Here is a 45,921-nt window from a genome sequence, read left to right as displayed (position 1 = left end):
AGCCTGAGATCTTCATTCTGTGGATGAAAAGGATCGGTTTCTGATTACAGTGAACAGTATCACTGATTATAGTGAACATTCTACTCTCTATAGTGAATAAAGTTCTGATTACAGTGAATGTTTTACTGTTTATAGTGAACACGATCACCTTCTCAGCCCTTGTGCCGTGCGGCCTGCGACGATCGGGGATCTCTTTGGATCTCTTTTAGATCTCCTTATGATCTTTCTTAAAGATCTATTCACTGTATAAGTGGATAACTCATGGAGAATCAATGCCCGACAACCCTAATCTTTGCGTTTCTCAGGTTATGACTTAAATTTTCATTCAGCACGCTGTCAGATCCTGAATTCACTCATCTGATCGAGACCTTTCATATTCTGTGATGAAGTTACTGATCAATATTCATTTTTCATCAGGTATGGTCAGGCGTAAGGTAGTCTGAAAGAAAAGACACCGCATTAAGGGAGATCCCATGACTGACAACATCATTACGCGTAACCCGACCACAGGCGAAACCCTGGCAACTTACCCACTGCAGACGCCCGCTGAAGTCGATGCAGCTCTGCAACAGAGCGCAGAGGCATTCAGCCAGTGGCGTGCAACACCGCTGGCGCAGCGAGCACAGGTTCTGCGTCAGCTGGCAGAACAGCTTCGTCAGCGTCAGGAGCAGCTTGCCGCTATGGCAACGCGTGAAATGGGCAAACCTATCGCGCAGGCACGGGCAGAAGTGCTGAAATGTGCTCACTTATGTGAATGGTACGCGGAGCATGGCCCGGCCATGCTGGCAGACAAGCCAGCAATGGTGGAAAACCAGCAGGCGTGGCAGGCATTTCGTCCGCTGGGTGTGATCCTGGCTGTGATGCCATGGAACTTCCCTTACTGGCAGGTACTGCGCGGTGCCGTCAGTATGCTGCTGGCCGGTAACACCTATGTACTGAAGCATGCGCCAGCGGTAATGGGCTGTGCCGGGCTGATGACGGAGCTGTTTGATGCCACCGATCTGCCAGCAGGCGGGTTTACGGTCATTAATACCGATAATGATGGTGTCTCTGCTGTGATTAACGATCCGCGCATCGCCGCCGTTGCCGTGACCGGCAGCGTGCGCGCAGGCAGCGCGATTGCTGCGCAGGCCGGCGCAGTGCTGAAGAAAACGGTTCTTGAACTGGGCGGAGCGGATCCATTTATCGTACTGGCCGATGCCGATCTGGACGCAGCAGTGGCCTCAGCCGTCGCAGGACGCTACCAGAACACCGGACAGGTATGCATGGCAGCCAAGCGCTTCATTATCGAAGAGAGCATCGCAGAAGCGTTTGAGGCGCGTTTTAGCGCAGCCGTCCAGGCGCTGAAAATCGGCGATCCGATGCAGGAAGAAACCTACATCGGCCCGATGGCCCGTTACGATCTGCGAGACGAACTGGATCGTCAGGTTCAGCAAACACTGCAGGAAGGTGCACGTCTGGTGATCGGCGGCCACAAACTGGAAGGTGCAGGCAATTACTATGCGCCGACAATCCTCGCTGACGTCACCCCGGCGATGACGGCATTTCAGCAGGAGATCTTCGGACCGGTGGCTGCAATCACTGTCGCACGTGACGCAGAACATGCGCTGGCGCTGGCCAACAACAGTGAATTTGGCCTGAGTGCCACCGTCTGGAGCGGAGATGAAACGCGTGCGCAACAGCTGGCAGATCAGCTGGAAACCGGCGCGGTGTTCATTAACGGCAACGGTGCTTCCGATCCGCGCGTCGCGATTGGCGGGGTGAAGAAGAGCGGCTATGGCCGTGAACTCTCCAGTTTTGGCGTGCACGAATTCTGCAATATCCAGACAATCTGGAAAAATCGTCGCTAAGCAAAACGGGGCGCGCCATAATGCGCGTCCCGACTCTCAGACACACTTTATTATGCGCACACCGGGCATCATTATTCTCGCCGCAGGCAAAGGGACGCGTTTTCAGCAGGCGGGTGGCGAAGGTTGCAAGTTGCTGGCACCTTATCCGGATGCGGCGGGCGTTTCACGTCCCCTTATCAGCCTTACACTTGCTCAGGCGCAGCGCAGCGGACTGCCGTGCATACTGGTAACCCGTCCCGATGCCCACGGCATTCTGCAGCTCGCCCGCGAGGCTGCGATGCCGGTCATCACGCTGAACAGCGCCGGCAGCGGCGAAACCATTGCCGCCGCAGTACGTGCCACCCCGGCATGGCAGGGCTGGCTGATTCAGCCAGGTGATATGGCCTGGGTTACCGCTGAGGATCATCGCCGTGTGGCGCAGGCGCTGTCTGCCGGCCTGCCACAGGTGAGGCTGGTGTGGCAAAACCAGCCAGGACATCCGGTTGGCTTCGCTTCAGCCTGGCGCGCCGCGCTCGGCAATCTGCAGGGCGATGCCGGCGCGCGCGCGCTGTTGGATCCGCTCACCTTAACCCTTCTTGAGGCCCATTCCGGCGTTATTCGTGATGCGGATTTGCCCGCAGACTGACTTTATCCGGGTAAAGCGATCCGGGGCATAAGCCCTCGCCATCACCACCGGCATCTGCGTCCTGTCTTTGTGACGCGCCCTCGATCTATTCCATGCCCCGAATCCAGCCCGGATCGGTCACCGGCAAAAATCTTGTGGCGCGGCTCAAACTCTCCGTCAAAGGTATTATAAAGGTATTGTTCCCGGTGCTAGAGTGGAGCCACCAACACCGGGGAGTTATTTTCGATGAAAACAACAATACCAAAACTGTCTTTTATGATGTTCCTTGAGTGGTTCATATGGGGAGCATGGTTTGTCCCGCTGTGGGCTTTCCTCAGCAAAAACGGCTTCACGCCGGTCGAGATTGCCTGGTGCTATGCCTGCACCTCAATCGCTGCCATCCTGTCGCCTATTCTGGTGGGATCGCTGGCCGATCGCTTCTTCCAGGCGCAGAAAGTGTTATCGCTGCTGACCATCGCCGGCGCGATCCTGATGTTTCTCGCCGCGCAGCAAACCCATTTCTCTGGCTTTTTCCCCTTACTGCTGCTTTATGCACTGACCTATATGCCGACCATTGCGCTGACCAACAGCATTGCGTTTTCGCACGTCGGCGATGTGGAGCGCGACTATCCGCGTATTCGCGTTATGGGCACGCTTGGCTGGATCGCCTCCGGTATTGTCTGCGGATTTCTGCCGCCGCTGCTGGGCTTTGGCGATATCTCTGCCAGCAACGTCCCGCTGCTGATTACCGCAGCCAGTTCGCTGCTGCTTGGGCTGTTTGCGTTAACCCTGCCGGCAACGGAACCCAAAAGCACCGGGAAATTCAGCCTGCGCGTGGCGCTCGGGCTGGATGCGCTGCACCTGCTGAAAGATCGCAGCTTTCTGGTATTTTTTGTTTGCTCCTTCCTGTTCAGCATGCCGCTGGCGTTTTACTACATTTTTGCCGAAGGTTATCTGACGGAAGTCGGACTGCCGCATGCCACCGGCTGGATGACGCTGGGACAGGTCTCAGAGATCTTCTTCCTGCTGGCGCTGCCGTTCTTTATCAAGCGCTTCGGTATCGGCAAAGTGCTGCTGCTTGGCCTGGTGACCGCCGCGCTGCGCTATGTGTTCTTTGTTTTCGGCGGCGACCAGAACATCCTCACGTTTGGCCTGCTGTTTATGGGCATCCTGCTGCACGGCGTCAGCTACGACTTCTACTTCATTACGGCCTATATCTATGTCGATAAGAAAGCGCCGGTCGCCATGCGTAACGCGGCGCAGGGGCTGATTACGCTGGCGTGTCAGGGTATCGGCAGCCTGCTGGGCTATCGTCTGGGCGGTTATCTGATGCAAGAGATGTTCGCTTATGACCAACCGCGTAACGGGCAAACCTTTAACTGGGCCGGTATGTGGCTGTTCGGCAGCGTTATGATTGTCATCATCACGCTGGCTTTTATCGTCCTGTTCCGTGACGGCAAAAAACGCAGCGACGAATTAACCGCTTTCGATCATGCAGCGCCTGCTGAAAGCCATAAATAAGAGATGTAATAATGACAATGACACACCAGGAAAAACGGATTCTGGGCGCTTTTTACGGCCAGGCGCTCGGCGATGCAATGGGCATGCCCTCAGAGTTATGGCCGCGCAGTCGCGTGAAGCAGCATTTTGGCTGGATCGATCGCTTTCTGCCGGGACCGGCTGAAAACAGTGCCGCCTGCTATTTTGGCCGCGCGACTTTTACTGATGACACCGCCATGGCGCTGGCGCTGGCGGACGCCATCATCAGCCATGAGGGGGAGATCAACGCGGAAACCATTGGTGCCAATATTCTGCGCTGGGCAGAATCGTTTGATGCCTTCAATAAAAATGTACTCGGGCCAACCTCAAAGATTGCCCTTAACGCGCTGAAAAACGGTACGCCGGTGGCGCAACTGGAAAATAACGGGCTGACCAATGGCGCCGCCATGCGCGTATCACCCTTGGGCTGCCTGCTGCCCGCACGGGATCTCAACGCCTTTATTGATGCCGTGGCGCTGGCATCCAGCCCCACGCACAAAGCAGATGTTGCCGTCGCGGGTGCCACAGCGATAGCCTGGGCCATTTCCCGCGCCATCGACGGCGCGGCCTGGGCCACCCTGCGCGACGAGCTGCCCGCGATTGCGCGGGCCGCACAGGAGAAGCGCATCACGACATTCAGCGCGTCAATGGCGTCGCGCATTGAGCTGGCGCTGCAGGTCGCGGCGCAGGGCAGGGGTGCCGAGTCAACCATGCAGCAGATTTACGATCTGGTCGGCACGGGCACCAGCACCATTGAATCGGTACCGGCGGCGATAGCGATGGTAGAACTGGCCGGCACCGATCCCAACCGCTGTGCGATTTTATGCGCCAATCTGGGAGGGGATACCGACACCATCGGTGCAATGGCGGTGGCGGTGTGCGGTGCGCTGCACGGGATTGATGCCATTGACCCGACGCTGAAAGCGGAGCTGGACGCTGCCAATGCGCTGGACTTTACCCGTTACAGCCGTGCATTCCTGCGTTTTCGCCAGCAGCGTGAGGCCGCGTATGCTCACGCCTGATGATCTAGCACGACTGTCGGGGCGTCTGCCGGTGTGTGTGATCGGCGCCGCGGTGGTGGATGTGATTGCGAAGGCGGGTTCACTCCCGCAGCGTGGCAGCGATATTGAACTGCAGCAGCAGGGCGTCAGCGTGGGTGGCTGTGCGCTTAACGTCGCGATTACGCTGCACCGGCTGGGCATTCCGTCGATTAACGCGCTGCCGCTGGGCGCCGGGCCGTGGGCCAGCCTCATCCGGCAGAAACTGGCTGACTATGGAATACATAGCGTGCTGGAGAATGCAGCGGGTGATAACGGCTGGTGCCTGGCGCTGGTCGAGCCGGAGGGTGAGCGCACGTTTTTATCCGTCAGTGGCGTAGAGAATCAGTGGGACGCCGCGCTGCTCAGTGCGCTGCCGCAACTGCCGCAGCGCTGGATTTATCTCTCCGGCTATCAGCTTGCCAGCCGCAGCGGTGCAGGGCTGCTCGACTGGCTGGAGCAGCAACCTGCGCCCTGTCAACTGCTGGTGGATTTGGGTCCGCGGCTGGCGGCGATCGACGCGGCCTTGTTTGACCGGATTATGGCGATGCATCCACTGATTACAGTGAACAGACAGGAGGCGCAACAGCTGTGGTGCGAACGTCTGGCCATCACTGAGCCGTTCGAGGCGCGACAGCTGATGACGCGCTGGCAGCAGCGTTTCGCGTCAGCCATTGTGGTGCGGCTGGACAGCGAGGGGGCCGGCTTTGCCGACGCCAGTCAGCAGGGCTGGTTACCGGCGCTGCCCGCGACGGTGGTGGATACCATTGGCGCCGGTGACAGCCATGCCGGCGGTCTGCTGGCGGGACTGGCTTCCGGCTGGTCACTGGCGGAGAGCGTGGCGCTCGGCAATGCGGTGGCTTCCTATGTGGTGGCGCATCGCGGCGGAGATTGCGCACCGGATCGCGCCACGCTTTATCGCTACTGGCAGCAGGCGCTTACTCAGCAATAAATACGTACATGTCACTGCGGCAGTAGCTGATGCTGTACTCCAGCGCATCGCCCTGCGCATCAAACGCCAGCTGCTTAATCACCAGCACCGGCACACCGGCAGGCAGGGCGATTTGCTGTTGCAGGGCGGCATCCGGCATGCGTGCGCTGACCCGGCTCTGTGATTTCACCGGAATGATTTGCTGCTGGCGGAAATAGTCATACAGCGAAATGCCGATCGCCGCGACATCCGCAATGTAGCGGGCCGGTACCCAGGACTCTTCGACGGAGACCGCCTGCTGGTCAACATAGCGCACGCGCTTCAGCAGGTAGACTTCGCTGCCTTCACTGAGCCCAAGCTGTTCTGCAATCTCCATGCTGCAGGGAATTTTATTTTTGCTGATCCACAAGGTGTCCGGCTTCTTGCCGCGCAGTACAGCCTGCTGCGACAGGCCATTGGGTTCTTTCAGCGAGTACTCAAACGGGCTACAGATTTGCGTGCCGTAGCCGCGTGAGCGCAGCACCATGCCCTCTTTTTCCAGCTCATCCATTGCCTTGCGCACGGTAATGCGCGAAATACCCAGCGAGTGACTGAACTCACGTTCGCCGGGCAGGATCTCTTCATGGCGCAGCGTGCCATCGCGCACTGCCTCTTTCATGGCGCTGGCAAAGCGTTTGTATAACGGCGTGCGGCTGGGTTGCGTCAGCAGGGAGGAGAGCCGCGAAAATAGCGCAGTGTGGTCGGTCATAACAGGTTGTTACTCAATCCGGTAAGCGGCAGATAGGCTATGATACTGATTTTCCGGCGGCGACGATAAAGAATAGTGGCGGAGCAATCCGCGCTGTTCGTTTGCGGCGCGGCATGGCATGTTAGCGGGCTGCTCTGCGCGGATGCGCGGCAAATACTCAAATAAGGAAGGGCGGATGAGCACGGAAAACATGATTACCCTGTTGAAATATAAGCGCTGGATAGATGCCGAAACCCTGGCCACTGTTGCAGGCATTGATGAGCCGGCTTACGCAGACATGCGCCACCGCATGCTCCGGCTGATGAATCACATTTACGTGGTGGACGCGATCTTCAAAGCCAATATCCTTGGCCAGCCGCACGGCTACACCGCGCTGAGTACCCCGGAAACGCCTGTGGTTGCGGAGCTGCAGACGAAAATGGCGGAGACTACAGACTGGTATATCCGACATGTCGAAACCCTGCAGCCAGAGGATTTTAATGCGCGAATCGCTTTCCGTTTCGTGGATGGTGGCGCAGGTGCAATGACGGCAGGCGATATGCTGCACCATGTGCTGTTTCACGGCACCTATCATCGTGGTGCGGTGGGCTGGCTGATTTCAGAGTGCGGCCGGCAGGCTCCCCGGGACGTGCTGACGGTATACCTGCGCGATCACCACTCCTGAAATACGCCGGCTGTTTAAGGGCGCAGGAACGTCATCAATAAAAAAGGCAGAGCGTGCGGCTCTGCCTTTGCGATCCTAAGGGACAGCGCGATTCCTGCTGCCTTTATACGGTGGAGACCGTTTTCACCGCCGGACGCTGCGGCAACAGGCAGAGAAAGGCGACGATAATCAGCGCCAGTGACAGCGATGCGCTGTAGCGGCTCAGCGCCAGCCCGCCATCCGCAATCGGTTTATCAAGGAAATCCCCGACCACCGCACCCAGAGGACGGGTCAGAATAAAGGCTGCCCAGAAAAGCGCGGTGCGTGAAAGCGAGGTAAAACGGCTGGCGGCCCAGATAATGACCAGCGCGCCGACAAACAGCAGAATGCCGCCGTCATAGCCCAGCCCCTCGCTGTCTGCGGTCCAGTCACCCAGCGCCGTACCCAGCGTTTGTGAAAACATAATGGTTAGCCAGTAAAAGCACTCGCTCACGCCATTATTCACAGAACTCACGGCAATGGTGCCGCAGGTGATACGCCACACCAGCAGCGACAGAATCAGCAGCGTGCTCAGCATGACGGTGCCGCCCAGATAGCCGATGCCCAGTGAGCGATCGGCAAAGTCAGCCAGCGTGGTACCAACCGTTGTGGTCGCCACCACCGTAAACCAGTAGATCCATTTATTGAAGCTGTCGCGTTTGATTTGTACTACGACAGCGATGAAAAAGATGATGGCGAAAATCAGCGTACCGGTGAGGTAGCCGAGATTCATCGACATGGTCACCGCATCACCGCCGGTTTCACCCAGCGTGGTAGCGGCGATCTTGGTCAACCAAAACGCCAGAGTCACAGCAGGCACTTTGCTGAGAGGAGAAGAACCAGAGGTTTTATTATGCATGGGGTACGCTCCGCAAAAGCCCGGGATGGGCTCAGGTGTTGCACAGGTTATCGGAATATTCTTAAGAAAAAGTTAACTCTGGCCGGGCGGGTAAAACTTTTTTCTGGTCCTGAAAATCAATCCAGGATGCGGGCTGGCGCAACGGGCGTTGATCGCCCGTGTGGCAGAACGTCGGACATCACGCCCGTCCCGTTGCTGAAGCGGTTTCTGCCGCACAGCATCGAGCGTGCGCGCATTGCCCGCGCTGTGCGCGTCACGAGGATACGCGGGTCATGTAACGGTACGGACAATTCTGCTGCCATCGTCCCTTATGTGTGTTATGTTATAATATAACATTAACAACCACAGGCGAATGGCAATGCAGTACAGACACTTTTCACTCCTTCTGGCACTGGTTTTAAGCACTGACGCGCTGGCGCATGGCGCGCCGCTGAACAAGGAAGAAGCAGCAGCGGCAAAAGGCATTTTTGCTGATGCGCAGGTAAAGGATCGGCCCCTTTCTGACTGGGACGGCGTCTGGCAATCGGTTTATCCTTACGCGAAAGAGGGCAGTCTTGATCCGGTATTTCGTCAAAAAGCGCAAGCCGATAAAAGCAAAACGTTCAGCGAGATAAAAAATTACTATTTAACCGGCTATGCCAGCGATATCAGCGATATGGGTATCGAAAAGGGTGTCATTGAATTTACCCGCAATGGAAAAGTCAGCGCCTGCAAATATGATTACAGCGGATACAAAATTCTGCATTACGCATCAGGTAAAAAAGGGGTTCGTTACTTATTTACCTGTCATGACCAAAAAAGTGACGCCCCGCGATTTGTACAGTTCAGCGATCACATTATCAGCCCGCGCAAGTCCACGCATTTCCATATTTTTACCGGTAACGTTTCCCAGCAGGCGCTGCTCAACGAGCTGGAAAACTGGCCAACCTTTTTTCCGTATCAGCTTTCAAAAGAAGAGGTTATTGACGATCTGCTTCATCACTGATGGCGCGGAACGCCACAGCGTTTAAGGCAGACCGGAGGCATTGATTCTGCGCAGCCAGAAAATGTGCCTGAGCGCGAAATAATAAAAGCGGGTGGGACGCACCCGCTGCAAATAGATTTCTTTCTGGTTTCTGCTGCGCTCTCAAAGGGACACCGCGGCTGGCCGGAAAAAGTACAGCGTGATGTTCAGATCGCTGACCGATAAACCGAAGCGGCTGCACGCCGTGTTCTGCGCCTTTATCAACGCTGTCGGCTAAATAACCGAATCCCTGCCGGGAAAGATCGTCCGCATATTGAATGACTTAGCTTTTACCCCTGACAAAAGCGTGCTGACAGGCTAATGAGGCCGATAAAAATGCCGATATACCAGCCTCATATCTTATTGTCTGGAAGTGAATTATGTCCCTGAAAAAATCTTCATTGATCGTTTTTACCATAATGTTGATTTTGTTTGTCGTCAGTGTCGCCATCAGCATCTGGATGCTGGTACGCAGTAACGACTCACTGAACGCCGTAAACAAAGAAATTCGCGTTGTTCTTTCGGTTATCGACCCGATCAACCACAGCCGTACGTTACGCGTCAGGTTAATGGAATATATGGCTGAGATGGATGACAAACCGGGAAGTGCAACCGCCAGTCTGGAGAGCGTCAAAGCCGCTGCCGGCAAAGCCGATGCAGCGTTTCAGGCCTATATGCAGGCGCCCCGTTTACCGGGTGAAGCGGCGGATGCTGACGCCTATCGTCAGGCTTACCAGCAGTACCGGACACAGGGTATTCAGCCACTGATCGACGCCGCAGAAGCGCACGATCCGGCACGCTTTAAGCAGCTTCTGCCGAATGTCATTCACCTGGATCGGCAGTATGAAATCATTCTGGATAAAGTGCTGGCACAGCATGAAGCCTACGCGAAAACGCTGAATGAGGACGCGCAGCGCCATTTCAACTCAGGGGTTGTCATCCTGGTGGTGCTGGGTATCCTGTTTGGCATCGTCATCGTGGGAATTTCCATGCTGATGCGTCGCTTTGTGCTGACACCGCTTTTCAGTGCCGTCAAACACTGTAATTTTATTGCTGCAGGTCATCTTGATTCCGCCGTACCGGTTGAAGCGCAGTCGCGCAGCGAAATTCAGAGCCTGATGAAATCGCTGGAGAGCATGCGCGTCTCGCTAACCGGTATCATCATGCAGGTGCGTGACTCTGCGCATTCTGTCTCGACCGCGTCCAGCGAAATTGCCGCCGGCAATATCGATCTGGCCTCGCGTACTGAACAGCAGGCCGCCGCCTTAACCGAAACTGCTGCCAGCATGGAAGAGCTGGGTGCCACGGTTAAACAGAATACCGACAACGTATTTGAAGCCTGCCGCTTAACGGCAGAAGCGGTGGTCAACGCGGAGAAAGGGGAAAAAGTCTCACGCGAGGTGATCACCTCAATGGGGCTGATTAATTCCAGCTCGAAAAAGATTGAGGATATCATCACCGTCATTAACGGCATCGCCTTCCAGACCAACATCCTTGCCCTGAACGCGGCCGTTGAGGCTGCCCGTGCCGGGGAGCAGGGGCGTGGCTTCGCGGTGGTAGCCGGCGAAGTGCGTAACCTGGCGCAGCGCAGCGCGGTGGCAGCGAAGGAAATCGAGAGCCTGATCGCCGAATCGGTCAACATCATTGACACCGGATCGGAGCAGGTCAGCCGCACCGGAGAAGCGATGAACGCCATCATCTCCTCTGTCAGTCGTGTCAACCAGCTGATGGAGCATATCTCCACTGCCTCAGACGAGCAGAGTCGTGGGATTGGCCAGATTGAACAGGCGGTGACAGAAATGGATTCGGTCACGCAGCAGAACTCGGCGCTGGTGCAGGAATCTGCCGCTGCCGCCGCTTCTCTGGAAGATCAGGTTCAGCATCTGACGCAGGCTGTCTCGACCTTCCGTCTGTCACAGGCCTAAAACGTTATCGCGCAAGCCGGGGGCGCGCCCCCGGTTTCAGTGTCCCGCCTCCCTCTGCGTCAGCGGCTTGGGTTTACCCTCCGCAGGGCGCGAAACCAGAATGCCGATGATCCCGCCCGCAATCAGCGCAACGGCCACAATCAGCAGGCCATAATGATAACTGCTGGTGGCATCTTTGATTTTTCCCAGCACCGGCGGTAAGCCCAGCCCGACGAAATTCGCCACGGTATTGATAAACGCAATCGACGCGGCAGCGGCGACGCCGCGCAGTTTCTCTGTGGTAACGGCCCAGAAAATCGGCGTCAGCGCAAAGTTAAAGCCAACGGTAAGCACCAGCAGCCCATACGACAGCCACAGATTACCGGCATAAATTGCGGCGGTCAGCGCCAGGCCGGAAAACACCAGCGGCAGCCCCATATGCCAGGCGCGTTCGCCGGTACGGTCAGAATGACGTCCGTTCAGGTACATACACAGGCACGCCAGCACAAAGGGCACCGCAGAGAGCAGGCTGATCGTCAGATTGCTCTGCCCGGCCGCCATGCTTTTGATGATTAACGGCATAAACAGCGTGATACCGATCGACCCAAATGCCTGCAGAAACCACACCAGGCTCAGCAGCAGTACGGTGCTATTTTTCAGTGCGCCGAGCCAGGTGTGGTTGGGCTGAGCATCTGCACCCGTGTTGTCCTGTTGCAGGCGCTGACGCAGCCAGGATTTCTGCTGCGGGCTAAGCCATACCGCCTGTTCCGGCGTATCCGGCAGACGCCACAGCACCAGAATGCCGAGCACCACGGCAGGAATGCCTTCCAGCGCGAACAACCAGCGCCAGCCTGCTATGTCTGCCACGCCGTGCATGTTGAGGATCGCCCCGGAGACCGGCAGGCCGATGATGGAAGCCGCGACCGATCCCATGTAGAAGAAGGACATGGCACGAGCGCGGTTACTTTTCGGAAACCAGCAGGCGATATAGTAGATAATGCCGGGGGCAAAACCGGCCTCTGCCATACCCAGCAGGAAGCGCATTACATACAGCTGATTCGCGCTGTGTACCAGCGCCATGCCGGTGCTGACAATGCCCCAGGTGATCATAATGCGGGCAATCCAGCGCCGCGCCCCGACTTTGGTCATGATGACATTGCTGGGGATCTCAAACAGGATGTAAGACACATAAAACATGCCGACGCCCAGTCCATACATGCTGGCGGAAAGCCCCAGATCCGCGTTCATCTGCAGCGCGGCGATCGAGATGTTGGTCTTATCCAGATTGGCGACAAAATAGCAGAGGATAATGAACGGGATAATTTTTGTGTTCAGTTGTCTGAGCGTAGAAGTCTGTAGCGTGATATTCATCATTTTGACCTCGTTTCGCGTGGTGCCGGATTCAGGCAGCAGCAGGCCTGCCCGCCGCGCACGCAGGGTAGGGTGACAGGGTAGGGTTATAGGTTATGACGCTGCCGGGGCGGCAATGGGGTGCCAGAACAGTCCGCCGCCGGGGTTAACGATCTACCACTCTGCGACGGTGCCATCCGCAAACCGCCACAGCGGATTACGCCAGTCGTCGGCATGCTGACTGCGCGCCGCCACCAGCGGCTCATTGATTTCCACGCCCAGACCGGGCCGGGTTAAGGGCGCAAACTGGCCGCCCGACAGCGTGAAGTCCTCTTTATTGATCACATAATCCAGCAACTCCGCGCCCTGGTTATAGTGAATGCCCATGCTTTGTTCCTGGAACACGGCATTACGCGCTACAAAATCCACATGCAGACAGGCAGCCAGTGCCAGCGGGCCCAGCGGACAGTGCGGTGCCAGCGCCACGTCATACGCTTCGGCCATCGCCGCGATTTTCACGCACTCGGTGATGCCGCCGGCATGGGAAAGATCGGGCTGCAGGATGGCAAGGCCGCCAGCCTCCAGGACACGCTTGAACTCAAACCGCGAGTACATCCGTTCACCGGCGGCAATCGGCAGATGCGTCTGCGCGGCAAGGCGGGGATAGTATTCCGCCTGTTCTGCCAGCACCGGCTCTTCAATAAACAGCGGGCGATACGGCTCCAGTTCTTTGATCAGGATTTTTGCCATCGGCGCGCTGACACGACCGTGAAAATCCAGGCCAAACTCAATCTCATTGCCAAAGGTTTCGCGGATTTGTGCCACGGTACTGACCGCCGCATCCACTTTGCGCGCGCTGTCGATAATGCCCATCTCTTCGCAGCCGTTGAGTTTGAAGGTATCAAACCCGATCGCGCGCAGGGTATGAATCCCGGCAATCACCTCAGCGGGGCGATCGCCACCCACCCAGCTGTAGGCCTTAATGGTGTCCCGTACCAGCCCGCCGAGCAGCTGCCATACCGGCACGCCCAGCACTTTGCCTTTGATATCCCACAGCGCCTGATCGATACCGGCGATGGCGCTCATCAGAATCGGGCCGCCGCGGTAAAAGCCGCCGCGATACATCACCTGCCACAAGTCGTTGATGCGCGCCGGATCCTGACCAATGAGGTAGTCAGAGAGTTCGTGCACCGCTGTTTCAACGCTTTTTGCCCGGCCTTCAATAACCGGTTCGCCCCAGCCCGTTACGCCTTCATCGGTTTCAATCTTCAGGAACATCCAGCGCGGCGGTAAGCGGTAGGTGGTCAGTCGGGTGATTTTCATTGTGTGGCTTCCTTATAGGCTGCGACAAAAGCGCGTGCCTGTTCTGCGGTGCGGGAAACCGGCTGGCCGGGGCGATACAGATCGCTGCCCAGACCCGCACCCACGCAACCTGCAGCCAGAAACGCATGAAGATTTTCCGGCGTGACGCCGCCGACAGCGAAAACCGGGACCTGCCCCGGCAAAACGGCTTTCAGCGCTTTGATGTAATCCGGCCCGAAGGCGGCGGAAGGAAAGATCTTCAGCGCCTGAGCACCGGCCTTCAGGGCGGTAAACGCCTCGGATGCCGTGGCGCAACCGGCCGCCACCGTCATGCCCTGCGCCACCGCGCGCTGAATAACGGCGACATCGGTGTTCGGCGTCACCACCAGCCGGCTGTTTATTGCCGCCAGTTGGTCCACCTGCTCCGGCTCCAGAACGGTGCCTGCGCCAATCAGCGCCTGATGTCCGAAGGCAGCCACCAGGCTGGCGATGCTGCGCGCCCATTCCGGTGAGTTCAGCGGGATTTCAATGGCGTCAAAGCCGGCCGCCAGCAGCGCGCCGGCATGCGCTTCGGCTTCTTCAGGGCGGATGCCGCGCAGAATGGCGATGAGCGGCAGCTTAGTGATCCAGTTCATGGGCAATGCTCCTGATTCCCTGCTGGAAAGCCCGATCGCCATCCAGCCACTGTGCTGACAGCCCGCCTAGCGCCATCGCCTGCAGATAGCGATCGGCCAGCGCCGGGCTGGCGATCAGCGTCAGCGGGGTCGGCTGCGGGTGCATAAAGGTTTCCGCCATCAGCGCAACCTCATGGCCGATGAGCAAACCGGAGAGAAAGTCACTGACCGAGGCGGCTGGCCGTACGCCCAGCAGGCGGGCCGCGCGCACTTCAAATAATCGGCTGAGAAGGCTGCGATCCTGCGCGCCGGTTTCCAGTCCCTGACGAAACGCCTCCGCATCCGCAACCTGTGCAGGCAAGCCCGCGCCAATCAGGGCGTGGTGCAGAAGAAGATGGTGCAGCTCACCGGTCATGACGGTACGAAACGCCACGATCCGCTGTTGATCCGCACGCACCCATTTGCAGTGCGTACCGGGCAGTACGTAGTAAGACGCGGGGCACAGCCGCGCGGCACCGAGCAACTGAGTCTCTTCGCCGCGCATCACATTGACATTTTCCCTGTCATGCAGGCTTAGCCCCGGTACGATCCAGCCGTGTTTATCCACGCGAGTCAGACGTGCAGCAAGGTCATCCAGCGAGACCGGGCAGGGCAGATACGGGACATTCATCCAGCCTGCGTCGCTGCCGACCATGCCGGCCATGATCACCGGCACCGCCTGCCGCGGCCAGTCACGGGTAATCTCCTCCAGCACCTCTGCCGGCGGTCTGCCCTGCAGACGTGTGATACCGGCTTCAGCGCGACGCGCCTGTTCACAGACGCCGTCACAGTAATACCAGGCTCGCAGGTGAGTGGAGCCCCAGTCGATCGCAATATAGCTGTTCAATGGATGTCCTTTAACCGGCGTGCGGAACTAGCAATCATGGTCAGCGCTGCCTGCTCAGCCGCATCCGGATTCTGCTGACGGATAGCATGAAACAGCGCCTTATGTTCCTGCAGCGTCTGCGGCATGTTGTCACTGTCCGGCATGTAAGTGCGTTCAAATATCGCCAGCTGCAGGGCACTGATCGCCACGCTGAGCTGCTGTAAAACCGGATTATGGACGGAAGCCAGCACCGCTTCGTGATAACGGATATCCGCCTGGTTGAAGGCAGTGCGATCGTCATAATGCGCGACCATCTCATTCAGCGCCGCTTCAATCCGGGCTAAATCGCCGGAAGTGGCGCGCTCTGCCGACCAGCGGGCAATCTGCGGCTCCACCAGGTTACGCACCTCGTTCATGGCACCGATCAGCCGGGGATCCCGATTGTGTTTCAGCGACCATTGCAGCACCTCACTGTCCAGAAAATTCCACTGGTCGTGCGGTGTGACAAACGCGCCGCGATAGCGCCTGACCTCTATCAGGCGTTTGCCCACCAGCGTGCGCAACACTTCACGAATGATGTTGCGCGAGGTGCGGAACTGCTCACACAGCTCCGCTTCAGCGGGCAGCGCGGCACCGGGAAGATATTTACCCGATACAATCTCTTCGCCTATCGCCAGAATGATCCGGTCCGTTTTGCTGATGTCGTCTTTCATGAGAGTCCATGCGGTAAGGTGAAGATGGCGAGGCTGTGGCACCGCCGGTGGCTGTGTCGAATAACCCGCGCGATATTGCCGGGTCAGCATGAGGGAGATTGTAGTACCCATAAAACAGGTTGTACTACAATGCTGATCACAAAACAGACAATTCAGGTACGGGCGCAGCACGAAGCCATGCGGCTGCCTACCCGCAACAGGGCGCAGATGACGGTGCGGTGTCACGGGTTATTACGCCCGGCTGCACGCAATGACCGATGCTTTATGCCGCTCGCGCCGCCTGACGGGACTCCGTCCGCACCACCAGCCAGATACCCAGCGAAGAGAGCGCCATGCCAAGCGCCATCTGCCATGAAAGGGGCTCACCGAACATTGCCCAGGCCCACAGCAGGGTGATCGGCGGGCTGAGATAGAGAAGAGTAGCGACCCGCGTTGCTGAACTGCGACGCAGGCAGATCCAGTACAATCCATAACCGCCAAACGTGGGCAGGCTGGCGGTCCATAACACGCTCAGTACAAAGCCGGCAGAGGGTACTGGCGCCAGGCTTCCCTGACTGCCCTCAATGACTGCAAACACCAGGCAGGAGACAAAACACTGCAGCCAGAGATTGGCCAGCAGCCCCATTGACCGGGTGCTGCGGGCGCGCTTCTGCCACAGCGTCGCCACAGCCAGTGACAGCATTCCTGCCACTGGCAGGCTGTAGGCCCACAGCGGAGCATCACCCAATCCCAGTGCATCATGGGTCACCCATAGCACGCCCGCTAAGCCGACAATCAATCCCAGCCAGATTTGATGCGCTAACCGTTCCCGGAGAAACACACCTGCCAGCAGCGCCATGCCCACTGGCAGCAGATCGGCGCACAGCGCCGCCAGCCCGGCCGGCACGCCAAAAGCGATGCCCTGTGTCACGCCGAGCATGTAGCCGGCCATTGCCAGCAGGCCGATAGCCGCATGCTTTACCAGCACGCGAAAAGGCGTGGTGACCAGCTCCCGGCAGACAAACGGGAACAGCAGAAGGGCCAGCACCAGGAAGCGCCAGAACACCACCAGCAAAGCCGGCGCGTAGTGAATGGAAAAGCGCGCGCCAATAAAGCCTGAACTCCATGACAATAACAATCCCGCTTCCAGCAAGGGCAGGGGAACAACATAAAGCCAGTGACGAAGCATGCAATGACTCCCTGAGGCATATGAGCTGATACATCTCCTCAGGCTACGGCAGCGCTATACTCTGTTAAATCAAAATTATGTGTAGCAGTACTTTAACAGGAGTAAACCATGAGCAGCGTTCTCCCTATCGATCTGTTACGCACCTTTCACGCGGTGGTACGCATGGGGAAATTCAGCGCGGCCGCCGCGCATTTACATAAAAGTCCTGCGGCCGTGAGTGTGCATATCCAGCGTCTGGAGGCGGTCGCGGGCGGGCGTTTGCTGCAGCGCGATAATCAGTCTGTCATTCTCACGGCATTGGGCAAGCGTCTGCTGGCAGCCACCGCTGAACTGCTGCGCACGCACGATCGCGTGCTGGCCGATCTGCACGGTACGGCGCTGACCGGGCGCATTGCCCTCGGGGTGCCTGATGAATACGCGGCTCAGGTCATCAAAGAGATCCTGCCGACGTTTACGGCCGCCTGGCCGAATGTGGTACTGGAACTCAAAATGGGGCCCAGCAACCAGCTAAGAGAGTGGATTCAGCAGGGCAAATTAGATACCGCCGTGGTGGTCCAGCCCAGGCAGTTAACCCGCCATGACACACGCGTGCTGATGCCGACTACGCCCGTCTGGGTGGGGCCGGTGAACACCGATGTTGCGCAGCACGATCCGCTGCCGCTGGCGGTCTACACCGCACCCTGCGTCTACCGCGAGGCGATAACTGAAGCGCTTAAGGTGTCGGGACGGCGTACGCGACTGGTGCTGGAGAGCCACTCCAGTCAGGCGGTCATTGCCTGTGTCGAAGCCGGGCTGGCGATCAGCCTGATCGATCGCGGTAAGGTCTCTGCGCGGATGCAGATACTGGAAGGCCTGCCGGCGATTCCGGAGCATGACATCATTTTTATGCAAAGCGCTGAATCGCACGGTGATAAAGCCGTAGCGCTCCTGGCGCGCGCCATGCAGCAGTCGTTCCGGCTGTAAGCCTTTGCCGGCCAGGCTGATGCAGGGCAGGTGTTGCAGGGCGATACAGGCCCTGAACCGAAAGCGGACAAACCGGGTTTTTTTCCGGACAAGCTGCGCGCAAAACATAGCCTGTGTGCCGGGCCTGGTCGTAAAGTGTGTGTCGCTCATCATCCATTCTCAGCCAGGAGGAAAAATGCATTTTTACAGCAGCAGCGCGTTTACCGGCGTAACAGCCTGGGATGCACAACACATTGCCAGCTTCGGTAACACCAGCGTCAAGCTTCACTGGACCGATCGGCCTTATAAATGGCATATCAATGACGGACAGGAGGTTTTTGCCGTCATGGATGGGTGTGTCGAGATGCAATACAGAGAGAAAGGGGAGGTAAAAAGCAAAATAATGCACACCGGCGATATTTTTTACGCCAGCGAAGGGACAGAACACCTCGCACTGCCACAGGGCGTAGCGCGCGTGCTGGTGATTGAAAAAGCCGGGTCGATCTAGTCTTGCGTGGCTAACCGGCATGGCGCTATCGGGCCAGATCACAGTTGTTTTAATGGCGTCATGTTACGGTTCATCCTGTTCTGAGCGTTATCAGAAACGACGTTGACGAGACAAGGAACCGCAATGACAGCAAAAAAACTCCTGCTAACCGGTGCCAGCGGCCGCATCGGGCGCACCTTTTTTCAGGCAATGCACACCACCTATGATTTTATACTTACCGATCTCAAGCGGCCGGATGATGAAGTTGTCGCGCCGCACCGCTTCATTCAGGCTGATCTTTCCCTGCCGGGTGCAGCCCGGGCGTTATTAACCGAGGCCGCACCGGATGTTATTGTGCATCTGGCAGGCATTCCTGATGCGAGTGCGTCATTTGAACAGCTGTTGCCGGCAAATATTCTGTCTGTTACCTGGCTGCTTGAAGCGGCGGCTGATTCCACCTGCCAGCGCTTTGTATTTGCCAGTAGTGCACAGACCATTGAGGGCTATCCGGTGGATGTCCAAATCCACCCGGGCATGGCCGTGGCACCGGCCAATCTTTATGGCGTGACCAAGTGTTATGGTGAGGCGCTGTGTTCCTGTTATGCCACTCAGCATGGCCTCTCCTGCGTCGCGCTCAGAATAGGGGCGTTTGAACACAAAGAGGCAAACGCGCTGAAAAACGCCCGGGATTACAGCGCCTGGCTGAGTCCGCGGGATGCGGTCAACCTGATAACCGGCGCGGTTGAAGCGGAAAATATCACGTTCTTTATCGGCTATGGCATTTCAGATAACCGTTTTAAACGCTTTGATCTTACCCGTACGCGCGAAGTGCTGGGTTATCAGCCTGTCGATGACGCTTTCCGGGAATTTAATCCTGGCCCGGCATTGTTTACCTGAAGTGCTGTGCGCCGTGCCTGTTAAAGCGCACGGCGCACTGTAAATGCCGTATGCTTTGACCTCAGCCATAATGTGCTTCAATGCGAATATTTCAGATGCAACAAGCGTAACTGAGTAATTAAAGGGGATTTTAAAGTATAAATCCGCAACGGAAAGATAATTTCCTGATGTTAAATTAAAACAGACGCTGCTTAAGCTCCTTTTTCTTCACTCCAGTCATATCATTAGCGGCCTGTCAGCCAGACTGGCGAAAAATGAGTTAAGTTGTAATTTCTTAAATATCAAATTGCTTTGCTTTAATATCAATGCCATGCTCCCGTGCTACGTCCTTGAGCTCTCTCGCGGTCTGTATTCTAAGGTTTTTAATGAGTTCTTTTGCGCTTTCTTTTAATGTTTTATCTTTCCTGAATATTAAATTGCTTCCGAAGTAGATGTTTTCACGAATATCAAAGGCATCTATCACATCAGAACCGATCCCAGCAAGGGTTAAAGGGTGAACAATACCCATGCCTGCACCAGACTTCACCAATTCTAAAACAGTATGACAATAAGGCGTTTCAACAACCATGTTCAGGTTTATTTTTTTTAACCTGCACTCCTTTTCCAGTGCTATTCTTGTTGTATCTTCCGAGTTAAGAGCAACAAAGTTATGGCCTGCCATGTCAGAAAGGCTTTTTGATTTTTTTGCTATGTTGAGCATATTTTTTGGCGTGATTAGTACACCACGAACGGTACAAAAGCTATAAAAAACACAGCTATTCCCGTATATCTCATTGGCTACCAGACCAAAATCAAACTCTCCTGAATCCACAGATTCATATATATCACGTGAACCGTTGATTGAAAATTTGACTTTCGTCACAGAGCTTTGGACAAAACCAGCGATGACTTTAGGAATGACCTGTTGGCCGAACACAGGATGCGCAGCAAGATGGATGGTTGTATCAATACGGTTTTTAAGAGATTTAACTTTATGTTCAATAAGTTCCATCCCTCTGAAATGTTTTTCTACTTCCAGCATCAATATGTGCGCATTCTCAGTCGCTTCCAGCCTTCCTCGCTCTCGCCTGAATAACTCAAGGCCACAATCGCTTTCAAAGATCTTTAACTTCTGGCTTACGGCGGATTGTGAAACACCAAGCATTTCAGCCGCTTTTGTTGCACTTCCGGTAAGCATAACCGCTCTGAAGGTTTCAATTTCCTTATACACAAGATATTACCTCAGCTTATGAAGTCATTAGATTTCAGTATAGAATTACTGTTTTTTAAGCGCAATAGTAAAGCCTGTCATTCAACCAGAAGGTGATAACAGTGCAAAAAAATAATGGCGCCGATTTATTCAAATCACTGGCAACGCCGGTTTACCGAGGATCAACAATTGTCTTTGATGATTTTGACAGTTTTGAAGAAAGGAAAAAAAGACAACCGGATGGATTCAGCTACGGCATCACCGGTTCGCCTACACACCGTCAGCTGGAGAATTTAATTTCCGATCTGGAAGGTAGCCAAAATACGGTTGTCCTCCCTTCAGGGCAGGCCGCGCTGGTGTTGGTATTGATGTCAACATTAAAAGGCGGTGATCATGTTATTGTTCCCGATTCGTGCTACGGTCCGCTGCGGGAATTCCTTACTCAACATTTGGAGAAATTAAGCATTGATATAACATTTTGTCCACCACGAAATACTACATTTATAGAGCAGAGTATCAGGGAAAACACGCGCCTGATACTTATGGAATCTCCATGTTCACTGACAATGGAGGTACAGGATATTGAAAAAGTGGCAGAGATAGCGCGTCGACATAATCTGCTCACTGCCATTGATAATTCCTGGGGCGGCCCACTACTCTCCAGGCCATTCAGGTTTGGCGTCGATTATGTTGTTGAGGCCGTGTCTAAAATGATGAATGGCCATTCTGATGTACTACTGGGCAGTATTAGCAGCGCTGATGACGGACACCATGCAAAGCTCAGAAGCTTGCAGGATATCATGGGAATGTATGTCAGCCCTGATGACTGTTTCCTGGCAATAAGAGGGCTGGAGACCTATTCATTACGGCAGGAAAAACAGTCCAGATCGTCTGAAGTCATCTCCCGCTGGCTTGAGAAACATCCTGCTATCGCCAGTGTTTATCATCCCGGCCTCGAATCTTCCGAAGATTACAGACTGTATAAGAAGTATTTTAAGGGATTCGGAAGTGTCTTTTCTTTCACGCTTAAAGATGAAAAGCGACTCGGCGAGTTTTTTGATTCATTGACCCGGTTCCGGATAGGTGCCAGTTATGGCGGGACCAAAAGCCTGATTGCTTATTATTCACCTGAAAGCCTGAGTTCACGAATTTATCACGAAGGAACATGCTCCCTTATCAGATTATCGATAGGGCTAGAAGAGAGTCAGTTACTTATTGACGATCTTGCTTACGCACTAAATAAAATTATTTAAAAAAGCGAACAAACACAACATCCCCCTTTGTAACGGAGATTAATATGTCTTCAAGTACTCTTGCGCCAAACATGATAGGGAACAGTATAAAAGCCGATATATTATGGATTCTGGCCATTTATGGCTGCGCAGTCGGAAGCGGTTCTCTTTTCTGGCCTATAAGCCTGGGCAGCGCTGGCTTATGGTCAATGATTATACTTATCGTACTTGCTTTCCCGGTCACCTATTTTACTTATCGGGTGCTTTCACTTTATATAGCTGCAGGCACGGTAACGAGAACATCAAAGAGCAATCTCATCGATACAACCCACGAACTACTGGGAAAAAGAGCGGTAAAATATCTGACAGTAGCCTATTTTCTCATTATGATTCCTTCGCTGGCGGTGTATGCCATAACAATGAGCAATACATTCCTGGACTTTTTCAAAACCCAGATGGGGTTCCCTCCATTAAACAGGGGGGTTACCGTCTTTGGAATAATAACGTTTATGTCAGCTATCTCTCTGGGAAAAACAGAGAGTATATTAAAAATAGTTGGCGTGATCGTTTTTCCTTTTATCCTGTCTCTGCTTTTTTTTGGGTTTATGTCAATACCGCACTGGAATACCTCTTTTCTTACCGCGGAGGAGAACACAACGAATGTTTTAGCTATTGCAAAATCGACATTCAATAATTTGCCGGTATTGATTTTTGCGTTCAGTTTTACCCCTATCGTTTCCAGCCTTGTGGCGCATTATAAACAGTCGCATGGCGAACAGGCTTTTAAAAAGATAGATCAGATCCTTATAATTTCGTTAATCGTCATTATTGCAACAGTGGTATTCTTTTCACTTGGGTGTATCTTTTCTTTGACGCCGGCTGAAATTAAAGAGGCGCGAGTTGAGAACCTGACATCTCTGTCAATTCTGGCAAGGAAATTTGATGCTCCCTGGCTTGCTATCAGTTCTCAAATCATCATATTTTTTGCGGCTATGAAAGCTTTTCTGGGCACTTTTATTGCGACACGCGAAAGCCTGATCGGAATGGCTATCAACAACTTCAGGTGCAACGAACTGTTTTCGAACGGAATAGGGATGCGACTGGTCTCTGTCGCGATAGTTTTTATCATTACAATAATACCTACAATTGCCAACATGGATGTAATTAATATTATTAAATATTTTATGGTGCCAGTCAGCGTGTTCATTGTTTTCTTTCTGCCTCAGTATGCCTTTTACCGGGTTGCGAGGCTACGTCATCTTCGCGGTGGGTTTATCAATGGGTTTGTTATCCTTACCGGAGTATGTGCACTGTTTGCGGGTATAATAAATATTATCAGGCATGTTATATAAATAATTCACAGCGAACGATTCATGACTTTCGTTCTGCGCCTGTGTAATAGTTCCCAGCGAAGCAAAACATTAAGATACCATGACCGGAGCCTGCTCTGCAGCGGATAGCAGAGCAGGAGGTTCTCTCACCTTTTATTCTGCTTCTGGCACGTAGCAAATGTGAATGCATACAGCTAAATGAAAGACATTTTATTCCTGCAGGTGAAGCGGCTCAAAAGCCAATCGCATTTATGTCAGAGAGTGATCCATTTATGGATCACTCCTCAGGTAATTTCTCCGGTTAAAGCGGGAGATGATGCTCTGTCTCCCACTCATCTCAAAACCACTTTTTTACAATGGCATATTATCCATGGCGCTATAAAAGAGGCGGCGATACGAAATATGCAGGTTATCTATTGTTCTTGAGCCACTGAAACGCTTTCTCAGGTTCTGCGGGTAACTAGCGCGCCGCCTCTCTCTGTCAACACGCTGGCTGTTGAATCTGCTCAGCGCCCCTAATCCAACCGCTAAACCGTTTTGCTTTCCAGCGCTGTGCGAATGGCTGCCTCCATCTTTTCTGGTGTGGTAATCGGGGCAAATCGCCGCAGGGGAGTGCCGTCCCGGCCGATCAGGAACTTGGTGAAGTTCCACTTAATCCAGCCGCCCGGCAGGCCAGGCAGGGCTGTTTTCAGATAACGAAACAGCGGATGCGTGGCAGGCCCGTTGACCGCCACTTTTTCAAACATCGGAAAACTGACGCCATAGTTGATATAGCAGGTCTGCGCGATAGCGTCGGCGTCGCCGGGCTCCTGTTTACCAAACTGATTACAGGGAAAACCCAGCACCACCAGGCCCTGATCCGCATACTTCTTATACAGCTTTTCCAGGCCGGCATACTGCGGGGTAAAGCCGCAGTGGCTGGCGGTGTTAACCACCAGCACCACCTTGCCCGCGTAATCGGCCATAGAGCCGGGCTGACCACGTAAGCGGGTGGCAGAGAGTTGATAAAAAGGGGTCATACCGGTGTCCTTATCACTGAGCATAGCGCCGGCTTGCTAACTGCAACCGGGGCGGTGTGTCTGCCTTCAGTCTGGCTGCAGAATCAGGTTGCTTCCAGACCGGCACAAATTTCTGTGCAAAACGCCAGAAAAGCCTCCACGGCGGCGGGGGCCAGACGGCGTGACGGGCGGGTAATGTAAAGCGGATAGGTTTCACCCGGCCATTGCGGAAACAGTTCGGTCAGCTGTCCGTCCGCGATCAGTTGCGCGACGTTCAGCGACAACACCTGCGCAATCCCGGCGCCGCTCACACATGCCTGCACCATAAGGTCGACATCGGTTGTGATCAGATGTCCCTGGGTCTCCACTGTCAGCCATTCCCGATCGCGCCGGAACTCCCAGCTGAACGGTTTACCGCTGCGTGGATCAATGTACTGAATACATTCATGTCCGGTCAGGTCTTCAGGATGCTGCGGCCTTCCGTGCTGTGCCAGATACGCTGGCGCGGCCACTGTCAGCACGCGCGTATTCAGCAGCAGCCTGGATGTGATGGTGGAGGGCGGTTGTGGTCCGAAGCGCACCGCAACATCAATCCCCTCTGTGACCAGATCGCCGACGTCCGGTTGCTGCACCACCGTTAGCGTCAGTTCCGGATGACGCTGGCGTAACAGCGGCAGGTTTGGTGCCAGGACATAGCGAGCAAAGATGGGATTGACGCTAACGCGCAAGGTACCCCGCACCGCCACGGCCGCACCCGAAACATAGCTTGCTGCCACCTCAATGCCTTCCAGATGCGGTGCGGCGCGCTCATATAAAGCCCTGCCTTCGCTGGTCAGGTTCAGGGTGCGCGTGGTGCGGTTCAGCAGCCGTACACCGAGCCGCTCTTCCAGCCGATCAATTGATCGGCTGACGCCGGAGGCAGAAAGTCCCAGCACTTCGCCCGCGCGGCTGAAACTGCCAGCCTCGACAACAGCGGCCAGCACGCTTAACCCGGAGAGAAGTCTTCCGTCAAAACTCATAGGTACCCATCTTTGATTTTTAGCAAATATAATTTGAATGAAACTACCTTTATCAAAGATGGTGCGCAACCTATTGTGTCGGCCATGTCGTTGCGACCCGCCGTTTTTCCGGTCACGGGTCGGTTAACGCCGCAACGAACATCATCCCTTTATTCAGAGGAATACGACATGACAACGAAGCGCACTCTTTTCAAAGGCGGCATCATCCTGACGCTGGATGCCAATGTTCCCAACCTTGACGTCGGCGATGTGCTGGTCGAGGACGATCGGATCGCGGCGGTGGGCCCGGCTCTGCAGGCGGATGACGCTGAGGTGATCGACGCTTCAGGCCATATTGTGATGCCTGGCCTGATTGATGCTCATCACCACATGTGGCTGGGTGTGATGCGTCGCATGATGCCTGATGTGGACGACCTGTTTGCTTACATTGATGTTGTCGCCGAAAAACTGGGTGCCCACTACCGGCCGCTGGACATGTATCTGAGCACCAGACTGACCGCGGCCGCCTCGCTGGATGCGGGCATTACTACCGTTATTGATGCCTGCCACAACGCGCGCAGCCCGGCACACACCGATGCCGCGCTGGATGCCCTGCAGGAGAGCGGCATTCGCGCATTACACATGGTGGGGGCGGCGATGGACAAGCAAGCGTCAGTCGCGCATCTGCCGGGCGATCTGCCACGGCTGGCGCAACGCTGGAATACGGCGGAAAGCCTGGTGCGCGTAGGGCTGTTTGGTCAGCTGAATCTGGACTGGTGGCAGGTGGCGCGCGATCTCGATATGCGGATTCTGACGGAATTCATCGGCGATCTGGCAAAACTCGGCCCGGAATTTGCCAAACCAGGCGTGCTGGGCACGCACAACATCTTTAACCACTGTTCCCGGGTGCCGCAGGAGACATGGCAGCTGCTGGCGGAAGCCGGCGTTAACGTCACCGTTAATCCGCGTTCAGATGCGTTGTTTGGCTTCGACGACGAGAGCTTCGCTTATCAGCAGGCCGTTGATCATGGCCTGACGCCGGCGCTGGGCATTGATCTGGATACCGCGTTTGGCAGCGATATGTTCGGCGAAATGCACGCGCTGTTTGGCCAGCAGCGCTCAGCAATGCGCTACCGGCGCTTCCGGGGCGAAGTGCATGCGCCAGCACCTGTAACGGTCGCGGCGGTGCTGAAAGCGGCAACCGTCAATGGCGCACGTGCCGCCGGACTGGAGGAGCAGATTGGCACCCTTACGCCAGGCAAGCAGGCTGACATCATTATGGTACGCACCAGCAGCGTCGCCGTCTTCCCGGTCACGAACGTAACCGGAACGGTGGTGCAGGCGATTGAACGCGCCGACGTAGACACGGTGATGGTGGCGGGCCAGTTGCGTAAGCGCGCGGGCCAGCTGATAGGTGTGGATCTCACCGCACTGAATGCGGATATCACCGCGTCCCGTGATTACCTGATCAAAGCCAGTGGCTGGCACGCTGATCGCTTCACCGCAGCCTGATGACAGCACGGCCCGTCGCAGCGGGCCGTATCACTCTTTTACGCCTTTCTCGCACAGGAGATTTCCATGCCAGCCCTCGCTATAAAGCGGATCGCGCAGGAAAACACCCCGCCCGCGCTGCTTCCGCGCCCGGCATCGGGCGTTATCGCCGCACTGTTCTTTGGCTATCTGGCCGTTGGCCTGCCCTTGCCGGTGATTCCGTTATTCATCCATGGTCACCTCGGCTTCAGTAACTTCGTGGTGGGCCTGGTGATCGGCATTCAGTTTCTGGCCACCGTACTCACCCGTGGCTATGCCGGACGGGTAACTGACCAGCAGGGCGGCAAACGTTCTGCCCTGCAGGGTGCCGTGCTGTCGGCGCTGGCGGGTGGGTTGTATCTGGCCGCTTCGGCGTCAGATCTGTCGCCCGGCGTCAGTCTCGGCATCGTGATTGCCGGTCGTCTGATGGCGGGCTTTGGCGAAAGCCAGTTTGTCACAGGCTGCGTGTCCTGGTCGATTGCTTCGGTTGGCGCGCAGCGGGCCGGCATGTCGATGTCATGGACCGGCATTGCCATGTTCGCCGCGCTGTCAATTGGCGCACCGGTTGGCATGGCGCTATATCAGCATTACAGCCTTGCGGTGGCCATGATGGCCTGTATCGCTGCACCGGTTCTGGCTGCGCTGATCGCGCTGGGCGCGACTGCTTATGTGTCGCCGGGCGGCGTGCGGCTGCCCTTTTATCGGGTGGTCGGGCGCATCTGGCGCGAAGGGCTGGGGCTGATGCTGCAGGGTGTCGGCTTATCCGGCCTCACCGCCTTCGCCTCACTCTATTTTGCGGCACATCACTGGCAGAACGCCGGCCTGGTCATGACAGCCTTTGGACTCGGTTTTATTGTCGTTCGCCTTCTCTTCGGCCATCTACCCGATCGGATGGGCGGCTACCGCGTGGCAATCTGGTCGCTGACGGTGGAAGCCCTGGGCCAGGCAATGTTGTGGCTGGGCACAAATGAATGGACGGCGCTTGCCGGCGCGCTGGTGACCGGCCTGGGCTGTGCGCTGGTGTTCCCGGCGCTGGGTGTTGAAGCACTGCGGCGGGTGCCGCCGGCCAATCGCGGCAGTGCAATGGGGGCTTTCGTGGCTTTTCTCGATATCGCCTATGGCCTTGCTGGCCCGGCAGCGGGGTTTATCGCCGGCCATTACAGTTATGCCGCGGTGTATCTTTCTGGCGCGGTCTGTGCACTGCTGGGGGCGCTGCTCGCGAGCGTCTCCCGCCGCGCCCAATCCTGACTATCACACATGCCGTCAGCCGTGTCTGGCGGCGCACAACTCTGGAGAAGTGCTATGTCGCGTATTTTTATTTCCGGCTCGTCCACCGGCCTCGGCCTGATGGCTGCCGAACTGCTGGTTCAGCAGGGGCATGACGTTGTGCTGCACGCGCGTAATCGCAGCCGTGCGGAGGATGCCCGGCGCGCTTTGCCCCAGGCCGAAGCGGTCGTCGTCGGCGACCTCGAAACGATTGCGGGGGCGAAGGAAACCGCATCACGCGTTAACGATCTGGGGCACTTCGATGCCGTGATCCATAACGCTGCCGTGGGCTATCGTGAAGCCAGCCGTGTGACCCGCGACGGGCTGCCGCATGTATTCGCAATCAACACGCTCTCGGCTTATCTGCTCACCGCATTGATCGCGCGTCCGCAGCGCCTCGTCTATCTGAGTTCCGGTATGCATCATCATGTCGGGGCCAGTCTGGACGATATTCTCTGGCGCAAGCGGCGCTGGAACGGCGCTGATGCCTACGCTGAAAGCAAACTGCACGACGCAATGCTGGCTTTTGCCGTGGCGCGTCGCTGGCGGGACGTGCATGTCAACGCCCTGGAGCCCGGCTGGGTGCCCACCAACATGGGCGGTCCGGGTGCGCCCGACGATATGGACCAGGCGCATCTGACCCAGGCCTGGCTGGCCGCCAGTGATGATCCGCAGGCCAGGGTGACAGGGAAATATTTCTACCACCTGAAGCGCATGACCGCGAATCCACAGGCCCATGATGTTGCCCTGCAGGATCGCCTGCTGCATATCTGCGCTGAGCTTTCCGGAATTGCGCTACCGGCGTAACAGCAGAGACGCCCAGGGCGCGGGCCTCAGCGACAGGTAACGCGTTAATGACCTCTGAAGCGAAGCTGCGTCTCATTATGGGCGCAGCTCGCTTCCGGGAGTGTAAAGGTTTCGTTAAGAAGACCGATAACACGGGTGATAATCCAGGTGGAGATAGTCAGGATGATAAAGGGTATTGGGTTACAAAACAGGGAGCTGAACCTCAGCGCCAGCGGGCGCGTGGTCAACAGTCCGGCAATAAATCGCGCAGCGCAAAATAATCTGACCGCCGAAGCCTCCAGCAAGGTAACGTTCAGTGAATCAACCGAGGCCATTGCTGCCATCTACAACATTACGCCAGTGCGTCACGCCGCCGGCAGCCAGGTCAACGCTGCGCTGCAGTCACAGGCGCTGGACGCACTGCATGCCAAAGGCGTGGGCATGAACGGCATAGGCAGCGCGCTGCTGAGTACGCTGGCCAGCCAGCGTGCTGACAGCGTTATCTCAATCCCTGCCAGCGACGCGGGGAGCAGCGACACGCGCAGCGCGATTGCGCTGGATATCACCACGCAAAGCGGGGTGAGCGTGAGCCTGCAGATGACGCGGCAGAGCAAGGGCGTGGAGATCGAACTGAAAACCGCGCAGGGTAAGCTGAGTGATGATGAGGCACAGGCCATCAGCCAGTTGTCTGGCGCATTACAGAAAACGCTGGATGGGCTGGATGACGGAAATGGCCATGTAGACATTGGCGATCTGCTGGCCTTCAACACACAGCAACTGAAAAGCATCGATTTGAAAACCGATCTGCGCAGCGGCGATACGGTGCTGCAGTCGCTGAATCTGCATGCCGACGATCAGTCACGCTGGCTGGCGTTTCACAACGCCGATGCCAGCTTCAGGCTCACCACGGATATGCGTCATCTGAGCCAGACCGGCAGCGCAGCGCAGCAGCAAAGTGCGCTGGCGCAGTGGAGCGATAAGTTTGATAAAGCGGCGCAGCGCGGGCAGGACGATCGCGCTGCGCTGGGCCTGTTTAAAGCGGGATTCACGCAGCTGAACAGTACCCGTGCCGCTACCGGTCAGAAGCCAGAAGCGCCGCAGGCGATCACCGTGGGCGCGAATGCCGCTAAAGCGGGCGCGATCAGCGGCCTGGCCGATTTCTCTGCCATTTACCAGCAGACGGCGCGTGCCAGCAATCCGATGAAACCCGAAGAAGAGGATACGTTTGGGCTGACGCTGGCACAGCAAAGCAGTCAGCAGCAGAACGGTGACCAACAGACCCTGACCCAGGACGGCGTGTTTACCTTCAATGCCAGCTTCCACACGGCGCTGAGCCCCGGACAGCCGCTGGCGCTGACGGAACAGAAGTCATCGCAGAATTATCAGTATCATCAGATACATGATGAGGAGCGCACCTCGACAACGGTCACGCAGGACGATAAAGGGAATCTGTCGGCGCAGTTTTCACAGCAGCTGAAACAACATGAATCTGTGAAAACCTATCAGCTGGCCAAACTTATCGACAGTATGGATACGCCACACAGCGAAAGCCATACCGGTTCGCGACGCTATGCACCTGCCGGGTATCTCAAAGACGTTAATTAAAGAGACTGGCTGACCTCACGCGCGGCTGTCGCCGAGAGTGTGAGGTCAGTTGAGGCAACAGCAGGTTGGCGCTTTGCCGGCCGCCCTGATGAGCGCGGCGTGTCTGGTCCGCTTTTGCCGGGCCCGCAGCATCAGCCGCACAGGTGCTGCAGGCGACAGCATGCGCACCGGATGATCCTCCACCCGCGCGTTCGCGGGCGGGACACTCTGCTACGTGCGCGGCGCGCCGAGACGAAACTCATCGCTTTCCGCTATCAGCGTGATGGCTGTGGCATAGACTGTTTTCATACCATCAACGGCACGCGTCTCAGACAGTTTCAGCTGTTCCAGTAAGCTGTCTTTTTCCACGCGTTTTCCTGAAGATATCAAACTGGATATTGCACGGCCTATCACCAGACTGATTTCATCCATTGACTGTGAAGATCCTGTATCCATTTTGCCTCCTTAGTGTCCCGACTATTTCAGCGTATATCGAGCTGGCTGAACACGAGTGCCCGTTATAAGCGGGCGTGGACCCTTTAAGCATAGCCGCACTTTTTTATGCGCCGTTTCGAATCAGACAGTTCCATGCTTCGCCAGCCGCGGTAAAAGCGTCTGCTGTTTTTCAGGCAAAAAAAACGCCACGGGGTGTGGCGATTCATTAAAGCGGAACATCTCTTTATAAATCAGAGATTTTGTAAATTTTAAAGTTCCCGCCAGGCTTGACGTGCTGTTCTGGCTTAAGATACGTGTTTTGCTCTGCCGCAAAAGCAGATGCACACAGCAGACGGGTATCAACATGAACAGGAAAGAAAGAGAAAACCAGTGCGATATCGTACTCGGTGAAGCCGTTCTGGAGTTGCTTGGTGAGAAGGCGACCCTCACAGACGCAGCGCTGCTTCAGAAACTGCAGGATTTTCTGGTTGATGCGGGAGACAGGTGGCGCGAAACAGCAATACGCGATGCTATCAAAATGGTGTCCGGAGAAAATACGCGGCACTGACCCGCAGCGATTTGTGCCTGAACGTGACAGGCGGATTGAACTTCATGAAGGCGCTTCCCGGCGCATTTCAGCAGTCTCCCGGCCAGTGCAGGGGGCGGATAACGGGTCCTGCATACGCTGACGCTACCTTCCCGGGCGGCATCTCTTTCGCGGTGCAGGTGTCCGGGTGCGAAAGAGATTTAGCATCCGCATCCCTGTGCCTTTTGGAAAGCGTCATTTGCCGTCCGTCTTAGCAGATTAAGCAACCTGCACACCAGGCAGACTTGCCTGGCATTAAGGCTGGCGGACCGTACGCCGTCGTTCCTTTGTCTGCCAGTCAACAATATGAAGATACCAGCCGGTACTTTATATCTTCGTGAAGCCGAACGGCGCGGGTCGCGCGGTGCATTTATAAGTCGCAGCTTTGTCTGGTAAGGGGCATATCAGCACTGTCAGAGAGTTCGCGCTGCCATAAAGCGGTTAGCATGAGATGCCCATGGTTGCTATAAGCGGAAAAGAGATATATAAGCCAGTCTGAAAATTGAAGGTATTTCCACTTTACTATTCTTCTGGGCAGGCTGAAGCGGGGTGATACGTTTTTCATGCCTTGCAATATTAACCCATCGAGCTCTTCAGACCGACAACCTGCCATTGTCCATCAATCACAGCCCAGGTGCGTAAATGATGGAACCTGCCATTTGCATTCTGACCATCGTATGTTCCCGTAACCGATACGCAGGTATCTACGATAAGGCAGCCAGAATATTCGCAGGCATTAAAACGTTCCCGTGTAATATCCTGAATGCGAATCAGCCCTGAAGAATGCATCTCCAAATCCTGAGCTTTGGTAACATTTTGTCCGGCGTGATTAATGAATATCAGTGAGTCAGCGATAAGGGTATCAAGCGCCTTTGTATCAGAATGAAGCATCGCGGCAAAGAGTCTGTTCTCTAGCATAAGTGCCTTTTGCATAAAGCCTCCGGTAGGCGATGTCCTGGTTTAGGATGATCCTGCAGATTGAGCATAGTGCTCTGCTATCTGAAACCTGATCAGCCTGTAAATTAAATCTCAGTCCCGCTTACATATGTTTCTTAAGTTAGCTTGCTTACGTCAGTTCCGCTTCTGGCCCAAAGCAGAAAATAACATCATTTCCCGGGCATTCCAGGCTGCGGGGCAATGCACCGTCGATCTTCTTGGTGTCACGCAGCGGCATGCATGTGCCTGTCTACTCCTGCAGTTGAACGGTGCCGGTAGCGCGCTGCAGCCGCTTCAGGACGCCTATACTGCACATATCCCGTCACGGCTTTGTATCTGGTCTTAACTTAATAACCAGAGCCAGTACCTTTATATAAAGCTCTGCTTTACGTCATCAGAATAGTTCAGATAGATTATTTTATCTGTCACCTCATTACTGGAGTACACCATGCCGGCGTTCTGCTTTTTTAAAAAGGGGCAGCACATCGTTGCTCTGGAAAGATCGGACGCGGAAACATCCGCTCTCCTGACCCGTGACGGCTGGGAAAAGCTGTTTGAAGAGGTGCGCGCTGCTGATGCTGAAAGTGCACTCGCCAGACTGTCTGACATTCGCAAAGAGGAAATGACAACGGAGTGTGCTTTCGTAACGGGGTCTGCATTCAGTAGCCTTCTTACGGCCATTCTGAAATAACGGACGGTTGGACGTTTTATCTGCCACCCTGAGCATCTGTCATTTACCCGCGCCGGAACAAAAAGACGACAGGTTTTGCAGGTTATCAACCGGAGTCGGGAAGTCCGCTTCAATACGGACAGCACTGTCGTTATTTCATTGTGCTGGTAGCCGTTGCGGGTTTTTACGTCGTTCTTATCTGAGAAAAAAAGCACAGAAAGGAGAGCAGAAATGGACGGACACCTGGCGCTGAAAATTTTCGCGGGATTAGCGGCGATAGCGTCCATCTGGCTGGATTTCAGGCCGAAAAAAAGAAAACAGAATGCCGATCCGGTTATCGCCGGGGCCGATGAGCGCGAACGTCATTCCTGGCGCTATACCGCATGGGCTGTCCGGACGATACAGTTTACGCTGGGCGTCTGGCTACTGTGGCAGCTAATCAGATTCATACTGACATAGCCTGAGCAAGTTAACACAAGGCCATGGTCATGCACCTTGACACCACATGCGGCTGACGTACCCGGATAAAAAGCGTTCACCGGCCTTGTTTCGGACACAGCCAGTACGATGAGCGCAATGCCGAACAACTGCCGTCAGCGAAAATTGTTCGGTAATCAGGCATGACGTAGCCTCTCCCCATTTCGGTGAACCGGAAATCGCAGCGTAAAAAGGCGATGCTGTTTTCTCGCTTAACAGCGATGAGATCGTTTTTGCACGCTTAATCCTCACACCCGACCGGATAATTTCACGCAAGTGAAGGCGGAGTAACCGCTCACAGACCACTGTCGATGGTTGCGTCTGCCGCTGAGCAGGCGGCACGCAGTCACTCTGCTTTTTACCACGATTCTGCTGCTTATCCCTGACACATCCCACTGGCAGGCAGGGTTACTTCCGGACGCAGGGGGCGCCACGCGGGGCAGCCCCGTACGGGCCGAAAGAACGGTTTTTTCGGCCCGCCTGACTGACCATCCGCTTCGACAGCCAGCCGTATAGGCGCTGGTACCCCTGTTTATCTGAGTGTGTTATGACGCATCAGGCACCGGCATACTTTATCGACTGGCATGCGCAGAGGGCCCTTCGCTCATCATAAACAAGGCATTTTATGATTGCGGTATGGCTGTCTCCTGCAGGTGGCGCCAGATAACGCGGCCGTTCTGCTTTGCTTCAAACACCACCGTTGAAAAACGCAGCGTCGGACTCTCACCGGGAAGTTGCTGCGTCTCTCTATAGACAACCGTTGCGCCATGGTCGCTGGCAGCCATAATCCGCATGTCACTGATCCCGATCTTCAGGCCAGGACGGGCACCGCGCTGAGTGCGAAAAAAGGCGTTAACCTTCGGGTAATCCAGCAGCCCGCCGCCCATTGTCACCATGGAGTATGCCGGGCTAAAACGCGCTAAAAGAGTTTCACACACTTCCTCTTTTGCCTCTTTATTGCCCAGCCATTCCTGAATTAACTGATGGGCATCCAGCACTTCCTGAAAATACGGATTCATTTCGGCTCCTTATTAAGCATAAGTACGACGTTGTGATTGGCGATGCGGAGCGCGCACAGGACCGGAATGACAGCACTGCAGGCCGCTATGACAAAGCAAAGATGAAAGGCGTGTTCAGCAGGCATACCCGTCTTCGCCATCAGACTGAACAGCAGACTGACCAGCGTCACGCCGAGACAAAAGCTGAGCTGCCGATTGATATTCCACAGCGCGCTGGCATCGGCAAGTTCGCGATCGGCAATGTGGAGAAAAGCAGAACTTTGCGCCGTGCTGCTACACAAGCTGCCACCAAAACCCATCACGGCGAAAGCCAGCACGCACAGCATGGCGTCTGCTGTCTGGCCTGTCAGCGCCAGCATCCCAATACCGGAAGCCTGTATCAGGCTGCCGGCGATAAAAAGTGGACGCGGCCCCCAGCGGTTGAACCTTTTACCCGTCAGGCTGATGGCGGCAAACGAGGCCAGTGACCAGGGCAGCATAAGGGCGCCGGCAAAGCTGGCGTGCAGGCCCAGCTGGTTTTGCAGATAGAGCATGGTAAGCATACTGACGCCGGTAAACACACCGGGGATGAACAGATAAATCAGCATCGCAGTATGTAACAGCGGCTCCTTCGCCAGATGCAGGTTAATCAGTGGATGACGCTTTTTAAGCGCGTTTCTGATATAGCCAGCCAGCGTGATAAGCCCGGCCAGCAGCATCAGCGAGCCCTGACCGGGCTGGCCTGCTTCACCCACGCAGGTCAGTCCCAGCAGGATCAGCGTGAGCGCAGCACAGCCGCTGACTAATCCCACCAGATCCAACGGTTCGGATGATGTCTGCGGGCGAACCGGCTTAAGCCACAAACCTGCCAGCACCAGCGTCACGATGGCGAGGGGAAGGCTGAGCAGAAACACCCAGCGCCAGCTCAGGCTCTCCACCAGCATTCCGCCGATAGCGGGTGAGAGGGCGGGGGCGAGCAGGGCAACCAGCATCACCACTGAAGATAATCTGGCGCGCTCATGGCTCTGATACAAGGCCCAGGTCATTGTCTGGCCGACAGGGATCAGCAGCCCGCCACCGATACCCTGCAACCAGCGCCACGTGATGAGTTGTGCAACAGACGCTGACGCACCCACGCCGCAGGTACTCACAATAAACATCGCCAGTGACAGCATAAACAGGCGTTTCGCCCCCATCCGCCTTGCCAGCCAGCTGCTCATAGGAATGACCAGTGTCAGGCCCAGAATATAGCCATTACTTATCCACGCCAGCTGGCTGACAGAGGCAGCAAAACGTCGGCCGATATCCGGATAAGCCACACTGGCGATAAACATGTTCACAAGATCGATAAAAAACCCCAGCAGATACACACTGGCTACGCGCACACGATAAGACATTTTTTTCTCAGACAGGTCAGCATGATGTGCGCAGTATAGGGTCAACGATAACCGGGATAAATTCACTGCCGGTTGTTACACTGTCAAATCTGGTTTGACAATAACCCTGTGAAAAGAGGACGGGATGATCAATCTGCAACGACTGGGCATGTTTGTCGCGGTAGTGGAGGCGGGCAGTTTTACCGGCGCAGCGCAGACGCTGGGACTGACCAAAGCCGTGGTCAGTTTTAATATCAAACAGCTTGAGGAAGCGCTGAGCGTTTCACTGCTCACCAGAAGCACCCGGCGGGTTTCCCCTACCGATAGCGGCGAACGGTTCTACCATCGCTGCCTTCAGCTGCTGCAGGATGCCGAAAGCGCGCTGGAGGAGGTGCGTAGCGATCACGCCGGATTAAGCGGCCTACTCAGAATTACCACGACCGCCGAGTATGGCGTTCGCGTCATTGTCCCGGCACTCGCTGACTTTGCGGCAAAACATCCACAGTTACGTATCCAGCACGTTTCCTCATCGAAAAACGACGATCTTATAACCGGCCGCTTTGATGTGGCTATCCGACTGGGTCATCTGGCTGATTCCAGCCACCACGCCCGTCTCATCGATCAGTTTGACATTCTGGCAGTCGCCGCGCCGCGTTATCTCAACACCCTTGCTGTACCGTCAATCCGCAATCTTGCGCAACTTGCGGCAGCAAAATGGATTGCGCACAGCCGCTTATCAACGCCACTCAGCTGGCAGGTGACCGCACCGGACGGGGAAAATGTGCTGTTAAACGCCAGTCATTCCGCCAGGGTCATGGCTGACAGCGCGGCATCTTTGCTGGCTTTTGCTTTAGCCGGAGCGGGCGTGGCGATCCTGCCCGCCTGGCTGGTACAGGATGAAATCGCGAAGGGTAGGTTGGTTCAGGTACTGCCCGATCATCATTTTCCGCGGCAGGGCATCTACGCGCTTTACCCAAATACGCGCCACGTGCCGGAAAAAGTGCGGGCGTTTATCGATTTCCTGCATGCTCGTGTGGCTGCTGCACACAGCACACCGCTTTCTGACGCTGCGCGCTGATCACTGGCTGTTTCCGGGGAGTGATTCCCTGATATCCCCGGTTAAAAGGCGCTGCTGTTGCTCGCTTAACCGCGACGGGATTGTTTCTGAACGATCAGCCCTCATACGCGACCGGGTAATTCCGCGCAAGTGAAGATAACTGAGTCGCTCTAACGAGCGTTGATCATTGCGTCTGCCCCCGAACAGGCAGTCAACTGGCGTTTTACCGCAATCCCGTTGTTTGTCCCTGACGTATCTCACTGGCGGGCAGGCTTGCTTCCGGGGCAGGGGCGCCATGCGCGGAAACCGGTACGGCAGTCCGTAGCAACGGTTTTTCGCCGCTCCTCAGTCCGGCTGGCCGGGCACCGATTTGACCGCAAGCCACAGCGTGCGGCCGTTACACGCTTTATCTTCTGCACTATGCCGGACTATCTGAAAATCATAATCCTGCATCAGTGAGGCATACTCCTCAGGCGACAGGCTGGCGTGCGCCAGGGTTTCTCCCTGAAACTGACCAAAGGCTTCGCCTGCTTCCGGGCCGGTATTGAACATTAACACTGTACCGGGGCGGGCGTGGGCTGAGAAAAGCGCGAACATGTCACGCTGATCACTCTGGCACAGATGAAAGAAGCTGTCCCACGCCAGAATACCGTCGAAGGTTTTTCCCAGGTCCAGCTGGCGCATGTCAGCCACTTTCCAGCTGGCTTGCGGAAATTTATCTCTGCACAAGGCAATCATGGAAGGAGAGGAGTCAATGCCTGTGACCCTGAAACCCTGACCCAGTAAATATTCCGCCACGGGCGAACCCGTGCCGCAGCCGATATCAAGCACATGCCCGCCGGCAGGAAGATAGCGGATAAACCTGTCAAGCCACGGCCGTTCTGTCAAACTGACCGGGCGCAGAGCCGCAAAGGCCTGAGCATGTCTTTCATACAGGTTTATCACTGCTTTGAAGGCTGCGTTGTCCATCTTTTTCCTTTATCGTCGGTGACGAACCGGGTGCCCGCCTCTTTTTCTTCGTTTGCACAAAGACTTTTACGGCAGGTGTGTCGGTTGAAAAATCATTGAACCCAAATTCTGCGCCGGCATCAAGGGGTAAGGATCGGGCTGCGTTTTAGCACCCGCCCGCGGGTTCAGGCAGCGTCCGCTGTCAGCGAAAACGAAATAGTACGCGCAGGTCAGACAATTTACCGCCGTTCACTTCATTCAACTGTCCGCGCCGTGCCTGTGGCCGTAATGGGGGACATGTGTCGGGGCGTCGCGATCAAGGCGGCGCCTCTCAGCGCGGGCTTTCCTGAAGCCACACGGCTTTTCTCGTTGTGGCTAATTCGCCAGACTCTCTCTATGATGGATTTTTTCCCGGATGTTTATCGGGAACGATCAATCACTTAGGAACGTACCCGCGCGATGACCTTGTTAAATGACCTCGACCTGCGTCAGCTGGAAGCCTTCTCAGCGGTAATTTCGGCAGGCAGCGTCACTGCGGCAGCCAAAGCGCTGAACCGCTCACAGCCTGCTGTTTCCCGCCTGATTCAGGAGCTGGAGCAGTCGCTGGGTTACCCTCTGTTTATTCGCAATGGCCCGCGCATTCATCCGTCTGAAGAGGCGTTACAGCTGCATCAGTATGTGCAAAAAGCGCTGCTGTCACTGCAGCAGATCCGCTTACGCGCACAGGAGATCGCGCATCAGCAGCATCGCCCGCTCAGTATTGCTGCGACGCCGGCGCTGGCTGCCGGGTTGCTGCCTCCGGCACTGGCCGCGCTTAATCTGCAAAATAAAGTGCAAATCATCAGTGAATCCGCGGAGCAGACGGCGCATGCGGTGATCACCGCAGAGGCTGACATCGGTTTATGCAGTCTGCCTCTTGAGCATCACGCAGTTGAGCTGCACTGGATTGGGCAGTCGCAGTGCGTGGTTGCGCTGCCGGAAGAGGATGCGCTCGCAGCGCACAGCACGTTATCGCTAAGCCAGCTGGCAGGCCGCCGTTTCATTGCGCCCTGGAGCCCGCAGCGCTTACGGGGGCGCTATGAAAAAGCGCTGAAGAAGGTTAAAGCGCCGCTGCCGGAAATCATTGAGACCAACTCGTCGGCGAATATTCTGGGCTGCGTGCGGGCGGGACTGGGCGTGGCGATCCTCGAACCGGTAACCGGCTGGGGCATGCCGCTGGCCGGCGTGGCCATTCGTCCGATTCAGGAAGATATTCCTTACTTCTTTGGCGTGATCACCCCGCAGGGCCGTCAGATTACCAGCGCAGTGCTGGCGCTGGTGGAAGCCCTGGCAGAGGCCGCCGCGCAGCTGTTGCCGGGGTTTGAACGCCTGACAGCCAGCGAACATCCGCGCATTATGCGCATCATCAACCAGGAATGATATCCGCTCGCCTGTCACGGTCATCCTTGCGGGTGGCCGTCAGCCTGTATTCCCAGACCCGTTCAGGGATAACGGTGCATAACGTTCGAAAATAAAGTCTTTATTTTCAATGCTTATAACCTTTGCGGCATAACTTATAAGAAATCCATAGGTCACTTGCTGAGCACAGTTCTTGACTCCGATTTTGGGCAAGAGGATTATGCGAAAACTTCGTTGTTACTATGCGCTTTGATGATTGTTAATCGCCTATTATGCATTTTATAGATAATAAGAAAGGCAGGGTCATCGGCGCGTTTTAACCGTTTTCGCTCGCTCTAAGCGATCGCTGACACCAGGGAACTCTCTATGACGTATGCCGCCAAAGGTCTTGCCGCGCTGGAAGCTCAGCTTCAGCAGGATCTGGAATTTCTGGAACTGCCTGCCAAATCCTGGGTACCGGAACGCGCCTGGCAGAATGCACCAGTACGCGATGTGGTGGTGATTGGTGCAGGTATGTGTGGTCTGGCTGCGCTCGCCAAATTACAGCTCACCGGTATCAGCAATGTGGTGGCCTATGACGCCGCACCTGCAGGACGGGAAGGGCCGTGGATCACCTTTGCACGCATGGAAACCCTGCGATCACCCAAAACGCTACAGGGCCCGGCGCTGGGTCTGGCGCAGCTGACCTTCCGCGCGTGGTTTACGGCGCAGTGGGGCAAAGACGCGTGGCAGGAACTGGACAAAATCCCTAAAGCGCAGTGGATGGATTACCTGATTTGGTATCGCCGGGTGCTGAATCTGCCGGTGCAGAACAGTGTACGCCTTAAAAATATCGCGCAGGCCGGGGATTACATTGCGGTGGATCTGGAAGGTGCTGAAACCGGCCGTGTCTACACCCGGCGTCTGGTGCTGGCCACCGGGCGTTCCGGACTCGGCGGTTTTGCCGTACCGGATTTTCTGCAAGGCGTTGACCGCCGGTTCTGGGCGCACTCCGCTGATGATATTGATTTTTCGGCGTTACAGGGTAAACGTGTGGCGGTGATTGGCGCAGGTGCGTCGTCGATGGATAACGCGGCCACCGCACTGGAGCAGGGCGCTGCGGCAGTCGATCTGCTGATTCGTCGTAAAGAGATGCCGCGCATTAACAAGATGACCGGCATTGGCAGCCAGGGTGTGGTGCACGGCATGCACCAGTTGCCGGACGCATGGAAGTGGAGGTTTGTTGAATACACTGCCGCGACACAAACGCCGCCGCCGCGTTCTTCCACCCTGCGTGTATCCCGTCATGACAATGCGCGCTTCTTCCTCGACTGCGGCATCAACGCCGTCAGACAGGAAGCAGATGGCCTGCTGATTGAAACCACCCAGGGCGCACTGCGCTACGATTTCCTGATCGCCGCCACCGGCTTTACCAATGATTTTCGCGGCCGCCCGGAATTTGCCGCCATCGCGCCGCATATCCGTAGCTGGTCCGACGGTCGCTATCAGCCCGAAATGGGTAATGCACGTAGCAACCTGCTGGAAGCGCCGGATCTTGGCCCTGCCTTTGAGTTCCGCGAATTAACGCCGGGTGCCTGCCCGATGCTGGCACACATCCACTGCTTTAACGATGCGGCGATGCTGACGCATGGCAAAGTCTCCGGGGATATTCCGGCAGTGAGCGCGGGGGCCGATCGTCTGGTACGCGGCATTGCTGCTTCACTGTTTGCCGAAGACGTCAGCCAGCATTTCGCCAGCTTACAAGCTTTTGACACCCCTGAATTGCAGGGCGATGAATGGGTGGATTCAACCCCGCAACTAAAACAGGAGAACGCGTTGTGAGCGACGCTATTGATCAAGCCGCCGGGTTAACCCCCGAAGAGGCGTTATATCAGACGCGCCGCCTGCGTCCCGAATTTGTTGAGGGCGCAGAAGCGTGCCGTTTGTCAGTGCTAACGCCGGCAGACGAACAGGGTTTACCGGCAGATCTGCGTCTGGCACTGGCCCGGCGGATGGCGGTATTGAACGGCGATGCACCGCTGCAACGGGATTATCAGGCTCAGCTGGTGGCGTTAAACCCGTCTGAAGCACTGCTGGCACTGGCGGCCGGCGGCCTTGTGCAGGAAGAGCCGCTGGCAACCATTGCACGCCATGCCGATATGGTGACACAGCAACCGATTCAGGCTACCGAACAGCATATTCGCTTGCTGGAGCAGGCCGGATTAAGCAACCCGCAAATCGTCGCGCTCTCGGAACTGATCGCCTTTGTTAACTTTCAGACGCGCGTCGCGGCTGGCTTACGTTTGATGAGGTCCGCATGATTCCGGCCGTTAATCTCAAGCCGCTGCACTGGCATCCCTATATCACGCCAGTGGATGTTGACCAGGCGACACCGGCGCAGCTTGATGCCATGAAAGTGACGCCGTCCAACAAGAAAATCTCCGAGTACGTGCGCACGCTGGTCCACGATCCCGAGAGCTATACCGCACGCACCGGCTTGTTCAACGCCATCATGTATGTTGAAGGCGGCCTGGACCGCGCGGATCGTGAGCTGGGCGCGCTAGGGGCTTCAATCGTTAACGGGTGTCGCTACTGTGCGGTGGTGCATGCGCGCCGTCATGCACAGCTGGCCGGCAGTGAGGCGGTGGTCAGCGCCATCTATTTTGACCGGGCAGATGTCTTAGGTGAGCGTGACGCGGCGATCTATCACTTTGCGCGTCGTTTATCGGTCACGCCGTCTGAAGCGACGCCAGAGGATGTCGCTGCGCTGCGCGCCGTCGGCATGAACGATCAGGAGATTATCGATCTGATCCACGCTATCGCCATCTTTGGCTGGGCCAACCGTCTGATGCATGTGCTTGGCCATGCTGACCTGAACAAATAAGGGCTGCTTCGGATGTTAGAACTCAACAATATTTCGCTCGCTTACGGCAGCAACCCGATTCTGAAAGGCGTCAATTTGTCGGTGAAACGCGGCGATGTGGTGTCGATCATCGGGCCAAGCGGCACCGGTAAAACCACCTTACTGCGCTGTATTAACTATCTGGCGAAGCCGTCAGCGGGAACGATTCAACTTGATCAGATCCGCATGGATTATCAGTCACCCGACAAAGCGGCGATTCAGGCGATCCGTCTGCGCACCGCCATGGTGTTTCAGCAGTTTAACGTGTTTAAAAACATGACGGTGCTGGAGAATGTGATGGACCCGCTGATTGTCATCCAGCGTAAAACCCGGCAGCAGGCGCGCGACATCGCCGTGCAGGAGCTGGAGCGCGTCGGCCTTGGCGGCAGGCTGGACCACTATCCGTCGCAGCTGTCTGGCGGCCAGTTACAGCGTACCGGTATCGCCCGGGCTCTGGCGGTGCGTCCGGAAGTGATGCTGTTTGATGAACCGACCTCATCGCTCGATCCCGAGCTGGTGGGAGAAGTGCTTAAAGTGATTAAAGATGTCGCGTCATCCGGCATTACCTCGCTGCTGGTGACGCACGAAATGCAGTTCGCAAAAAGCATTTCGAATCGCATCGTCTTTATGGATCAGGGTGTGGTCGCTGCGCAGGGAACGCCAGCAGAGATATTTGATAACCCGACGCTGCCGCGCCTGGCCCAGTTTCTTAACTCAGAAAAAGTATTCTAATAATTAAAGGAATCAAAAACATGCCTGCAATCAAAACCACCTTACGTCGCCTGGCCGCCCCTGGCATCATCGCACTGGCCCTGATCAGCGGTAATAGCTTTGCTGACGCCGTGCGCACCATCAAAATTGCTACCGCAGCCGAATCCAAACCGCTGTCATGGGGCGCGATCGGCCATGAGCCACAAGGCTACGAGCCGGACGTGCTGAAAGCCATCAACGCGAAACTGCCTCAGTACAAATTTGTGATGGAAGGTGCGGCGGATATCGCCCAGGAAACCGGTCTGGTGACCGGCAAATACGACATGGCGACCGGCGGATACTACAAAGCGCCTGCGCGCAGCAAACAGTTCCTGATTCCGGATGCGCCGATCGGGGCCAGCCTGATGAAGATCTACAGCCGCAGCGATAGCACTATCAACGGTATGAAAGATCTGGTCGGTAAGAATATCGTGCCGGTGACCGCCGGCGGTGGCGTGTATAAGTTCGTCACCCAATGGCAACAGGATAACCCGAACGACAAAATCACCATCAAAGCATCCAGCGCCGGCGTGCCTTACCCGGATCGCCTGAAGGAAGTGCAGAACGGTAAATATGACGCGCTGATCCTGCCTTCAAACCTCGGTGAGCAGACGGTGATTGATAACCAGAAGCTGGCGATCAAAGCCAGTGAGCCGGTGGCGATCAACAACACCTATGTGCTGATCCACCGTTCGGCGGAAAATCAGGCGCTGAATGATGATATCACCAAAACCCTGCGGGAACTGAAAGCGGACGGCACGCTGGATAAGCTGGCGCAGAAGTGGTTTGGCGAAGACGTTACGAAGTACATGAAGTAACAGATTCACTGCGCCCGGTATGACGCCGGGCGCATGCTGTCCTTTTTAGCAGGAGTGTTTCACCGTGAATCTATCCTCCATGATTCCAGAACTGCTGTCGGCGCTGCCTTTGACGCTCGGCATCATGTTTGTGGCAATGATTATTGGCTTCTTTCTGGCGCTGCTCGCCACGTTTTTCCGCGTGCGCCGTATTCCCGTCATCAGCCAGCTGGCCGATCTCTATGTCTCCTATGCGCGCAGCGTGCCGGTGGTGTTGCAGCTGTTTGTCGCCTTCTACGGCATGCCACTAATTACCGATAACATTGGCTTAGGCGACATTTTCTCGGCCAACGTGGCGGCGATGATCGGTCTGAGTCTGTATCACGGCGGTTATCTGTCCGAGGTGATGCGTCCGGCGTACCTGGCAGTGGAGCGGGGGCAGCATGATGCGCTCGACAGCCTGGGCTACAGCTTCCGCCAGAAAATGTTGCGTGTCATCGGTCCACAGGCGGTGCACTTTGCGCTGCCGGGGTACGGCAATGCCATTATCTATCTGATTCATAACGTGGCGCTGGTGATGTATATCGGGGCGGCAGATGTGATGGCGACCGCGCACCTGATTATGGAGCGCGATTACAACCAGTATCAGTTCGGCACTTATCTGGTGCTGGCTGTGCTCTATTCACTGCTGTGCGGTGTGGCGTGGCTGGTTATCCGCTTCTTTGAACAACGTCATGCGAAGTACAGCGCGCAGTCTGCGCCGCGCGTGAAGTTCACCACCAGCGTCTGAGAAAGGGAGAAAAACCATGTTTGATACGGAGGTTTTGCTGCCGGATTTCTGGAGCATTCTTGATGCCGTGCCGGTGACGCTGCTGATGGCGGTGACGGTATTTATCTGTTCAGCGCTGCTGGGCGGGCTGCTGGCATTCATTGAGCATCGCCGCATTCCGGTGCTGCGCCAGCTGGTGATGATCTACAAACTTACCTTCAAAGGCGTGCCGATGGTGGTGGTGATTTTCCTCGCCTACTACGGCCTGCCACCGGCGCTGCACTTTGTTGCCACGCTGTTTGGCGTGGAGGTCAATGCTCACTCACTGCCGAACTGGGCGATCATCATTGTGGCGCTGAGTGCCTGTGTCGCGGCGTTCCAGGCTGAAGTCTGGAAAGGAGCGCTGAACTCGTTCGACAGCGGACAATCTGATGCTGCCTTGTCGCTCGGCTACAGCGGTGGACAGCTATTCCGGCGGGTGATGTTCCCGCAGATTATCGTGGCGGCGATTCCCGATCTGGCGAATGCGTTTATGGTGATCATGAAAGCCCTGTCGCTGGCGTTTGCCATCGAAGTGGTGGATATCTTTGCCCAGGCACAACTTACCGCAGCACTGAACTTCTACTACCTCGAAGCCTTCCTGATTGCGGTGGTGTTCTACATGGTGATTGCCTACGCGGTGACGAAAATTGCCGACAGGATCGAGGCAGCTCTGCGCGTGCGCGCCTGAGGTTTAGCGCGTTGTCATGCAACGGCGGCCTGATGTCGAGAAAACCAGGCGCCGTTAAACGATTTACTGGCTGAGTCATCCTCCGGAAACGCGGATGGTAACGTCTGCTTCATGCCGGTTAAGCGAAAGACGCTCTTTGTTTCCAGGAGGCTCAGGCGAAGAAGCGGATGAGTTTTACGAAGGCTTCTAACATGAGGCGCGATAAAAGCACCTGTGAAAGCCGGGGGCGCCGCGACCGCTAGGTCACCTTCTGCGGCATCCTGTCCAGCACTGGAGTATCGCTGCAGTGAACAGGCTGCCGCATTCACCCGTTCCCCGACGAGCGCTATCTGGTGCCCGTCTTCCGTCAGAACACAGGATCGTGGCCTGCAGTCCATCAGCCTGAGATTGACTGACGCTTCAAGTGATGCAATCCGCCTTGCAACGGTTGCATGATCAACGCCCAGCTTTTTTGCCGCAGAGGCAAGCGAACCAGTCTGGGCAAAGGTCGAAAAATAGCGCAGATCTTCCCCAGTCAAACATACGGATTCCCGGAACCGTTAAACCAAACAGGACTCAATAAGAAATAACCCGGACATGCCTGCGTTGCAATGCAAGACGCCGTGACGGTGCGCCAGAGAGTGCCTGCTATCGACCCGGTAAGATTTGAAGAATGTCCGCTTCTGGCAGAAAGCAGGCGGACGTCAGGCTAATGTCCGCTATGA

At 55.9% G+C, this 45,921-nt stretch carries 46 protein-coding genes; 29 read left to right on the top strand and 17 right to left on the bottom strand.

What is annotated here, in order from left to right:
* The first annotated feature begins 473 nt into the window (after positions 1–473).
* The 5 genes from D8B20_RS20030 to D8B20_RS20010 all read left to right on the top strand — a co-directional run bounded on the left by D8B20_RS20030 (position 474) and on the right by D8B20_RS20010 (position 5,982).
* A complete protein-coding gene (locus tag D8B20_RS20030; protein ID WP_145891599.1) occupies positions 474–1,850 on the top strand; it encodes an aldehyde dehydrogenase family protein in 1,377 nt (458 codons plus the stop codon).
* A 52-nt stretch (positions 1,851–1,902) separates the two neighbouring features.
* Entirely contained in the window at positions 1,903–2,475 is a 573-nt protein-coding gene (locus D8B20_RS20025; protein WP_145891597.1) for a nucleotidyltransferase family protein, read from the top strand.
* Positions 2,476–2,700: 225 nt separating this feature from the next.
* Entirely contained in the window at positions 2,701–3,975 is a 1,275-nt protein-coding gene (locus D8B20_RS20020; protein WP_145891595.1) for a nucleoside permease, read from the top strand.
* An 11-nt stretch (positions 3,976–3,986) separates the two neighbouring features.
* The gene (locus D8B20_RS20015) at positions 3,987–5,015 is read left to right on the top strand and encodes an ADP-ribosylglycohydrolase family protein (RefSeq protein ID WP_145891592.1); all 1,029 of its coding nucleotides are present in this window, start codon (positions 3,987–3,989) and stop codon (positions 5,013–5,015) included.
* A complete protein-coding gene (locus D8B20_RS20010) occupies positions 5,002–5,982 on the top strand; it encodes a PfkB family carbohydrate kinase (RefSeq protein WP_145891590.1) in 981 nt (326 codons plus the stop codon). The genes D8B20_RS20015 and D8B20_RS20010 overlap by 14 nt, the downstream gene beginning before the upstream one ends.
* Here the strand turns inward: D8B20_RS20010 and D8B20_RS20005 are convergent.
* Entirely contained in the window at positions 5,969–6,709 is a 741-nt protein-coding gene (locus tag D8B20_RS20005) for a GntR family transcriptional regulator (RefSeq protein WP_145891588.1), read from the bottom strand. The two genes, D8B20_RS20010 and D8B20_RS20005, sit on opposite strands and share 14 nt — an antisense overlap.
* Positions 6,710–6,884: 175 nt before the next feature.
* Here D8B20_RS20005 and D8B20_RS20000 point away from each other — a divergent pair, with 175 nt between their 5' ends.
* Positions 6,885–7,373, top strand: coding sequence for a DinB family protein (locus tag D8B20_RS20000; protein WP_145891586.1), 489 nt, complete (start codon positions 6,885–6,887; stop codon positions 7,371–7,373).
* Between the two features lie 103 nt (positions 7,374–7,476).
* Here D8B20_RS20000 and D8B20_RS19995 read toward each other — a convergent pair whose 3' ends face one another.
* Positions 7,477–8,250: a COG4705 family protein gene (locus D8B20_RS19995; RefSeq protein ID WP_145891585.1), complete on the bottom strand. Its 774-nt coding sequence runs from the start codon at positions 8,248–8,250 to the stop codon at positions 7,477–7,479.
* A gap of 358 nt (positions 8,251–8,608) precedes the next feature.
* On the opposite strand from D8B20_RS19995, the gene zinT reads away from it, so the two are divergent.
* The gene (gene zinT, locus D8B20_RS19990; RefSeq protein ID WP_261388120.1) at positions 8,609–9,235 is read left to right on the top strand and encodes a metal-binding protein ZinT; all 627 of its coding nucleotides are present in this window, start codon (positions 8,609–8,611) and stop codon (positions 9,233–9,235) included.
* Positions 9,236–9,633: 398 nt separating this feature from the next.
* Positions 9,634–11,178, top strand: coding sequence for a methyl-accepting chemotaxis protein (locus tag D8B20_RS19985; protein ID WP_145891581.1), 1,545 nt, complete (start codon positions 9,634–9,636; stop codon positions 11,176–11,178).
* Positions 11,179–11,214: 36 nt separating this feature from the next.
* Here D8B20_RS19985 and D8B20_RS19980 read toward each other — a convergent pair whose 3' ends face one another.
* From D8B20_RS19980 to D8B20_RS19955, 6 genes are all read right to left on the bottom strand, one after another.
* Complete coding sequence (locus D8B20_RS19980) at positions 11,215–12,528, bottom strand: MFS transporter (protein ID WP_145891657.1); 1,314 nt, start codon at positions 12,526–12,528, stop codon at positions 11,215–11,217.
* Between the two features lie 153 nt (positions 12,529–12,681).
* A complete protein-coding gene (gene dgoD / locus D8B20_RS19975) occupies positions 12,682–13,830 on the bottom strand; it encodes a galactonate dehydratase (protein WP_145891579.1) in 1,149 nt (382 codons plus the stop codon).
* Complete coding sequence (locus D8B20_RS19970; RefSeq protein ID WP_145891577.1) at positions 13,827–14,444, bottom strand: 2-dehydro-3-deoxy-6-phosphogalactonate aldolase; 618 nt, start codon at positions 14,442–14,444, stop codon at positions 13,827–13,829. Before D8B20_RS19970 ends, dgoD begins: the two co-directional genes overlap by 4 nt.
* The gene (locus D8B20_RS19965; protein WP_145891575.1) at positions 14,428–15,309 is read right to left on the bottom strand and encodes a 2-dehydro-3-deoxygalactonokinase; all 882 of its coding nucleotides are present in this window, start codon (positions 15,307–15,309) and stop codon (positions 14,428–14,430) included. The genes D8B20_RS19970 and D8B20_RS19965 overlap by 17 nt, the downstream gene beginning before the upstream one ends.
* Positions 15,306–16,001 (bottom strand): FadR/GntR family transcriptional regulator, encoded by a 696-nt coding sequence (locus D8B20_RS19960; RefSeq protein ID WP_145891573.1) that lies wholly within the window; start codon positions 15,999–16,001, stop codon positions 15,306–15,308. Before D8B20_RS19960 ends, D8B20_RS19965 begins: the two co-directional genes overlap by 4 nt.
* A 262-nt stretch (positions 16,002–16,263) precedes the next feature.
* Positions 16,264–17,169 (bottom strand): DMT family transporter, encoded by a 906-nt coding sequence (locus tag D8B20_RS19955; RefSeq protein WP_145891571.1) that lies wholly within the window; start codon positions 17,167–17,169, stop codon positions 16,264–16,266.
* A 108-nt stretch (positions 17,170–17,277) separates the two neighbouring features.
* Here D8B20_RS19955 and D8B20_RS19950 point away from each other — a divergent pair, with 108 nt between their 5' ends.
* The 3 genes from D8B20_RS19950 to D8B20_RS19940 all read left to right on the top strand — a co-directional run bounded on the left by D8B20_RS19950 (position 17,278) and on the right by D8B20_RS19940 (position 19,495).
* Positions 17,278–18,132 (top strand): LysR family transcriptional regulator, encoded by an 855-nt coding sequence (locus D8B20_RS19950; protein WP_145891569.1) that lies wholly within the window; start codon positions 17,278–17,280, stop codon positions 18,130–18,132.
* Positions 18,133–18,307: 175 nt separating this feature from the next.
* On the top strand, positions 18,308–18,619 hold the full coding sequence (locus D8B20_RS19945; protein WP_145891567.1) for a cupin: 312 nt from the start codon (positions 18,308–18,310) through the stop codon (positions 18,617–18,619).
* Between the two features lie 123 nt (positions 18,620–18,742).
* Positions 18,743–19,495 carry an NAD-dependent epimerase/dehydratase family protein gene (locus D8B20_RS19940; RefSeq protein ID WP_145891565.1) on the top strand — a complete coding sequence of 251 codons (753 nt, stop codon included), beginning with the start codon at positions 18,743–18,745 and terminating at the stop codon, positions 19,493–19,495.
* 274 nt (positions 19,496–19,769) lie between these two features.
* Here D8B20_RS19940 and D8B20_RS19935 read toward each other — a convergent pair whose 3' ends face one another.
* The gene (locus D8B20_RS19935; RefSeq protein WP_145891563.1) at positions 19,770–20,705 is read right to left on the bottom strand and encodes a LysR substrate-binding domain-containing protein; all 936 of its coding nucleotides are present in this window, start codon (positions 20,703–20,705) and stop codon (positions 19,770–19,772) included.
* Positions 20,706–20,806: 101 nt separating this feature from the next.
* On the opposite strand from D8B20_RS19935, the gene D8B20_RS19930 reads away from it, so the two are divergent.
* Positions 20,807–21,937, top strand: a complete 1,131-nt coding sequence (locus D8B20_RS19930; RefSeq protein WP_186454451.1) for a trans-sulfuration enzyme family protein — start codon at positions 20,807–20,809, stop codon at positions 21,935–21,937.
* A 44-nt stretch (positions 21,938–21,981) separates the two neighbouring features.
* Positions 21,982–23,268 (top strand): amino acid permease, encoded by a 1,287-nt coding sequence (locus D8B20_RS19925; RefSeq protein ID WP_145891559.1) that lies wholly within the window; start codon positions 21,982–21,984, stop codon positions 23,266–23,268.
* Between the two features lie 506 nt (positions 23,269–23,774).
* Here the strand turns inward: D8B20_RS19925 and D8B20_RS19920 are convergent.
* Both D8B20_RS19920 and D8B20_RS19915 read right to left on the bottom strand, forming a co-directional pair.
* Positions 23,775–24,266, bottom strand: a complete 492-nt coding sequence (locus D8B20_RS19920) for a glutathione peroxidase (protein ID WP_145891557.1) — start codon at positions 24,264–24,266, stop codon at positions 23,775–23,777.
* 83 nt (positions 24,267–24,349) lie between these two features.
* Positions 24,350–25,264, bottom strand: a complete 915-nt coding sequence (locus tag D8B20_RS19915) for a LysR family transcriptional regulator (protein WP_145891554.1) — start codon at positions 25,262–25,264, stop codon at positions 24,350–24,352.
* A 168-nt stretch (positions 25,265–25,432) separates the two neighbouring features.
* On the opposite strand from D8B20_RS19915, the gene D8B20_RS19910 reads away from it, so the two are divergent.
* The 4 genes from D8B20_RS19910 (at position 25,433) to D8B20_RS19895 (ending at position 30,430) form a co-directional block, all read left to right on the top strand.
* Entirely contained in the window at positions 25,433–26,755 is a 1,323-nt protein-coding gene (locus D8B20_RS19910; protein WP_186454450.1) for an amidohydrolase family protein, read from the top strand.
* Positions 26,756–26,821: 66 nt separating this feature from the next.
* The gene (locus D8B20_RS19905) at positions 26,822–28,021 is read left to right on the top strand and encodes an arabinose transporter (RefSeq protein ID WP_145891550.1); all 1,200 of its coding nucleotides are present in this window, start codon (positions 26,822–26,824) and stop codon (positions 28,019–28,021) included.
* Between the two features lie 54 nt (positions 28,022–28,075).
* On the top strand, positions 28,076–28,846 hold the full coding sequence (locus D8B20_RS19900) for an SDR family NAD(P)-dependent oxidoreductase (protein WP_145891549.1): 771 nt from the start codon (positions 28,076–28,078) through the stop codon (positions 28,844–28,846).
* Positions 28,847–29,008: 162 nt separating this feature from the next.
* On the top strand, positions 29,009–30,430 hold the full coding sequence (locus D8B20_RS19895) for a hypothetical protein (RefSeq protein WP_145891547.1): 1,422 nt from the start codon (positions 29,009–29,011) through the stop codon (positions 30,428–30,430).
* Between the two features lie 210 nt (positions 30,431–30,640).
* Here the strand turns inward: D8B20_RS19895 and D8B20_RS19890 are convergent, their stop codons facing one another.
* Positions 30,641–30,865 carry a hypothetical protein gene (locus D8B20_RS19890; RefSeq protein WP_145891545.1) on the bottom strand — a complete coding sequence of 75 codons (225 nt, stop codon included), beginning with the start codon at positions 30,863–30,865 and terminating at the stop codon, positions 30,641–30,643.
* A gap of 343 nt (positions 30,866–31,208) precedes the next feature.
* Here D8B20_RS19890 and D8B20_RS19885 point away from each other — a divergent pair, with 343 nt between their 5' ends.
* The gene (locus D8B20_RS19885) at positions 31,209–31,412 is read left to right on the top strand and encodes a hypothetical protein (RefSeq protein WP_145891543.1); all 204 of its coding nucleotides are present in this window, start codon (positions 31,209–31,211) and stop codon (positions 31,410–31,412) included.
* Positions 31,413–32,006: 594 nt separating this feature from the next.
* On the opposite strand, the gene D8B20_RS19880 is transcribed toward D8B20_RS19885, so the two are convergent.
* Positions 32,007–32,363 carry a nuclear transport factor 2 family protein gene (locus D8B20_RS19880; protein WP_145891541.1) on the bottom strand — a complete coding sequence of 119 codons (357 nt, stop codon included), beginning with the start codon at positions 32,361–32,363 and terminating at the stop codon, positions 32,007–32,009.
* A gap of 451 nt (positions 32,364–32,814) precedes the next feature.
* Between D8B20_RS19880 and D8B20_RS19875 the strand changes: the two genes are divergently transcribed.
* Together D8B20_RS19875 and D8B20_RS19870 are read left to right on the top strand one after the other, a co-directional pair.
* A complete protein-coding gene (locus D8B20_RS19875) occupies positions 32,815–33,057 on the top strand; it encodes a hypothetical protein (protein WP_145891539.1) in 243 nt (80 codons plus the stop codon).
* Between the two features lie 210 nt (positions 33,058–33,267).
* A complete protein-coding gene (locus D8B20_RS19870) occupies positions 33,268–33,495 on the top strand; it encodes a hypothetical protein (protein WP_145891537.1) in 228 nt (75 codons plus the stop codon).
* A 641-nt stretch (positions 33,496–34,136) separates the two neighbouring features.
* Here D8B20_RS19870 and D8B20_RS19865 read toward each other — a convergent pair.
* Positions 34,137–34,532, bottom strand: coding sequence for a DUF4440 domain-containing protein (locus tag D8B20_RS19865; RefSeq protein ID WP_145891536.1), 396 nt, complete (start codon positions 34,530–34,532; stop codon positions 34,137–34,139).
* Complete coding sequence (locus tag D8B20_RS19860) at positions 34,529–35,908, bottom strand: MFS transporter (RefSeq protein ID WP_145891534.1); 1,380 nt, start codon at positions 35,906–35,908, stop codon at positions 34,529–34,531. Before D8B20_RS19860 ends, D8B20_RS19865 begins: the two co-directional genes overlap by 4 nt.
* Before the next feature lie 124 nt (positions 35,909–36,032).
* Here D8B20_RS19860 and D8B20_RS19855 point away from each other — a divergent pair, with 124 nt between their 5' ends.
* Positions 36,033–36,965, top strand: coding sequence for a LysR family transcriptional regulator (locus tag D8B20_RS19855; RefSeq protein ID WP_145891532.1), 933 nt, complete (start codon positions 36,033–36,035; stop codon positions 36,963–36,965).
* Between the two features lie 324 nt (positions 36,966–37,289).
* Here D8B20_RS19855 and D8B20_RS19850 read toward each other — a convergent pair whose 3' ends face one another.
* On the bottom strand, positions 37,290–37,913 hold the full coding sequence (locus tag D8B20_RS19850) for a class I SAM-dependent methyltransferase (RefSeq protein ID WP_145891530.1): 624 nt from the start codon (positions 37,911–37,913) through the stop codon (positions 37,290–37,292).
* A 438-nt stretch (positions 37,914–38,351) separates the two neighbouring features.
* Between D8B20_RS19850 and D8B20_RS19845 the strand changes: the two genes are divergently transcribed.
* The 8 genes from D8B20_RS19845 to D8B20_RS19810 all read left to right on the top strand — a co-directional run bounded on the left by D8B20_RS19845 (position 38,352) and on the right by D8B20_RS19810 (position 45,217).
* Positions 38,352–39,311, top strand: a complete 960-nt coding sequence (locus D8B20_RS19845; protein ID WP_145891528.1) for a LysR family transcriptional regulator — start codon at positions 38,352–38,354, stop codon at positions 39,309–39,311.
* A gap of 345 nt (positions 39,312–39,656) precedes the next feature.
* Complete coding sequence (locus D8B20_RS19840; protein WP_145891526.1) at positions 39,657–41,111, top strand: NAD(P)-binding domain-containing protein; 1,455 nt, start codon at positions 39,657–39,659, stop codon at positions 41,109–41,111.
* Positions 41,108–41,590 (top strand): CMD domain-containing protein, encoded by a 483-nt coding sequence (locus D8B20_RS19835; RefSeq protein ID WP_145891524.1) that lies wholly within the window; start codon positions 41,108–41,110, stop codon positions 41,588–41,590. Before D8B20_RS19840 ends, D8B20_RS19835 begins: the two co-directional genes overlap by 4 nt.
* Complete coding sequence (locus tag D8B20_RS19830; RefSeq protein WP_145891522.1) at positions 41,587–42,153, top strand: peroxidase-related enzyme; 567 nt, start codon at positions 41,587–41,589, stop codon at positions 42,151–42,153. The genes D8B20_RS19835 and D8B20_RS19830 overlap by 4 nt, the downstream gene beginning before the upstream one ends.
* Positions 42,154–42,165: 12 nt before the next feature.
* Positions 42,166–42,903, top strand: coding sequence for an amino acid ABC transporter ATP-binding protein (locus D8B20_RS19825; protein WP_145891520.1), 738 nt, complete (start codon positions 42,166–42,168; stop codon positions 42,901–42,903).
* Positions 42,904–42,923: 20 nt separating this feature from the next.
* Entirely contained in the window at positions 42,924–43,739 is an 816-nt protein-coding gene (locus tag D8B20_RS19820; RefSeq protein ID WP_145891518.1) for a transporter substrate-binding domain-containing protein, read from the top strand.
* A 64-nt stretch (positions 43,740–43,803) separates the two neighbouring features.
* Positions 43,804–44,508: an amino acid ABC transporter permease gene (locus tag D8B20_RS19815; protein WP_145891516.1), complete on the top strand. Its 705-nt coding sequence runs from the start codon at positions 43,804–43,806 to the stop codon at positions 44,506–44,508.
* 16 nt (positions 44,509–44,524) lie between these two features.
* Positions 44,525–45,217: an amino acid ABC transporter permease gene (locus D8B20_RS19810; protein ID WP_145891515.1), complete on the top strand. Its 693-nt coding sequence runs from the start codon at positions 44,525–44,527 to the stop codon at positions 45,215–45,217.
* 14 nt (positions 45,218–45,231) lie between these two features.
* Here D8B20_RS19810 and D8B20_RS19805 read toward each other — a convergent pair whose 3' ends face one another.
* Positions 45,232–45,735, bottom strand: a complete 504-nt coding sequence (locus D8B20_RS19805; RefSeq protein ID WP_145891513.1) for a LysR family transcriptional regulator — start codon at positions 45,733–45,735, stop codon at positions 45,232–45,234.
* Positions 45,736–45,921: the final 186 nt, after the last annotated feature.

The organism is Candidatus Pantoea soli, from assembly GCF_007833795.1.
GTDB classification, from domain to species: domain Bacteria; phylum Pseudomonadota; class Gammaproteobacteria; order Enterobacterales; family Enterobacteriaceae; genus Pantoea; species Pantoea soli.
Note: the sequence above shows the minus strand (reverse complement) of the source record. Positions and strands in the feature narration are given on the sequence as shown.

What these genes read in the sequence shown, in the direction of transcription:
- D8B20_RS20030 (WP_145891599.1), top strand. Translation starts at nt 474, where the DNA reads ATGACTGACAACATCATTACGCGTAACCCGACCACAGGCGAAACCCTG.
- D8B20_RS20025 (WP_145891597.1), top strand. Translation starts at nt 1,903, where the DNA reads ATGCGCACACCGGGCATCATTATTCTCGCCGCAGGCAAAGGGACGCGT.
- D8B20_RS20020 (WP_145891595.1), top strand. Translation starts at nt 2,701, where the DNA reads ATGAAAACAACAATACCAAAACTGTCTTTTATGATGTTCCTTGAGTGG.
- D8B20_RS20015 (WP_145891592.1), top strand. Translation starts at nt 3,987, where the DNA reads ATGACAATGACACACCAGGAAAAACGGATTCTGGGCGCTTTTTACGGC.
- D8B20_RS20010 (WP_145891590.1), top strand. Translation starts at nt 5,002, where the DNA reads ATGCTCACGCCTGATGATCTAGCACGACTGTCGGGGCGTCTGCCGGTG.
- D8B20_RS20005 (WP_145891588.1), bottom strand. Translation starts at nt 6,709, where the DNA reads ATGACCGACCACACTGCGCTATTTTCGCGGCTCTCCTCCCTGCTGACG.
- D8B20_RS20000 (WP_145891586.1), top strand. Translation starts at nt 6,885, where the DNA reads ATGAGCACGGAAAACATGATTACCCTGTTGAAATATAAGCGCTGGATA.
- D8B20_RS19995 (WP_145891585.1), bottom strand. Translation starts at nt 8,250, where the DNA reads ATGCATAATAAAACCTCTGGTTCTTCTCCTCTCAGCAAAGTGCCTGCT.
- zinT (WP_261388120.1), top strand. Translation starts at nt 8,609, where the DNA reads ATGCAGTACAGACACTTTTCACTCCTTCTGGCACTGGTTTTAAGCACT.
- D8B20_RS19985 (WP_145891581.1), top strand. Translation starts at nt 9,634, where the DNA reads ATGTCCCTGAAAAAATCTTCATTGATCGTTTTTACCATAATGTTGATT.
- D8B20_RS19980 (WP_145891657.1), bottom strand. Translation starts at nt 12,528, where the DNA reads ATGAATATCACGCTACAGACTTCTACGCTCAGACAACTGAACACAAAA.
- dgoD (WP_145891579.1), bottom strand. Translation starts at nt 13,830, where the DNA reads ATGAAAATCACCCGACTGACCACCTACCGCTTACCGCCGCGCTGGATG.
- D8B20_RS19970 (WP_145891577.1), bottom strand. Translation starts at nt 14,444, where the DNA reads ATGAACTGGATCACTAAGCTGCCGCTCATCGCCATTCTGCGCGGCATC.
- D8B20_RS19960 (WP_145891573.1), bottom strand. Translation starts at nt 16,001, where the DNA reads ATGAAAGACGACATCAGCAAAACGGACCGGATCATTCTGGCGATAGGC.
- D8B20_RS19955 (WP_145891571.1), bottom strand. Translation starts at nt 17,169, where the DNA reads ATGCTTCGTCACTGGCTTTATGTTGTTCCCCTGCCCTTGCTGGAAGCG.
- D8B20_RS19950 (WP_145891569.1), top strand. Translation starts at nt 17,278, where the DNA reads ATGAGCAGCGTTCTCCCTATCGATCTGTTACGCACCTTTCACGCGGTG.
- D8B20_RS19945 (WP_145891567.1), top strand. Translation starts at nt 18,308, where the DNA reads ATGCATTTTTACAGCAGCAGCGCGTTTACCGGCGTAACAGCCTGGGAT.
- D8B20_RS19940 (WP_145891565.1), top strand. Translation starts at nt 18,743, where the DNA reads ATGACAGCAAAAAAACTCCTGCTAACCGGTGCCAGCGGCCGCATCGGG.
- D8B20_RS19925 (WP_145891559.1), top strand. Translation starts at nt 21,982, where the DNA reads ATGTCTTCAAGTACTCTTGCGCCAAACATGATAGGGAACAGTATAAAA.
- D8B20_RS19920 (WP_145891557.1), bottom strand. Translation starts at nt 24,266, where the DNA reads ATGACCCCTTTTTATCAACTCTCTGCCACCCGCTTACGTGGTCAGCCC.
- D8B20_RS19915 (WP_145891554.1), bottom strand. Translation starts at nt 25,264, where the DNA reads ATGAGTTTTGACGGAAGACTTCTCTCCGGGTTAAGCGTGCTGGCCGCT.
- D8B20_RS19910 (WP_186454450.1), top strand. Translation starts at nt 25,433, where the DNA reads ATGACAACGAAGCGCACTCTTTTCAAAGGCGGCATCATCCTGACGCTG.
- D8B20_RS19905 (WP_145891550.1), top strand. Translation starts at nt 26,822, where the DNA reads ATGCCAGCCCTCGCTATAAAGCGGATCGCGCAGGAAAACACCCCGCCC.
- D8B20_RS19900 (WP_145891549.1), top strand. Translation starts at nt 28,076, where the DNA reads ATGTCGCGTATTTTTATTTCCGGCTCGTCCACCGGCCTCGGCCTGATG.
- D8B20_RS19895 (WP_145891547.1), top strand. Translation starts at nt 29,009, where the DNA reads ATGATAAAGGGTATTGGGTTACAAAACAGGGAGCTGAACCTCAGCGCC.
- D8B20_RS19890 (WP_145891545.1), bottom strand. Translation starts at nt 30,865, where the DNA reads ATGGATACAGGATCTTCACAGTCAATGGATGAAATCAGTCTGGTGATA.
- D8B20_RS19885 (WP_145891543.1), top strand. Translation starts at nt 31,209, where the DNA reads ATGAACAGGAAAGAAAGAGAAAACCAGTGCGATATCGTACTCGGTGAA.
- D8B20_RS19880 (WP_145891541.1), bottom strand. Translation starts at nt 32,363, where the DNA reads ATGCAAAAGGCACTTATGCTAGAGAACAGACTCTTTGCCGCGATGCTT.
- D8B20_RS19875 (WP_145891539.1), top strand. Translation starts at nt 32,815, where the DNA reads ATGCCGGCGTTCTGCTTTTTTAAAAAGGGGCAGCACATCGTTGCTCTG.
- D8B20_RS19870 (WP_145891537.1), top strand. Translation starts at nt 33,268, where the DNA reads ATGGACGGACACCTGGCGCTGAAAATTTTCGCGGGATTAGCGGCGATA.
- D8B20_RS19865 (WP_145891536.1), bottom strand. Translation starts at nt 34,532, where the DNA reads ATGAATCCGTATTTTCAGGAAGTGCTGGATGCCCATCAGTTAATTCAG.
- D8B20_RS19860 (WP_145891534.1), bottom strand. Translation starts at nt 35,908, where the DNA reads ATGTCTTATCGTGTGCGCGTAGCCAGTGTGTATCTGCTGGGGTTTTTT.
- D8B20_RS19855 (WP_145891532.1), top strand. Translation starts at nt 36,033, where the DNA reads ATGATCAATCTGCAACGACTGGGCATGTTTGTCGCGGTAGTGGAGGCG.
- D8B20_RS19850 (WP_145891530.1), bottom strand. Translation starts at nt 37,913, where the DNA reads ATGGACAACGCAGCCTTCAAAGCAGTGATAAACCTGTATGAAAGACAT.
- D8B20_RS19845 (WP_145891528.1), top strand. Translation starts at nt 38,352, where the DNA reads ATGACCTTGTTAAATGACCTCGACCTGCGTCAGCTGGAAGCCTTCTCA.
- D8B20_RS19840 (WP_145891526.1), top strand. Translation starts at nt 39,657, where the DNA reads ATGACGTATGCCGCCAAAGGTCTTGCCGCGCTGGAAGCTCAGCTTCAG.
- D8B20_RS19830 (WP_145891522.1), top strand. Translation starts at nt 41,587, where the DNA reads ATGATTCCGGCCGTTAATCTCAAGCCGCTGCACTGGCATCCCTATATC.
- D8B20_RS19825 (WP_145891520.1), top strand. Translation starts at nt 42,166, where the DNA reads ATGTTAGAACTCAACAATATTTCGCTCGCTTACGGCAGCAACCCGATT.
- D8B20_RS19820 (WP_145891518.1), top strand. Translation starts at nt 42,924, where the DNA reads ATGCCTGCAATCAAAACCACCTTACGTCGCCTGGCCGCCCCTGGCATC.
- D8B20_RS19810 (WP_145891515.1), top strand. Translation starts at nt 44,525, where the DNA reads ATGTTTGATACGGAGGTTTTGCTGCCGGATTTCTGGAGCATTCTTGAT.